Origin of the sequence: Pseudotabrizicola sediminis (assembly GCF_004745575.1) — a bacterium.
In the GTDB taxonomy this organism is placed as follows: Bacteria; Pseudomonadota; Alphaproteobacteria; order Rhodobacterales; family Rhodobacteraceae; genus Pseudotabrizicola; species Pseudotabrizicola sediminis.
In genome coordinates this window covers 1-57,071 of record NZ_RPEM01000007.1, presented here as the reverse complement: position 1 = coordinate 57,071, position 57,071 = coordinate 1, and the positions used below count along the sequence as shown (strand labels likewise).

Below are 57,071 nucleotides of genomic sequence, written 5' to 3'. Positions count from 1 at the left end.
CGCAACCGTCACCAGCCGATAATCAGCCCCAAGCGTGCGGCACAGCCCTTCGGCCATATACAGGTCCGACGGGAAATTGCCGGTATCCGACAGAATCACCCGCCGCTCCGGCGTCATTTCCAAGGCAGAGGCCAGCGCCTGATAGACCTTGATCGACAGCGTATCGCCCAGCACCACAGACCCCGGCTCCGCCCCGATCAGCCGCGCGATGCGGTCGCCCAGCCGGGTCGGCTGGTCCATCCATCCGGCGGCATTCCAGCCCCGGATCAGCATGTCGCCCCATTCATCGGTGACGCAGGCGGCAACGCGGGCGGCGGCGGCACGCGGCAGCGGCCCCAGCGAATTGCCATCCAGATAGATCACGCCGTGCGGCAGGTGGAACATGGCGCGGGTGGCGGCGAAATCTGTGGGCATTGGCGGACCTTCTGGTGTCTTTTGTGCAGGTGCAATCTTCTGGCGCAGATGTGCGTTCTTTTTTCCCCGCCGACAATGGCGAAACCGGCACCAGAATACCGCTGCGCAACCGGCCTTGCATGTTGCCTTTGCGACAAGAGTGCAGATAGTCGCGGGACAGCCTGACCGGAGCACTGCAATGCCAAAGACCCTGACCGACTGGATAGACCTGCCGCCGGTCTGGCTGGCGCTTGCGCTTGGCGTGACATGGGGGTTCGATCAGGTGATGCCCTGGGGCCTGTTCGGCCCGGCGGGGCGGTTTGTCGGGGCGGGTCTGGTGATCATCGGGCTGGGGCTGCTGGCGGCGGCGGTGGCGCAGATGCTGGCCGCGCGCACCACCGTCATCCCGCGCGGTCAGCCGCGTACGCTGGTAACCGGCGGGCTGTTTGCCTGGTCGCGCAACCCGATCTATCTGGCCGATGCCCTGATCCTGTCAGGTGCCATCCTGTGGTGGGATGTGCCGGTGGCCGTGCCCTTGGTGTTCGGCTTCATGTTCCTCATTCAACACCGCTTCATCCTGCGCGAGGAAATGGTGCTAAGGGCTGCATTCGGCCCGCAATTTACCCAATGGGCCGCGCGCACCGGACGCTGGTTTGGTCGAACTTTGCGATAGAAATGCCGCAAAGGGCCAGAAGTCTATGAAATAATCTTGCGCGGTGCTAATTGGACCGCAATACAGAACCGGACCTGCGCGCGGCGCAACACTGACCTGAACATCGGGGGAGATACTGTGAAGATCGGGGCACCGAAAGAGATATTTGACGGCGAGAACCGTGTCGCCATGACACCGGAATCGGCCGTGCAGCTGATCAAGCTGGGCCATGCCTGCGTGATCGAGTCCGGCGCAGGGGCCAGGGCCGGGTTTTCCGACGCCACCTATGAAAAGGTGGGCGTCGAGGTCGTGCCAACGGCACAGGCGCTCTATGACGCGGCCGATGTCGTGGTCAAGGTGCGCGGACCCGAGGCGGATGAGGCGCGTCTGCTGAAATCCGGACAGACCCTGATTTCCTTCTTCTGGCCGGCGCAGAACCCGGATCTGCTGGCGCAGGTCGCAGGCCAGGGCGCCACTGCGGTCGCCATGGATATGGTGCCCCGCATCAGCCGCGCGCAGAAGATGGATGCGCTGTCGTCGATGGCCAATATCGCGGGCTACCGCGCGGTGATCGAGGCGGGCAACAACTTTGGCCGCTTCTTCACCGGTCAGGTCACGGCGGCAGGCAAGGTGCCCCCCGCCAAGGTGCTGATCGTCGGGGCCGGCGTGGCAGGCCTCGCGGCCATCGGCACGGCAACGTCGCTCGGCGCGATCGTGCTGGCGTTTGACGTGCGGCCCGAAGTGGCCGAACAGATCGAATCGATGGGTGCGAATTTCGTGTTTCTGGAATTCGACGCCTCCGAACTGCCCGATGGCGCGGCGACGGGTGGCTATGCCGCCCCGTCGAGCCCGGCCTTTGCCGCCAAGCAGCTTGCCAAGTTCCGCGAACTGGCCCCCGACATGGACATCGTCATCACCACCGCCCTGATCCCGGGTCGGCCTGCGCCAAAACTGTGGACAGCGGATATGGTTGCGATGATGAAGCCCGGTTCGGTGGTCATCGATCTGGCCGCCGAACGTGGCGGCAACTGTGACCTGACCGTGCCGGACCAGAAGATCGTCAGCGACAATGGCGTCACCATCGTCGGCTACACCGATTTCCCCAGCCGGATGGCAGCGCAGTCTTCCACGCTTTATTCCAACAACATCCGTCACATGCTGGCCGATCTGACACCAAAGAAAGACGGTGTGATCGCGCATAACATGGAAGATGACGTGATCCGGGGTGCCACCGTGACCCATCAGGGCGCGGTCACCTATCCGCCGCCACCCCCCAAGGTTGCGGCGATTGCGGCGGCCAAGCCGAAGCCGAAAGCTGTCGAACTGACCCCGGTCGAAAAACGCGCGCTCGAAGTCGCGGCGTTCAAGACCCAGACCCGCAATCAGGTCGGCCTGCTGGCCATCGGCGCGGTGCTGCTGCTGGCGCTGGGCCTCGTGGCCCCGGCCAGCTTCATGCAGCACTTCATCGTCTTCGTGCTGGCGGTCTTTGTCGGCTTCCAGGTGATTTGGAACGTCTCGCACTCCCTGCACACGCCCTTGATGGCGATCACCAACGCCATTTCGTCGATCATCATCCTTGGCGCGCTGATGCAGATCGGGTCGGGGTCATATCTTGTGATCCTGCTCGCGGCGCTGTCCGTTTTCATGGCCGGAATCAATATCTTCGGCGGCTTCCTTGTCACCCGGCGCATGCTTGCCATGTTCCAGAAATCGTAAGGGAGGGGGCAAGATGGACTACGGATTCACCACGGCCGCCTATGTTGTTGCGGCTATTCTCTTCATCCTCTCGCTGGGCGGGCTGTCGGGTCAGGAAAGCGCCAAGCGCGCGGTCTGGTACGGCATTACCGGCATGGCGCTGGCGATTGTCGCCACGCTCATGGGGCCGGGGGCAGGCAACTGGTTCCTGTCACTCCTGATGATCGCCGGCGGGGGTGCCATCGGCTACGTCGTGGCCCAACGCGTTCAGATGACCGAAATGCCGCAACTTGTGGCGGCGATGCACAGCCTCGTCGGCTTGGCCGCGGTCTTCGTCGGCTTCAACGCCGATCTGGAACTCAGCCGCGTGCTGGCGATGGAGCCTGCCGCGCGGGTGGGGCTGGAGGGCTTTGCCGCCCTGCTGGCCAAGAAATCCGCCGTTGAAATCTCGATCCTGCGGGTCGAAGTCTTCCTCGGCGTCTTCATCGGCGCGGTCACCTTCACCGGCTCGGTCGTGGCCTTCGGCAAGCTGGCGGGCAAGGTCGATACCACCGCCAAGAAATTGCCCGGCGGGCATCTGCTGAACGCAGGCGCTGCGCTTGGGTCGGTGATCCTTGGTGTGATGTATTTCAACGACGCCGGGATCCTCGCGCTCATCGCGATGACCCTGCTGGCCTTCTTCATCGGCTATCACCTGATCATGGGCATCGGCGGCGCCGACATGCCGGTGGTGGTCTCGATGCTCAACAGCTATTCCGGCTGGGCGGCGGCGGCGATCGGGTTCAGCCTTGGCAATGACCTTCTTATCGTGGTCGGCGCGCTGGTCGGCTCCTCGGGCGCGATCCTGAGCTATATCATGTGTAAGGCGATGAACCGCTCGTTCATCAGCGTCATCCTCGGCGGCTTCGGCGGCACCTCCGGCCCGCAGATGGAAGTCACCGGCGAACAGATTGCCATTGATTCCGAAGGCGTCGCGGCGGCCCTGAACGATGCCGACAGCATCATCATCATCCCCGGCTACGGCATGGCGGTGGCGCAGGCGCAACAATCGGTGTCGGAACTGACCCGCAAGCTGCGCGCCAAGGGCAAGACGGTGCGCTTTGCCATCCACCCGGTGGCAGGCCGCTTGCCCGGCCACATGAACGTGCTGCTGGCCGAGGCCAAGGTGCCCTACGACATCGTGCTGGAAATGGACGAGATCAACGAGGATTTCCCCTCCACCGACGTGGCCATCGTGATCGGCTCGAACGACATCGTGAACCCGGCAGCACAAGAAGACCCCAACAGCCCCATCGCCGGCATGCCGGTGCTGGAATGCTGGAAGGCGAAACAGGTGTTCGTGTCCAAACGCGGGCAGGGCACGGGGTATTCCGGGATCGAGAACCCGCTGTTCTACAAGGACAACACCCGGATGTTCTATGGCGATGCGAAAAAGTCGCTGGATGCGCTGCTGCCGCTGATCGACTGACGCCGCGTGTGTTCTGTAAAAAATCCGACCAAAGGCCCCGGCAGATGCCGGGGCCTTTGACATTCGCGCAACAGACCTGCGGCATACCCCGGTATTCCGGCATTTCGCTTTTGCGCGCGCGCCCGCGCGCCTTAAGTCAAGATCAAAGACCTTTGGCCCGAGTTCCCCCCGCATGACCAGTTTTTCCGACCACCCGCAGCGCTATTCCATCGTGAACGAACTGCACGCCCGACCCTTTCCCGCCATCGAGGTGCCGGGCACGGCGGTATATCTGGCGATCAAAGAGCCAGACGATGCCGCCAACCGCGACCGCAGCCGCGACCGCCGCCATCTGCTTGACCTTCTGGACCGCAACGGCAGTGCGCATCCGCAGCCCGAGGCCACGCATTTCTTTGGCGAGATCGGCCGCAACCAACTGAAATGGGAAAGCCATACCGAATTCGTGACCTATTCGGTGTTCAGCAAAGGCGTGGGCACGCGCCCGTTCGACCCGGCCGAAGCGGCGGTGTTTCCCGAAGACTGGTTGTCGCAAGCCCCCGGCAAGCGGCTTTGTTCGGTCCTGATCCGCATCGAGTACATGCCCGAGGATGAGGCCACCGCGCTGGCCCAGCTGGAAGACTGGTTCGTGGGCGAAAGCCTTGCGGTGTCAAAGGTGGTCGATGGCGCGGCCATTGTCGCGGGCGACTTCCGCATCGATGCGGCTGGCCACATGCGCTTTGCGGTCTTCGTGCGGGCGGGCACCTCGCCGCGCCGCATCGGGCGGATCGTGCAGCGCCTGTGCGAGGTGGAAACCTACCGCGCCATGTCGATGCTGGCGCTGCCCCGGGTGCGGCACCTGAACTCCCGGCTGAACACGCTGGACCCGCGCCTGTCGGATCTGGTGAGCGCCCTTGACGGCACCGAACGCAGCGCCGAGGCGATGCTGCACGATCTGTTGGCCATTTCGGCGGAACTGGAAAGCCTGTCGGTGAAATACACCTTCCGCTTTGGCGCGACAGCCGCCTATGAGGCCATCGTGAACCAGCGGATCGAGGTGATGCGCGAAATCCGTCTGGGCGGCCGCCAGACATTCGCCGAATTCATGATGCGCCGCTATGATCCGGCGATGCGCACGGTCAAATCAGCCGAAAGCCGGCTGCGCAGCATGGCCGAACGCGCCGCCCGCGCGGCAGAACTCCTCAGCACCCGGGTCGAGGTGGACCGCTCGGCGCAGAACCAGAAACTGCTGGAATCGATGGACCGCCGCGCCGATGTGCAACTGCGCCTGCAGCGCACGGTCGAAGGGCTGTCGACGGTCGCCATCAGCTATTACGCGATCAATCTGGCCAGCTATGTGATCTACCCGCTGACCGAAGCTGCGGGCGTGTCAAAAGGCATGGGGCTGGCAGTTCTGACGCCGGTGGTTCTGCTGGGGGTCTGGCTGATGGTGCGGCGCATCCGCCATCATCTGGACTGACCCGCCGGTGACCGCTGTCGGGCACCTTCGACTGGCTGGCTCAAATGCGGCCAGCCCCCTTCATCTGTTCTCAAATATCCCGGGGGGTCCGGGGGGCTGCCCCCCCGTCCACAGGGGCCACAAATGCCAACGCCCGGAGGGGTTCTCCGGGCGTTGGTGTCAGTGCCTCACGCCTTATTCCAGCGCAAGGTCCGTCACCGCATGGGTCCAGGCCATGCCTTCAGGCGCCTTGGTGATCGCCGGATTGTCGGGCGACACGGCGGCGAGCAGGGTGGCCACGGTTTCCTCGTAAGCTGTCGGGTCCAGCTTGCCGGTGCTGCCTGCGGTCAGCTTGGCCACCTCCGACATCATGTACTGCTGATGCTCCAGCCGCTGCGCGCCGGAATCGTCATTGTCGACGATGATCTGCGCCGCCTCATCCGGGTTGGCTTCGGCATATTTCCAGCCCTTCATCGAGGCGCGGACGAACTTCGCCATGGTTTCCACAAAGGCCGGGTCGGCCAGCCGGTCTTCCAGCACATAAAGCCCGTCCTCCAGCACCCCCACGCCTTCATCGGCATAGGTGAAGGTCACCAGCTGATCCTCGGTGATCCCGGCGTCAATCACCTGACCATATTCGTTATAGGACATCACCGAAATGCAATCGGCCTGCTTTTGCAGCAGCGCATCGACGTTGAACGCCTGTTTCAGCACCGTCACCCCACCGTCAGAGCCGTCGGTCGCCAGACCCAGTTTCGCCATCCAGGCATAGAACGGATATTCATTGCCAAAGAACCAGACGCCCAGCGTGCGGCCGGGAAAATCGGCCGTCGTGGTGACGCCCGATTCCTTCAGGCAGGTGAACTTCAACCCGCCATCGGCAAAGGGTTGTGCGATGTTCACCAGCGGCAAACCACGCTCGCGCGCCGCCAAGGCGGCGGGCATCCATGTGGTGATGATGTCGGCGCCGCCGCCTGCAATCACCTGTTCCGGCGCGATATCGGGGCCGCCGGGCTTGATGGTGACATTCAGGCCCTCTTCCTCAAAGAACCCCTTGTCCTTGGCGACGTAGTAGCCAGCGAACTGCGCCTGCGTCACCCATTTCAGTTGCAGCGTCACATCCTGCGCCTGCGCCGTGCCGGCAAAGCTGGCCAGAACCGCCGCGGTAAACAGTCTCTTCATTGGTCGACCTCCGTGTTGTGCCCCTCTGTCGGGGGCGTTGCTTGTTATTTTCGTTGGCTCGGGTGCCAGAACGTCACCCGGGATTCGATCAGCGCGATCAGCCCATAGAGCGCCGATCCCGCCAGTGCCGCCACTGCAATTGTGGCCCAGACCATATCGAGCGCCAGTTTTCCCACCTCGGTCGAGATGCGAAAGCCCATGCCGGTGACCGGGCTGCCGAAAAATTCGGCAACGATCGCCCCGATCAGCGCCAGCGTGGCCGCGATCTTCAGCCCGTTGAAGATGAAGGGCATCGCGGCGGGCAGGCGCAGCTTCAGCAAGCGCTGCGTATAGGTGGCCGAATAGGTCTCCATCAGGTCGCGCTGCAGCCGGTCACTCGCCTGCAACCCCGCCACCATGTTGACCAGCAGCGGAAAGAACACCATCACCACCACCACCGCCGCCTTGGACTGCCAGTCAAAGCCGAACCACATCACCAGCACCGGGGCGAGGCCGACGATGGGCAGGGCCGAGACGAAATTGCCCACCGGCAGCAGCCCTTTTTGCAGGAAAGGGGACCGGTCAATGGCAATGGCCGTGACAAAGGCCGCCACCGTGCCGATGGCGAACCCAGACAGCGCCCCCCGGATCACCGTCTGCACGAAATCGGCCCAAAGGATGGGCAAGGACGATACAATCTTCGGCCCGATCACCGATGGCCCCGGCAGGATAACAGTCGGCACCGCAAAGCCGCGCACCAGCCCTTCCCACAGCACCAGAAGGGTGATGCCGAACAGCGCCGCCACCGTGATCTGCCCCGCGCGGGTCTTGCCAAACCCGCTTGCCGCCAGCCGCACATTCAGCGCCCATGCCGCCAGCCAGAAGACAACCGAACCTATCAGCCAGATCATGCCGGCACCCCCATTCGCGCCCGGGCCAGCCGCTCAATCCACCCGACGATCAGGATCAACCCGCCCGCAAGAATGGCCGCCGCAAACAGCGCCGCCCACATGATCAGCGGCTCGCCAAACTGCGACCCGATCAGCATGCGCGCGCCCAACCCCTCCACCGCGCCGGTCGGCAGCTCGCCGATGATGGTCCCCACCAGCGCCGCCGCAACCGCCACCTTCAGCGAGGCGAAAAAATAGGGCAGCGACGCCGGCAGCCGCAGCTTGAAAAACGTCTGCGGCTCTGATGCGCCATAGGTGGACAACAGGTCCAGCTGCATCTGGTCGGGGCTGCGCAGCCCCTTGATCATGCTGACCAGCACCGGAAAGAACGAGAGGTACGCCGCGATGATCGCCTTCGGTACTTCGCGGTTGTCGATGCCGATCTGGTTCGACACGGTCAGGATCATCGGGGCCAGTGCCACGATGGGAATGGTCTGGCTGATGATGGCCCAAGGCATCACGCTGACCTCCATCACCCGGAACCGCACGATGGCCATGGCCAGCGCCACGCCCAGCACGATGCCAAGCACAAAGCCCATCATCGTGCCCCGCAGCGTGACATAGCCGTGATAGACGAGGGATCGCTTCGACGTCACCGCCTGACCCGTCACCCCATCCCACAAAACCTGTGCCACCTGATGCGGCGGCGGCAGCAGAGGGCGATCTTGTGCCATGGTCTGGGGGATGACCTCGGCCAAAGTGACGGTGGTGCCAGAGCGCGCGGCCTGATCATAAACCCAGGTCGCATTCATCCAGACCGCCGCCAGATACCACAGCGTAAAAATGGCACACAGCACGGTCAGGACCGGGGCAATCTTACCCATCAATGCCCCCGAACCCTTGCGCACACACAGCCATACCTTTGCCATACGCAAACCAGACGTGGGCCAGACGTTGGCTGGCTGTGGATTTGCGCGGCTCAGTCATCCAGATGCCCCGCCCGCAACCCTTCGCGCACCCGATGCGCAATCTCGATGAACTCCGGGCTGTCCCGGATCTCCAGCGGGCGATCCTTGGGCAGGGGGCTGTCGATCACATCGGTGATCCGGCCGGGACGCGGCGACATGACGACGATCTTGGTCGACAGATACACCGCTTCCGGAATCGAATGGGTGACAAAGCCGATGGTCTTGGACGTACGCGCCCAGAGCTTCAGAAGCTCTTCATTGAGCCGGTCACGCACAATCTCGTCCAGCGCGCCAAAGGGTTCATCCATCAGCAGAATATCGGCGTCAAAGGCCAAGGCCCGCGCGATGCTGGCGCGCTGCTGCATCCCGCCCGAAAGCTGCCAGGGGAACTTGCCGCCAAAGCCCGACAGCTCCACCAGCTCTAGCACTTTTCGAACACGATCTTCCTGATCCGCCTTGGAAAACCCCATGATTTCGAGGGGCAGTTTCACATTTCCTGCAATCGTGCGCCACGGATACAATCCCGCCGCCTGAAACACATAACCATAGGCGCGCGTCTTTCGCGCCTCGTCCGGGGACAACCCGTTGACCGTCAGTGTGCCGCCAGTGGGGTGCTCCAACGCCGCGATACAGCGCAGAAACGTGGTCTTGCCACAACCCGAGGGGCCAATAAAGCTGACAAAATCGCCCTTGTTGATGGTCAGATCCACGTCTTTCAGCGCATGAACCGGCCCGTCGCCGGTCTGGAAGGTCAGGTTCAAACCCCGCGCCTCGATCACCGGCTGCCCTGTATGGGAGGTGTCTTTCATCTGGCTCAGACGCCCGTTGCCGGGACGCCGGACCGGACCACGGGGCGTGGCGCCGTCAGGTCTTTCCACTGCGTCAGCGCCCGGTTGACCGCGCCGCGCGCCTCACGGCCCACAAACTGGCCATGGCCCTCGCGGCTGGTCATCACGCCTTCGGTCACCGCGACATGGCCGCGCGTCAGGGTGAACCTGGGCAGGCCTTTGACCTTTTTCCCTTCGAACACATTGTAATCAATGGCAGATTGTTGCGCGCTGGCGGTGATGGTCTTTTCCCGCTCCGGGTCCCAGACGATCAGATCGGCATCCGCCCCCACCAGAACCGCGCCCTTTTTCGGATAGCAGTTCAGGATCTTGGCAATGTTGGTGCTGGTCACCGCCACAAATTCATTCGGCGTCATCCGCCCGGTGCCCACCCCGTGGGTCCAGAGCATTGGCAGCCGGTCTTCCAACCCCCCGGTCCCATTGGGAATCTTGGAGAAATCACCCTTGCCAAAGCGTTTCTGCTCGGTGGTAAAGGCGCAATGGTCCGTCGCCACCACCGACAACGACCCCGACATCAACCCGGCCCACAAACTGTCCTGATGCGCCTTGTTGCGGAACGGCGGGCTCATCACGCGGCGCGCGGCATGGTCCCAGTCGGGGTGGAAATACTCGGACTCGTCCAGCGTCAGATGCTGGATCAAGGGTTCGCCCCACACCCGCTTGCCCTGCTGTCGCGCCCGGCGGATCGCCTCATGTGCGTCCTCGCAGGACACATGTACCACATACAGGGGCACGCCCGCCATATCGGCGATCATGATGGCCCGGTTGGTCGCTTCGCCCTCCACCTGCGGCGGGCGGCTGTAAGCATGGCCCTCTGGCCCGGTATTGCCCTCGGCCAGCAGTTTGGCGGTCAGTTCCGCCACCACATCGCCATTCTCGGCATGCACCATGGCCAGCCCGCCAAGCTCGCCCACCCGGCGAAAGCTGGCAAACAGCTCGTCATCGTTGACCATCAGCGCGCCCTTGTAGGCGAGGAAGTGCTTGAAGCTGGTGATCCCGGCCTTGACGCTGTCCTCCATCCCCTCCCAGACCTTCTCGCCCCACCAGGTCACCGCCATGTGGTAGGAATAGTCGCAATGGGCGCGGGGGGATTTGTTGCTCCACACCTTGGCCGCATCCATCAGCCCCTGACCCTGACCCGGCAGCACGAAATCCACCACCATCGTCGTGCCACCTGCCAGCGCCGCCCTTGTCCCGCTGTCAAAATCATCTGCCGAATAGGTGCCCATGAAGGGCATTTCCAGATGGGTATGCGGATCAATCCCGCCGGGCATGATGTAACAGCCGGTGGCATCGAGCACGGTGTCGCCGCCAAGGCCTTGGCCGATCTCGACAATCACCCCACCCTCGACCAACACATCCGCCGCGTAGGACAGATCCGCGGTCACCACCGTCCCGCCCTTGATCACCGTCGATGCCACAGCACTGCTCCCTTATTTTCTGTCCAAAAATATCCCGGGGCCAGCCTCAGGATACCACCTCAGCCACCTCAAGCACCGCATGCAGCAGCACATCCGTGCCTGCCGCCGCCCATTCGGACGAAATTTCTTCCGCCTCGTTGTGCGACAGCCCGTTCACGCAGGGGCACATGATCATCACCGTGGGGGCAACCCGGTTGATCCAGCAGGCATCGTGCCCGGCACCCGAGACGATATCCATGTGGGAGTACCCAAGCTTTTCAGCGGCTTGACGGACGGTCTTCACCAGACCTTCATCAAAGGTCACCGGGTCGAAATGGCCGACATCCTCGATCTCGCAGCCCAGTCCCAGATCGCGCGCCACCGCATGGGCCGCCCGCATCACCTCGGCCTTCATCGCGTCCAGCTTGGCCTGATCGGGGCTGCGGATATCGACCGTGAACACGGCCTTGCCGGGGATCACGTTGCGCGAGTTGGGGTAGACATTGCAATGCCCCACCGCGCCGACAGCATCCGGCTGATGGCTCATGGCAATCTGATGCACCCGCTCGGTGATCCGCGCCATGCCGAGGCCGGCATTGACGCGCATCGCCATGGGGGTGCTGCCAGTATGTGCGTCGCGCCCCGTCAGGGTGATTTCCAGCCACCACAGGCCCTGACCATGGGTGACGACGCCAACCTGCTTGCCCTCGGCCTCCAGAATAGGGCCCTGTTCGATGTGCAGTTCCAGCATGGCGTGCATCTTGCGCGTGCCCACCGGCTCGTCCCCGACCCAGCCAATCCGGGCCAGTTCGTCGCCAAAGGCTTTGCCTTCGGCATCGGTGCGGGAGTAGGCGTAGTCCTGCGTGTGCATCCCGGCAAAGACACCGCTGGCCAGCATGGCGGGGGCAAAGCGGGTGCCTTCCTCATTGGTCCAGTTGGTGACCACGATCGGGTGGCGGGTCTCGATCCCCAGATCGTTCATCGTGCGCACCACTTCCAGCGCGCCCAGCACGCCCAGCACGCCGTCATATTTGCCCCCCGTCGGCTGGGTATCCAGATGGCTGCCCATGTAGACGGGCAGGGCTCCAGGGTCGGTGCCGGGGCGGGTGGCGAACATATTGCCCATGGTGTCCACGCCCATGGTCATTCCGGCCGCCTTGCACCAGTCTGCGAACAGGTGGCGGCCCTCATTGTCGGCGTCGGTCAGGGTCTGGCGGTTGTTGCCCCCCGCGATGCCGGGGCCCACTTGCGCCATCTGCATCAGGCTGTCCCACAGCCGTTCGGAATTGATGCGGAGGTTTTCTCCGGGTGCTGGCATCAGCTGGCTCTCCCTGTTTGCCAAAGGGTCTTTGCCCCTCTTGCGGCGACTCATTTCCTGACCGTATGGTCAGGACCAAGCGCACCACAACCTGACCATCCGGTCAACATAATTTCCAACAGGCTGATGACACAGAACGCACAAGTTTCACGCATCCAGAAGGGCAGACGCACCGAAATCCGGCGCGAAAATGAGCGTGTGATTTTGGATGCGGCAGAAAAGGTGTTTGCCGAGGCTGGCTATGGCGGGGCGACCATGCAGTTGATCGCCGATATGGCGGGGCTGCCCAAGGCCAATCTGCATTACTACTTTCCCACCAAGGAGGCGCTCTACCGGCAGGTGGTGCGCAACATCTTTGAAATCTGGTTGCATGCCGCCGACACTTTTGACGATGCCCCCGGCCCGGTCGAAGGGATCGGCGGCTATATCGAGGCCAAGATGGCGATCTCGCGCCGTCATCCGTTCGGGTCAAAGGTCTGGGCATCCGAGGTGATGCATGGCGCGCCGGTGATACAGGATTATCTGGAAACGACCTTGCGCGACTGGACGGCGGGGCGGATGGCGGTGATCCAGGCCTGGGTGGATGAGGGCAAGATGGCCCCGGTCGATCCGCGCCATCTATTGTACATGCTCTGGGCGATGACGCAGCATTATGCTGATTTCGGTCATCAGATCGAGACGCTGAACGGCGGCGAGCCGCTGAGTGATGCGCAATGGCGTGACGCGACCGAGACGGCAAAGACGGTCATCCTGCGCGGGATTGGCGTGATCTGAGGCGGTGCTAACCCACTGGCACCCAAAGCACATCGTCGATGCGTGGGGCTCCGGTCGCCAGCATCACCAGCCGGTCAAACCCCAGGGCGCAGCCGCTGGCAGGCGGCATATGGGCGAGGGCCGCAAGGAAATCTTCGTCCAGCGGATAACGCTCGCCATAGATCCGCGCCTTTTCCTCCATCTCGGCGGCAAAGCGGCGGCGTTGTTCGGTCGCGTCGGTCAGCTCGCCAAAGCCATTGGCGAGTTCGACCCCGCAGGCATACAATTCGAACCGTTCTGCCTCGCGCGGGTCATCGGCGCAGGGGCGGGCAAGCGCGGCCTCGACCACCGGATAGCGGTCGAGCAGGGTGGGCCGGCCATGGCCCAGATGCGGCTCGACCCGGTCGGACAGGATGCGGCTGAAGATGTCGGACCAGGTGTCATCGGGGGCAACGCGCAGGTGGATGGCTGCTGCCTGACGGGCAAGGGATTCGCGGTCGGCACTGCCATCATGGGCCAGCGTGGCCAGCAGGTCGACCGAGGCGTGGCGTCGCATCGCATCGGCCACCGATACCCGTTCCGGTTCAAGCATGGGGTCGCAGGTCGCCTCGCGAAAGCGCAAGTGGTTGGCACCCGCCGCCTGTGCCGCGAGCCGCAAAAAGGCCGCGCAATCCTGCATCAAGGTGCTGTAATCCTGTCCGACCCGGTACCATTCCAGCATGGTGAACTCCGGGCTGTGCCGCGCGCCACGTTCGCGGTTGCGCCAGACATGGGCAAAGGCATGGATCTGCGTCTCGCCCGCCGCGAGCAGCTTTTTCATCGCGAATTCGGGACTGGTGTGCAGATACATGCGCCGTGATTGGCCATCGTTGCCGATGGCGTCAGTGCCAAAGGCGTGCAGATGCGTTTCATTGCCGGGGCTGGTTTGCAGCGCGGCGGGGTCGACCTCGGTAAAACCGTCCTCCGCCAGATGGTTGCGGATCCGCGCCTGAATTCGGTTGCGCGCCAGCAGCAGCGGGCGGCGGTCGGCGTGGCGTGTGGCGGACCACCAGGTGTCTGAACCGGACATGCGAACCCTTCCTGCGGTCTTTTTGCGCGGCCTGCGTTGAAATTCGCCGTCAGATGCGGTAGGCGCGCAGACAATCGGTGCCGGGGCTATCCTTCGGCCTTTCAAACCACAAGGAAAACCTGACCGTGAAAGTCATCGCATCCTCGCTGCGCAAGGGCAATGTTGTTGAAATGGATGGCAAGCTCTATGCCGTTCTGAAAGCTGAAAACTTCCATCCCGGCAAGGGCACGCCCACCACCAGTGTCGATATGCGCCGGATTTCGGACGGGGTGAAGGTGGCCGAGCGCTGGCGCACCACCGAGATGGTCGAAAAGGCCACGGTGGACGAGCGGGAATATGATTTTCTGTATGAAGATGGCGAAGGCTATCACTTCATGGAGCCTACCACTTATGAGCAGATCGCAGTGACGCCGGATGTGGTGGGCGATGACAAGGTGTTTCTGAACGAAGGCATCAAGGTCTATCTTCGGACCTATGAAGGCGTCGCGATTGCCATTGAACTGCCCCAGCGCGTGATCGTCGAGATTACAGAAACCGAACCGGTGGTGAAGGGGCAGACGGCGTCATCGTCCTACAAGCCGGCGATCTGCTCGAACGGGCTGCGGGTGATGGTGCCGCCGCATATTGGTACCGGCACGCGGATCGAGATCAACACCGACGATTATTCTTATGTGGGACGTGCCAAGGACTGACCCTGTTTTGCGCGGTCTGATCCCGGCGTAGCTGTCTTTGCGCTGACAGGATGCAAGATGCCGGATCCGATGGTCGGATCCGGCATTTTTATTTGGGATCAGATTTCGTTCGGGATCAGAAATCTTCCCAGCTGTCGCGGTCTGCGGCGGTTGCGGTCTGTGCGGCGCGGGATGAGGACCGGGCGGGGGGCGTGCGTGAAGACTGAAAGGTGCCTGGGGCAGGCTTGCTGTCTGCTTTGGGCGGGCCCCAAGACTGCGCGGTTCGGCTGGCCATCGGACCAGAGGACGCGTCGCGCCGGGTGCCGCTGTTCAGGGTAAAGCGCGCGGTGGTTTCGGCCAGTGCACCGGCTGCCCGGTTCAGCGATTGCGATGCCGCAGAGGTTTCCTCGAACATTGCGGCATTTTGCTGGGTCACCTGGTCCAGATGTTTGACGGCGGTGTTCAACTCGGTGATGCCGTTGGATTGTTCCTTGGCCGAACTTGCAATCTCTGACACCAGGCTGTGCACCTCCCCTACCGCGGATTGGATGCCGGTCAGGCTGCGGCCGGCCTCTGCCACAAGGCTGACGCCGCGTTTGACCTGATCGGAAGAGGCGGTGATCAGCCCGGCGATTTCGCGCGCGGCCTCGGACGAGCGCTGCGCCAGATCGCGCACTTCCGAGGCGACGACGGCAAAGCCACGCCCGGCCTCGCCCGCGCGGGCGGCCTCGACCCCGGCGTTCAGCGCCAGCAGGTTGGTCTGGAAGGCGATTTCGTCGATCACAGAGGTGATGCGAGAAATCTTGGACGAGCTTTGTTCGATTTCGCCCATGGCCGACACAGCCTCGCGCACAACCCGGCCCGAGGTTTCGGCATTCTGCTTGGCCTCTTCCACCCGTGAATTGGCGTTGCGGGCGACTTCGGCGGTGGATTTGACCGAGGTTGTCATCTGGTCAAGCGCGGCAGAGGTCTGCTCCAGCGTGGCGGCCTGTTGTTCGGTGCGGCGGCTGAGATTGTCGGCGGCGCTGCTGATGTCGCCCACTTCGCCGCGGATGGCGGCCGAGCTGTCAACGACATCCGACATCGCCGCCCGCAACCGCTCTGTCGCTTCGTTGAAATCGGAGCGCAGACCTTCATATCGGGTGTCGAACGTCTCGCCCAGGGTGGCGGTCAGGTCGCCGTTCGACAGTTGCGCCAGTGCTGCGCGAAGCGAATCGACGACTTTGCTCTGTGCCGCCTCCATGTCGCGCCGACGTGCCTCGGCCTCGCGCTGATCGGCTTGCTGCCGGGTGACATCGGTTGCGAGCAGAAGATAGGATTGCACCGCATCCTTGTCGTCTTTGACCGGGGTGATGCGCGCATCAAGCAAGGCAGCGTCACCGTTTGGCAAGCTCAGACGGATCAGCCCGTCGACCGGATCGCCCGATCTGAGCCGCCCCCACAGATCGCCGGACGCAGGCTCTTCGAGTGTCAGCTGGCTGCGGCAGTCGCGTCCGGCGATCGTTGCGGCAGAATGCCCAAGCAAGGCGGCAAAGCGGTCATTCGCAGATTCGATCTGGCCGGACTTTGACAATTCAGCGCGCAGTTGCCCCGCGTCGATCGCCGAGAGGACAGCGGCATTGCGGCGGTCTTGCGTGGTCATGCGCCATTCAAGAACATAGCCGGTAAGCACGCCGTCAGTGTCGCGGATGGCGGCCATTGAGACGGCAAACATATCGCTTCCGCGTGAGAAGCCGATGGCTTGCGGCAGACCTGCGCCGCCGCGGCCGGACAGGTTGGCGAGGGCCGGATCAAGGCTGGTGGCGGGGCGTCCGGTCAGCGGCGTGGCCGCGCCCTGACCCGCCGAGAAATGACTGGTCATCAGGGTTTGCGCTGCGGCGTTGGCAAACAGGATGCGGAAATCCGTGTCGGTAATCGTGAGCGCGGCTGAGGCCCCTTCAAAGCCGGAGCCCTTGAACATGCCGACGCGTGTCACCTCCAGCGAGGCGGCGAGATCGGAGCGAAAGCCTTCGAGCGCCCGGGCGATGTCGCCGATCTCATCGTGCGCGGTTCGGCCCGGCACTTCAACTGCATAATCTCCGGCGGCCACTTTGCTGACCGCCTCATTCAGGTTGCGCAGCGGGCTTGAGATGAACCGGCGGAACAGAAGGGCAGCCACAAACAGCATCACCGCAAAAATACCCGCGCCCGTCACCAGGCTCTGCCGAGTTGTCGCCGCAACCTCTGCCGAGATCCGTTCATCGGACCAGCGCGTGACGATCACGCCAACGATCTGCGATTCGGCACCGAAATAGACCGGATGGGCCGCCATCAGGCCGTCTTCGCTGTACAGCAGTTCTTCGTCGTGGCCTGGTTGACGGTTTTGCGCAACCCAAGCGGTAACTTTGGCCAGCAGGTCATTGCCAAGCCGCACAGGCGCATCATCCGTGGCTGTTGCACCCGGACGGCGGGCCTGGGAAAACACAGTGCCATCTAGGCGCAACGTCAAAATCTCTGTCAGATCTTCGCCGGTCAGATCGAACAATTCCTGTTCGATCACGTTTGCCGCTTCGGGCTTGTTGAACCGCAAGGCCCCGCCAGCACTGTGCCCGGACATATTGGTGACCATTCCCGCCATTTCCCGCAATGCGGCATGCAGCATCGCCTTTTTGTCGACGTTGCTGCCAAAGATCGAGCTTGCAACGACGACAGCCACAGTGAGCGCGGTGATTACGGTCGCCTTGAGGAAGATGGACCGCAGTTGGAACAGGGAAGAAAGGGTCATGGGCATCGGGACAATCCTTGGATGCGACAGCTGGAGAAGATGTCAGAGACGTTGAGGTCAGAACTGTTCTGCATTCAGGGCGACCGTGACCGCGCCGATGACACTGCCATCGGCAGGGTCTGTCAGGGTAAACGACACCTGAACCTGATAGGCTTGGCTGCTTTCGTCGAACTCAACCTCGCTGATGTGGATTGCACCGGGGCCATTGGGATAGGTTTCCTGAAACTTCGCCTCATCCCCCTGCCAGTAGTCCGAGGTGGCAGCGGCCGCTGCGACATTGAGGCCAAGCGAATCCATCACGAACACTTCACTGATTTGGCCGCCGGCCGCTTCGATCTGATTGCGCAGCAGGTCTGAGGCAGGGGTGGTCAGAACACTGCTGATGGTGGGTTGCACGGATTTTCCGAGTTCTGACATCCACGCCTGATCCAGCGCGTCGATATCGGCCTGCGTCAGCGCGGCGTGGCGCAGGTTCTGCGCCAGTACGGCAGAGATCAGCTCCGGGTCGGCGGCCCAGGTGTTAAGCGCTTCTGTCGTGAAGGCGCGGGCCTTGTCCTCTGGGAAGGCGCTTTCGGTTGCGAAAGCGGGTAGGCCAAAGGCAGGCAGGGCGCAGGCAAAAAGCAAGGTGGCGGCGAAACGGCGCATTGTGAAATCCCCCAAAGAGGCCCGGTCATCCGGGCGGTCCAGATCACTTAATGGCAACCGGCTTGCCGACCCCTTAACAGCGGAGCGGTCCCTAAAATCCGCATAATTTTTTCGCCTTGCCGTTGCGCGCCCCTGACCCGGGCCTTGGATTCCCGGACGGATCGGGTATTCGGGCCGCTGATCACAGCAGGAATGGGCAGGGCGATGGCGCAGAGGTTCGGTTTTACGGTCGAGGCGACCGATGGCACGGCGCGCAAGGGCGTGATCCGCACCCCGCGCGGCGATATCCGCACCCCGGCCTTCATGCCGGTGGGTACGGCGGCCACGGTTAAGGCGATGCTGCCAGAGTCGGTGCGCGCGACCGGGGCCGATATTCTGCTGGGCAACACCTATCACCTGATGCTGCGCCCGACGGCGGAACGGATTGCGCATCTGGGTGGCTTGCACCGTTTCATGAACTGGGAGCGCCCCATCCTGACCGATTCCGGCGGGTTTCAGGTGATGAGCCTGGCATCCTTGCGCAAGCTGACCGAAGAGGGTGTGCGGTTTGCCAGCCATATCGATGGGTCCAAACACATGCTGTCGCCTGAACGCAGCATGGAGATTCAGAAGCTGCTGGGGTCCGACATCGTGATGTGTTTCGACGAATGCCCCGCCTTGCCCGCGACCGATGCCGAGGTGGCCAAGTCGATGGCGCTGTCCATGCGCTGGGCACAGCGATCGCGGGATGCCTTTGGCGACCGGCCGGGACACGCGCTGTTCGGGATCATGCAGGGTGGAGTCACGCGGGATCTGCGCGAGGAGTCGGCGCGCGCGCTGGTGGACATCGGGTTCGATGGCTATGCGGTGGGTGGCCTTGCGGTGGGCGAGGGGCAAGAGGCGATGTTCGGCGTGCTGGACTATGCGCCGGGCTTCCTGCCGGAAGACAAGCCGCGCTACCTGATGGGGGTGGGCAAGCCCGATGACATCGTGGGTGCGGTGGAGCGTGGGATCGACATGATGGATTGCGTGCTGCCCAGCCGCTCTGGCCGCACCGGGCAGGCCTGGACCCGGCGCGGGCAGGTCAACATCAAGAACGCGCGCCACATGGATGACCCGCGCCCGCTGGATGAAGACTGCACCTGCCCGGCCTGCCGCAGCTACAGCCGCGCCTATCTGCACCATGTGTTCAAGGCGCAGGAAATGATTTCCGGCATGCTGCTGACCTGGCACAACCTGCATTATTATCAGGAGCTGATGCAGGGCCTGCGCGATGCCATCGCGACCGGAACTCTGCCCGCCTTTGTGGCGGCGTTTCACGCGCAAAGGGCGATGGGGGATATCGACCCGGTCTGACCGTCCTGACATCGGCAAGGCGGGGCACGGGGCCGGACCTGTGGCATCCGCATACGACGGCATGCAAAAATTGAGCAAACTGTAAACTTCCACGCGCATTTTTTGCAGCGCGCTGCTAATGTGACGGCGCAGCACCCTGCAAATACGGACAAGTGGCTTGAAATTTCTGCATTGTTTCTGCGTGGTCGACTCGTCGCTTCGCATCCTCTGGGTTGGCGGAGACTGGGATGATTTTGCCTTGCGCAATGGGGGAACGTCGATCCTTGCCAATGATGTGCTGGCAACCCGGCTGACCGATTACATCACCGACAGCGCGACGGCAGGCACGGTTCAGCAAATGGTGGCGGCGGTGATTGACACCCAGGGCAGCCTGCGAATGGATTACCGCTGCGATGGCCCGGATGAGTTGCGCCGCTTCCGGTTGACGATCAAGCCGATGAAAGACGGCCGTGTGATCATGGTGCACGAGCTGCGCGATGCGATCCGGCTGAACCCGCCAATGGAGGTGTGGAGCTATGACCCGGCCGCCCGCGACCAGAAATGCTCGGTCTGCGGGATGGTGCATGCGCCGGGTGCATCATGGAAAGACCCGACCCTGCCGGGGGTGCAGCATCCGGCCCTGGTCTGCTACACGGTCTGCCCGCCCTGCATCACCCGGATCGGCGCGGCGGTGGCTGGTATTCTGGACGGGGCAGAGGCGGGGGATGTGGGAGAGCTGATCCTGAAGCCCGGCTTCAGCCGCACCTGACCGGACAGGGCACCGGGCCGGACAGGCCGCCCGACTGCGCAGATTTGTCCGGGATTGTCCCTTGCCCGCGCAAGCGCCAAGGCGCATCATCACACCAAACGGCTGGCCTTTCCCGGCCACTTGGCTGCCCTGGTTGACACCCCCCCGCAGACTCCCCAGATAGAGGAGCCAGAGAGGGGAAGGTCGGGATGCTGCCGATGGACGGGGCCGTGACCTTCCTGCCGAGATAAGGATACCAAAGATGAGCGAGCAATTTTCGACCAGCTACCCGGTACTGCCGTTGCGCGATATCGTGGTGTTCCCGCATATGATCGTGCCGTTGTTTGTCGGCCGCGAGAAATCCGTGCGGGCGCTGGAAGAGGTGATGCAGGACGACAAGCAGATCCTTTTGTCCAGCCAGATCGACCCGACCGTCGATGACCCCTCAACCGATGGGATCTACCGCGTCGGTGTTCTGGCCAATGTGCTGCAATTGCTGAAACTTCCCGATGGCACGGTCAAGGTGCTGGTCGAGGGCAAGACGCGGGTGAAGATCACCGAATTCATCGACAACCCCAGCTTCTTTGAAGCGTCGGCCGCGCCGCTGTCTGAAACCCCCGGCGATGCCTCGGCCGTCGAGGCGATGCTGCGCGCTGTGGCGGATGAATTTGAACGCTACGCCAAGATCAAGAAGAACATCCCCGAAGAGGCGCTGTCTGCAGTGTCTGAAACGCGCGAACCCGCGCGGCTGGCCGACCTTGTGTCGGGCCATCTGGGGGTGGAAGTGGCCCAGAAGCAGGCGCTGCTGGAAACGCTGGACGTGTCCGAGCGGCTGGAAAAGGTCTACGGCCACATGCAGGGCGAAATGAGCGTGCTGCAGGTCGAGAAAAAGATCAAAACGCGCGTCAAGACCCAGATGGAAAAGACGCAGCGCGAATATTACCTCAACGAACAGATGAAGGCGATCCAGCGCGAGTTGGGGGATGGCGAGGAAGGCCAGAACGAAATCGCCGAGCTGGAAGCCCGCATCGCGGCCACCAAATTGTCGAAAGAGGCCCGCGAAAAGGCCGATGCCGAGGTCAAGAAGCTCAAATCCATGAGCCCGATGAGCGCCGAGGCGACTGTCGTGCGCAATTATCTGGATTGGCTGCTTGGCGTTCCATGGGATGTGAAGTCGCGCGTCAAGAAAGATCTGGCTGCGGCACAAAAGGTGCTGGACGCCGATCATCACGGTCTGGACAAGGTCAAGGAGCGGATCGTCGAATACCTTGCGGTGCAGGCGCGGTCTACCAAGCTGAAAGGGCCGATCCTGTGCCTTGTCGGCCCTCCGGGCGTGGGCAAAACCTCGCTGGGCCGGTCGGTCGCCAAGGCAACCGGGCGCGAGTTCATCCGCATTTCCCTCGGCGGTGTGCGTGACGAGTCTGAAATCCGCGGTCACCGGCGGACCTATATCGGGTCGATGCCGGGCAAGATCATCCAAAGCCTGAAAAAGGCCAAGACCAACAACCCGTTGATCCTGCTGGATGAGATCGACAAGATGGGGCAGGATTTCCGGGGTGATCCGGCATCTGCCCTGCTCGAGGTTCTGGACCCGGAACAGAACGGCACCTTCGTCGACCACTACCTTGAGGTGGAATACGACCTGTCGAACGTAATGTTCATCACTACCGCCAACAGCTACAACATGCCCGGCCCGCTCTTGGACCGGATGGAGATCATCCCGCTGGCGGGCTACACCGAAGACGAGAAGCGCGAAATTGCGCGTCAGCATCTGCTGCCCAAGCAGATCGCGGCCAACGGTCTGAAAAAGGGTGAGTTTAGCGTCGACGACGCGGCGCTGACCCATGTGATCCGCTACTACACCCGCGAAGCCGGGGTGCGGAACCTTGAGCGGGAAATCGCGAAACTGGCCCGCAAGGCGGTGACCGAAATCCTGAAGGGCAAGGCCAAGTCCGTGGCTGTCGATGACGCCAAGGTGGAAGAGTATCTGGGCGTGCAGCGGCACCGCTATGGTCTGGCCGAGTTGGAAGATCAGGTCGGCGTGGTGACCGGCCTTGCCTGGACATCGGTAGGCGGCGATCTGCTGCACATCGAGGCGCTGAAACTGCCCGGCAAAGGGCGGATGAAGACGACCGGCAAGCTGGGCGATGTGATGAAGGAATCCATCGAAGCGGCAGCGTCCTACGTGCGCTCGATCAGTCCGCAAATCGGGGTGAAACCGCCGAAGTTCGAAACGATGGATATTCACGTTCACGTTCCCGATGGGGCGACCCCGAAGGACGGGCCATCGGCGGGCCTTGCGATGGTGACCTCTATCGTGTCGGTGCTGACCGGCATTCCGGTGCGGCGCGACATCGCAATGACGGGCGAGGTGTCCTTGCGCGGCAATGCGATGCCGATCGGTGGTTTGAAAGAGAAACTTCTGGCGGCATTGCGGGGCGGCATCAAGACCGTGCTGATCCCGCAGGAAAACGAAAAGGATCTGGCCGAGATTCCGGACAATGTGAAGCAGGGGCTGAAGATCATCCCGGTCAGCCACGTCCGCGAAGTTCTGGCCGCCGCCCTTGTCCGCCAGCCGGAACCCATCGAATGGGATGAAGCCGCCGAGGAGGCTGCCGCCGCGGCCCGCCGGGCAGGCGAGTTGTCCCAGCTGTCGCAGACCGCGCATTAAGCCTCTGGCGACGTCCGTACCCTCAAAGCGCCCCCGGTCGGGGGCGCTTTTTCATTGTCGGGAGAGTTTTGACAGCGGCGCTGGGGCACACGCGCGTTTGTCAGTGACATCCGCCTGTGAACATGGCTAATCTGCGGAAAAGGTCATCCCCAACATCTGTCAGACGGAGAGTTTTCCATGGCCAGCAAGCCCACAGCGAAACCCGGTCCGAAGGGCATCCCTGCGCCGAAGCCAAAGCTTGCGGCAGAGCCTGCGGCTCTTGCCGCGGCCCCGGCCATCGAACCGACACCCGCCGACAGCAAGGACGAGCGCGCCGCCGCGTTGAAACTGCGTGAACTGGTCACCCGTGTGACGGAAACGACCGGCGGCAAGAAGAAAGGCGTGAAGGAAATTGTCGAGGCGACCCTGACCGCGTTGGGTGATGCGCTGGCCAAGGGGCAAGAGCTGAAACTGCCCGGTGTCGGCAAGGTGCGGGTGGCAAAATCGGTTGACCGCGAAGGCCGGGCGATGATGACGCTCAAGGTGCGCGGCACCGGAACGCCAAAGCCGAAACAGTCGAAAGAGACCCTTGCAGAGGCGGGCGAAGCCGTCTAAGACGCTGCCATCGGGCGATTAGCTCAGCGGTAGAGCGCTTCGTTCACATCGAAGATGTCAGCGGTTCAAATCCGTTATCGCCCACCATTCTTCCGCTTTTCCAAAAAGGCGATCCTTTAAGGGATCGCCTTTTTGTATTTCGGAACGTGGTGCGACCCCCCGGCACGTGCCCACAAAGTCACCCCAAAAGCAGGCTTGATAGCGGCGCGACAAGGCGTTAAACGAGCGCAAGTCGGGTGATTAGCTCAGTTGGTAGAGCGCTTCGTTTACACCGAAGATGTCGGCGGTTCGAGTCCGTCATCACCCACCATTCCCCATCTCAGGCGTCGCGTTTCGCAATCCAGTCATGGTCAGGGTGGTTCTGGAACCGCCATTTGCGCAGCGGGCCGCCCATGACGTTAAGGTAATACATCTCATACCCATAGGGCGCGCCGCAGGGGTGATGGCCCTTTGGCACCAGCACCACGTCGCCGTCTGCCACCGCCATGGTCTCATCCAAACTGCCGTCTTCGGTGAACACCCGCTGGATGCCAAAGCCCTGCGCCGGGTTCAGGCGGTGGTAATAGGTTTCCTCCAGATAGGTCATGTGGGGAAAGCTGTCTTCGTCATGCCGGTGCGGCGGATAGCTGGACCAATGGCCTGCCGGGGTGAAGACCTCGGTCACCAGCAGGCTGTCGGCCACATCGCGCTCTTCCATCGCGATGGCGTTGATATGGCGGGTGTTGGTGCCCTTGCCGCGTGTCAGCTGTGGCACATCCTTAGGCCCGATGGACGCGGCAGCATGGCCGCCAGCCCCCGGTGCGGTGCAGACGGCCAGCGTCAGCCGGGAAGTGGCCGTGACGGCCCAGTCAGAGCCATCGGGCAGGTAGATGCAATGTGGCGGGGTCTTTTCAAACACATCCATCCGGTCGCCGCGCACGCCCCAGTCCTGCCCGCCGCCGGAAAACTGGCCCTTGCCTTCGACAAAGACAAAGATCGCCTCGCGGTCGCCCAGCGAACCGCTGGCGGTCTCACCCGCCTCCAGCCGGTAAAGCTGAAACCCGACATAGCCCCAGCCTGCGCTTTCGGGGGTTATGTCATGCACTTTGCCTGCAGCGCCCTGGGGCTTTATCAACAGCTTGCTCATCTTGTACCTTTCCAAAATACTCCGGGGGACGACAGCGGAGAGGGCCACACATCGGGGGCCCCTCCGCCGCCTACCTCAGATCAACCCGGCTTGCTTTGACAGCCGCTTCAGCGTCGCCAGCCCCAGCGTCTGATACAGCAGGGGGTTGCGTTGGGTCGGGTCTTGTTCCGCCTCGATCACGATCCAGCCATCATAACCCACATCGGCCAAAATCTGCAAAAGCGGGGCGAAATCCACGCCGCCCTCCTGATCGCCGGGCACGGTAAAGGCCCCGGCCAGCACGCCTTGCAGGAAGGAAAGGCCTTCGCTCCGCACCCGAGAGGTAACGGCGGGGCGGATGTTCTTGGCGTGGAAATGGCGCACGCGCGCGGCATGGCGCGTCAGCACCGCCACCGGATCACCACCACCAAAGGCGCAGTGCCCGGCATCGAACAGCAGATGCGTGTGCGGGCCGGTGGCGGCCATCAGCGCGTCGATTTCATCCGGCGATTCCACGATGGTGCCCATGTGGTGATGGTAGACCAGCGTGATGCCTTCGCTTGCCAGATAGGCGGCAAACGCCTCCAGCTTGGTGCCAAACGCCTCCATCTCGGCGTCGGTCAACCGTGGGCGGTCATTCACCGCCACGACTGCCCCGTGGATCGCGTTCGAGGTTTCACAGACGATCATCACCTGACAATCATTGTGCTTCAGCTTGGCCAGATGCGCCTGACAGGCTTTGACCTCGTCTTCCACCGAATGCAGCAGCAGGTTGGTGGAATACCAGCCCGAGATGAAGGTGAGGCCATATTCTGCCAGCAGCGCGCGCAAGGCTTCGGGGTCGTCTGGCCAGCGGTGGCCGTTCTCGATGCCGTCAAAGCCGATCTGGCGACCCGCCTCGTCCAGAATGCGGGCGGTGGGAATGTCGGCCCCGATGCTTTGGTCATCATCATTGGCCCAGGCGATGGGGTTGGTTCCAAAGCGGATCATGCTTGGTCTTTCCGTTGGGTTTCATATTGTACGCGGGCGTCGTTCACCTGCGATCTTGTGCTGACCTCGGGCACCGACACCTCCCACCAGTGGCCGCCATGCGGGGTGCTGGGATAGGGATCGGTGTCGATGACGATCACATAGGGACCGCCGATCTGGTCACGACGGGTGAGGGCGGTTTCCAGCTCGGCAATGCTGGCAACCTTGACCGAGGTGGCCCCCATCGCCCCCGCATGGGCGGCAAAGTCGATGCGGGGCGCGTTGGTGATGTTGGCATGGGCGTAGAGATTGTTGAACTCTGCCCCGCCGGTGCCCATTTGCAGCCGGTTGATGCAGCCATAGCCCCGGTTGTCGGTGATGACGGTGGTGAAATGCACGCCCATCATCGCGGCGGTGGCCATTTCCGAATTCATCATCATGTAGCTGCCATCGCCGACCATGCAGATCACGTCCCGCTCTGGCTGGGCCATCTTGATGCCGATGGCCCCGGCGATTTCATAGCCCATGCAGGAAAAGCCGTATTCCATGTGATAAGCCCCCTGTTTCGGGGCTTTCCACAGCTTGTGCAATTCACCCGGCATTGTGCCTGCGGCGCACATCACCACGGTTTCCATGTGGCCCGCGCGCTGTACCGCGCCGATGACTTGCTGGTCGGTCGGCAGGGCATTTGCATCGCCGGGCACGTCGGTCAGCGGGTCCACGGCGGCGAACCATGCGGCTTTCAGACCGGCGGGCGGGGCAGGGCAGCGGTGATCGGCTAGTGCGACCTGCAACTGCTGCAAGGCCACAAGCGCATCGGCGCACAGCGGTTCGGCCCCATGCTTCATCGCGTCATAGGCCGCCACGTTGATCGATACCAGTTTGCGGTCCTTGTTCTTGAACAAGGCCCATGATCCGGTGGTGAAGTCCTGAAACCGTGTGCCGACGCCAAGGATCAGGTCGGCATCCTCGCACACCGCATTGGCGCTGCTGGCCCCGGTCACGCCGACCGGGCCGAAGTTCAGCGGATGGTCCCATGGCAGCGCCGATTTGCCGGCCTGCGTTTCAACCACGGGAATGTCAAAGCGCTGCGCAAATTCGGCAAGGGCGGCATCCGCGCCGGAAAAATGCACACCACCGCCTGCGATGATCACCGGGCGCTGTGCGGCGCGGATCAAGGCGGCTATGTGGTCCAATTCCACCGGGTCGGGATGCGGGCGGCGGATACGCCAGACGCGTCGCGCAAAAAACGCCTCGGGCCAGTCAAAGGCTTCGGCCTGCACGTCCTGACAGAACGACAGCGTCACCGGGCCGCACTCTGCCGGGTCGGTCATGGTGCGCATTGCACGGGGCAGGGCGGTCAGCAACTGCTCGGGCCGGGTGATCCGGTCGAAATAGCGGCTGACCGGGCGGAAGCAATCGTTGACGGATGCGGTGCCGTCAGTGGTATCCTCGATCTGTTGCAGCACCGGGTCAGGGCCGCGGCCCGCAAACACATCACCGGGGATCAGCAGCACCGGCAGGCGGTTCACATGCGCCAGAGCGGCGGCGGTGACCATGTTCAGCGCCCCCGGCCCGATGGAGGAGGTGATGGCCATCGCCCGGGTGCGGCGCATCTGCTTGGCATAGGCGATGGCGGTATGGGCCATCGACTGTTCGTTCTGGCCGCGCCATGTGGGCCAGGTGTCCTTGATGCCGTGCAATGCCTCACCAATGCCAGCCACATTGCCATGGCCAAAGATCGCCCAGCATCCGGCCAGATAGGTCTGACCCTCATCATTCATCTGCGCGGCAAGGTAGCGCATCATCGCCTGAGCGGCGGTCAGTCGGATCGTGGCCATCGGCTATCCTTTCGCGGCGCGCTGTGCATCCCACAGGGTGCACAGCCGGGTATAGGTTGCGGCCATCATCTCGACCGCCGTGTCTGCGGAGATCGAGCCCGCCATGTAGCCCTCGGCGGCTTCGGCAAAGATGGTGCGGCCAACGGCAAAGCCCTTGACCAGATCGAACTTTGCGGCGGCGGCAAAGCTGGCGGCAAGGGCGTCTTCCGACTCCCCCAGCCCCAGAACCACGATGCCGCGCGTGTGGGCATCGTTGCGGGTGATGGCGTCAACGGCGGCCTGCCATCCGGCTTCCGACTGCATCGGTTCCAGCTTCCACCAGTCAGGGAAGATGCCAATGTCGTAGAACCGCTGGATCACCTGAGCGGTGGTCTGGTCGGTCACCGGCCCTGCCTTGGACGGGATCACCTCCAGCAAAAACTCCAGCCGGTTGCGGCGGGCGGCGTGGAACAGGCGGGTGACGGTGGCCTCTTGTTCGGCCTTTATGTCAGCTGTGTCGTCGGGGTGGTAAAAGCACAGCACCTTGACCACATGGGCCAGCGGCCATTCCGACAGCCCGCCGAAATCGGGGCCAAGTTCTGGTTCAAGCGTCAGCGGGCGTGATCCGGGCCATTCGACCGGGCGGCCGATCCACAAGCCGGTTTCAGCCGCCGCATGCAGCGCATCGCGGCCCAGACGGTTGTCGCACAGGATGCCATAACCGGGGCGGCCCTGTTGAGCCTGCGTCGCAGCTTTGAGACACAATTCCTTGAAAGCGCCGATCTTTTCGGGATTGGCTCCCGGCAGGGCTTCCAGCTGCATCCGGTGGTCAAAGGCAAAGACCCGCATCTCCGGCCAGTCGCCCGTGCGGTTGGTGGACCAGTGGATCTGTTCCAGCGGCTGGTCGTGACGCAGGGCCGGGTTGACCACGCCACGCGCAAAGAAGAACTGCATCTCCTCCCATGATGGATAGGCCGGGGCGCAGCCATGCCGCGACACCGCAAAGGCCCCGCAGGCATTGGCGTATTTCAGCGCGACGGGCCAGGCCTCGCCATCCAGCCAGCCTTTCAGCAGGCCGGACATGAAGCCGTCGCCTGCGCCCAGCACATTGAACACTTCGATCGGGAAGCCAGGACCGGCTTCGCCCTCATCCAGGCTGTCGGGGACGGCACCGGTGAAGGCCACAGCCCCCATCGGCCCGCGTTTGCAGACCAGCGTGGCGCCACTCCCTGCCCGCACGGCGCGCAGGGCGGCGATGGTGTCGGTGCTCCCTCCGGCGATGTGGAATTCCTCTTCGGTGCCAACGATCAGGTCGAACAGGTGCAGCGTGGCTTGCAGCTTGGCAGTCACGGCCGCGGATTCGATGAACCGGCTTTCGCCGTCGCCATGCCCCGCAAGCCCCCACAGGTTGGGGCGGTAGTCGATATCCAGCGCGGTCTGTGCGCCATTGGCGCGGGCCAGATGCAGGGCCTTCATCACGGCGGCTTCGGTGCGCGGGTGCGACAGGTGGGTGCCGGTGGCGACAATGGCACGGGCGCGGGCGATGAAGGCCGGATCAACATCATCCTCGCACAGCGCCATATCGGCGCAGTTTTCGCGGTAGAAGATCAGCGGAAAGCGGTGCTCGTCCCGTATCCCCAGCAGCACCAAGGCGGTCAGCCGTTCGGGGTCAGTCTTGACTCCATCGACACAAACCCCTTCCCGCACCAGCTGTTCGCGGATGAAGCGGCCCATGTGCTCATCGCCCACCCGGGTCAGCAGCGCCGATTTCAGCCCCAGACGCGCGGTGCCCACCGACATGTTGGTGGGGCTGCCACCAATGTATTTCTGAAAGCTGGCCATATCTTCCAGCCGCCCGCCGACTTGTGCGCCGTACAGGTCGACCGACGACCGGCCGATGGTGATGAGGTCAAGATCCCGCATCACAATACCTCTGACACCTTGACCATGCGCCCGGTCGCGATGGATTTCAGCGCGGCTTCGGCAAGGGCAAGCGCCATCAGCCCGTCATGGCCGGTGGTGGGCGTGGGTGCGCCATCTGCGACGGCGGCGACAAAGGCCGCGATTTCATTGGCATAGGCGGCGGTGTAGCGCGACATGAAGAAGTTGAGCAGCGGGGCGGAGTGAAAGCCAGCCTTGTCGGCCAGCGTGATCCGGTTCTCCCCATGGTTTTCCGCCGCCGCCATCCCGTCTGACCCCAGCACCTCAATCCGCTGATCGTAGCCATAGGCGGCGCGGCGGGTGTTGGTGATGATGGCCTGCGTGCCCGACGCGGTGCGCAGGATGACGTTGGCAGAATCGAAATCCCCCAGCTCGCCGATGCGCTTGTCGACCAGCACGGACGCCGAAGCGAAGACTTCCGTGACCTCTTCCCCCAGCAACCAGCGAGCAATGTCGAAGTCATGGATCGTCATGTCGCGGAACATGCCGCCCGACCGGGTGATGTATTCGGGCGGCGGTGCGCCGGGGTCGCGGCTGGTGATGGTGACCATTTCGACGCGGCCGACGCGGCCCGCATCGATGGCGGCCTTTACGGCCATGAAATCGGGGTCAAACCGCCGGTTGAAGCCGACCATCAGCGTGCCCTTGGCGGCCTCGACCGTGGCGATGCAATCCTTGACCCGGTCCAGCGACAGATCGACCGGCTTTTCGCAGAACACGGCTTTTCCGGCCCGGACAAAGCGCTCGATCAGGTCGGCGTGCGTGTCGGTGGGGGTGCAGATCACCACAGCATCGACATCGGCAGAGCCTTCGATGGCGTCGATGCTGCGGATATCGCAGCCATAGGCGTCCTTGATGGCTTGGGCGGCGTCTGGCATCGGGTCGGCAATGGCAACCAGCGTGGCGCCGGGCACCGAGGCGACGGCCCCTGCGTGCACCTTGCCGATGCGGCCTGCGCCCAGAATTGCGAATCTGACGGTCATGATGGTCCTTTCTACTCGGGCGATGCGCCAGAGACGTTCTGATCAAAATCAACGATGGAGCCCGTCATCACACCGGATTGCGGGCCCAGCATATAGGCGGCAAGTCCGGCCACATGGGCGGGTTTTACCAGCATGCCAAAGGGTTGCGCCGCCTCGGCCCGTTCCAGCCAGCCATCGGTGGACCCGTGGTGGCTGCGTTGGATTGCGTCTTCGCCGGGCGTGTCCATCCAGCCGCAATTGATGCCATTGGCGCGAATGCGGTCGTGGCGCAGGGCATTGGCGGTGTTTTTGGTGATGTTCGACAGCGCGGCCTTGGAGGCAGAATAGGGCGTCAGGAATGATTGCCCGACATGGGCCGACATCGACAGGATGGTAACGATGCTGGCCGGGTGCTGTGCGGCTTTTGCCAGTTGCGCCACGCGCTGGATGGCAAAGAACGGCCCCTTGGTGTTGATCGCGAACATGCGGTCAAAGGCTTCCGGCGCCGTGTCCAAGATCGAACCCCGGTCGGTTGACGCGGCCGACAGGCACAGCGCGTTGACCGAGCCCATCAGGGCTGCCGCCTGATCAACGCAGGCGATGACCGATGCGGCATCGGCCAGATCGCACGGCAGGAACGTTGCGCCCAGTTGGGCCGCTGCCGCAGCCCCCTTGTCAGGGTCACGCGCGGCCAGCACCATACGGGTGCAGCCCTCGGCGCGCAGACGCTCGGCAATGGCAAGACCAAGGCCCTGCGTGCCGCCAAAGATCAGCGCTGTGGTGTTGCTATGTGGGGTCATGTCACGCGCGGCCTCCCTGCTGCGGGTTGCGCGGACCTTGTGCCAGACCGGCGGCCCGGTCAACGGGTCAGGCGGTGCTATGCGTCATTCCTGACGAAAAATGACTGGTCAATCTGACGAAAAGCCATCATTTCTGAAGCGGTCAGAAAGGGGGCAAGCGGGCGCGGCTGGCGCCCGCCTGACAGTTACAGCCGGGCTTGCATCGCGTCTTTGGCCCCCAGAGCCGACAAATCGGAACAGGCCTTGCGCAGAGGTTCGGACAGCCGGGCCGCCAGATCCTGCGGGAACACTTCGCGCAGCGCCAGCAGGGCACCCACCGGATCGGCGCTGGTGGCGGCTTCGCGCAGGCGTGGGGCAAGCGGATCTTTGACCTCTATCGGCTGACCGGCCAGATCGGTGCCGCGCACATAAATCATCCAGGCGGCGACAGCGAGCATCAGGCCGGGGCAGGGGCGGTTTGCGGCCAAGTTGGTCTCCAGCGTGCCAAGGATGCGCTGGGGCAGTTTCTGGCTGCCATCCATCGCGATCTGCCAGGTGCGGTGGCGGATGCCGGGGTTGGCATAGCGCGCCCGCAGGGCCTGAGCATATTCGGACAGGCTGACGCCTTCGGGCGGGGTCAGGGCGGGGATGATCTCTGCCGCCCACAGGTGTTGCACGAACCGGTCAAGCACCGGGTCGGTCATGCAATCGGCAATGGTTTCATGCCCTGACAGATAGCCCAGATAGGCCAGCGACGAATGGGTCCCGTTGAGCATGCGCAGCTTCATATGCTCGAATTCAGTCACATCGCGCACCAGTTGCACACCTGCCGCGCCCAGATCGGGGCGCAGACCGCCCACGAAATCATCCTCGACCACCCATTGCCGGAAGGGTTCGTGCATCACCGGGGCGGCATCATGCGCGCCGATCAGCGCCTCCACCCGAGCGATGTCTTCGGGCTTAGTCGCGGGAACGATGCGGTCGACCATGGTTGACGGGAACTTCCCCTCGGCCTCGATCCACGCGGCAAGGGCAGGATCAATCGCATGCGCCAGATCCAGCACCACGCCGCGCACGACATGGCCGTTGTTGGGCAGGTTGTCGCAGGTCAGCACGGTAAAGGGGGGCAGGCCGCGCGACAGACGCAGCGCAAGCGCACGCACCAGATAGCCGGGGGCCGAGACGGGCAGCGGGTGGCTCAGATCATGGACGATATCGGGATGCTGGTCGTTCAGCCGACCGGTCGAAGGCTCATGGCAATAGCCCTTTTCCGTCACCGTCAGGCTGACGATGCGCACGCCCGGATCCGCCATCGCCTCCAGCACCGCCTGCGCATCCTCTCGGGCCACCAGCACACCTTGGACCGATTGCACATGGCGCAGCGTCTCGCCTTCCGGCCCCAGCTCCAACGCCATATAGGTGCCGCCCTGCGGGGTCAGCTGGTCGCGCATGGTGGCCGATTGCAGCGACACGCCCAGAATGCCCCAGTCGCCACCCGAGGCCGACATCGCCTCTTCGATGTAAACCGCGCCATGGGCCCGGAAAAACGCGCCAAGGCCAAGGTGGACGATACCGACAGGAACGGCAGGGGCGCTGCGGGTCAGGCGTTCAGCGGGCAAGCCAGCCTCCATCAACATTCAGAACTGCGCCGTGGATATAGGCGGCAGCGGGAGAGGACAAGAACACCGCCGCCTCGCCGATATCATCGGCACGGCCCCAGCGACCGGCAGGAATGCGGTCGAGGATCGCCTTGTTGCGGTCGGGGTCGGCGCGCAGGGCTTGCGTGTTGTTGGTCTCGATATAGCCCGGTGCGATGGCATTCACGTTGATGCCCTTTGCCGCCCATTCATTGGCCAGCAATTTGGTGATGCCCGCCACGCCATGTTTCGACGCAGTATAGGACGGCACCCGGATGCCGCCCTGAAACGACAGCAGCGACGCGATGTTGACGATCTTCGCGCCCGCCCCCCGGGCTAGGGCCGCCTTGCCAAAGGCCTGACAGGTGAAGAACACCGCCTTCAGGTTCACATCCATCACCGCATCCCAGTCTTCTTCAGTAAAGTCGACCGAGTCCGCGCGGCGGATGATGCCTGCGTTGTTCACCAGAATGTCGATGGGGCGGTCCGAGAATACGTCACGCGCAGCCATCGGATCGGCAAAATCAAGCGCCAGTTCCTCTCCCCCGGTCATAGCGACCGTCTCGGCACAAGACGACCGCCCCGCCGCAATCACATGCGCGCCGGCGCGCGCCATGGCGGCGGCAATGGCCTGACCGATGCCGGTATTGGCCCCCGTGATCAGTGCGGTCTGGCCTGACAGCGAAAACGGGGTCACCGCAAATCCTCCATCTTCACCACTTCCACATCCCGGTAATCGACATTGTCGCCCGCCATCGCCCAGATGAAGGTATAGCTGGCGGTGCCTGCGCCACAATGGATCGACCATGGCGGCGAAATCGCGGCCTCTTCATTGGCGATCACCAGATGCCGGGTTTCGGCCGGGTCGCCCATGAAGTGGAACACGCGCTGGCCTTCGGGAATATCGAAATACAGATACGCCTCCATCCGCCGGTCGTGCAGGTGGGCGGGCATGGTGTTCCAGACGCTGCCGCCATGAAACTGGGTATAGCCGAGCACCAGCTGGCAACTGGTCATCACCTCGGGGTGGATGAACTGGTTGATGGTGCGGTGGTTGACGGTTTCCGCAGCCCCCAGCGTCAGCTTTTTGGCGTCTTCCAGCTTGATCAGCCGCGCCGGATAGGCCTGATGCGCCGGGCAAGAGTTTATGTAGAACCGGCCCTGACCCGAAAACGTCACCGGGCCCGCCCCCATCGGCAGATAGAGCACATCGCCCTTGGACAGCGCATAGGTCTCCCCCCCCGCCGCAACCGTGCCATCGCCGCCGATGTTGATAATGCCCATCTCGCGCCGGTCCAGAATGCTGGCGGTGCCGCATTCCCTGACATGGTCCAGCACAAGATCGCCGCCCGCCGGAACTGCCCCGCCCACGATCATCCGGTCGTAGTGGGTGTACAGAAGGCGGATCTGCCCATCCTGAAACAACCCCTCGCCGTGGAAATTCGCGCGCAGGGCGGTCGTATCCATTCCCTTGGCTTCATTGGCGGAAATCGCCTGCCGGGTTTCAACGTACAGCATGAGATGGTCCTTTCAGAGAAAATCGTCACGGCGGGGGGTAAACCCGTCGATCAGCGTGCCGGGTTCAAGGCAGACGCAGCCATGAACAGCGTTGGAGGGGATGACAAAGGCATCGCCGGGGCCGACCTCGAAGTCGCGGTCGGCAACGGTGAACCGAAAGCGTCCCGATTGCACAAAGGTCGATTGCACATGGGGGTGGCGGTGCAGCGCGCCCAGTGCCCCTGCGGCGGCAAAGCGGAACGCCACGGTCATCAGCTCCGCGCTGTCTGCCAGCACCTGCCGGGTCACGTTTTCGCCTGTTTCGACAATGGGATAGATCATGCAGGCCTCAACGGAACAGGGCAGGCAGCCACAGGGACAGCGCCGGGATATAGGTGACAAGCATCAGCGTGGCGAAGGCCGCGCCGTAGAACGGCCAGATCGTGCGCACGGCCTGCCAGACGGAAATCTTGCCGACAGCACAGCCCACGAAGAGCACCGCGCCCACCGGCGGGGTGCACAGCCCGATGCCAAGGTTCAGCACCAGGATCACCCCGAAATGCACTGGGTCGATGCCGAAGGCGACGGCAACGGGCAGAAAGATCGGGGTGGTGATCACGATCAGCGGGCTCATGTCCATGAAGGTGCCCAGCACCAGCAGGATGACGTTGATCAGCAAAAGGATCAGGATCGGGTTTTCGGTAACGCTCTGCATCAGCGCGATCATCGCGCTTGGCACCTTCAGGTACGCCAGCAACCAGCCGAACGAGGCCGCACAGCCGATCACCAGCAAGACCATGGCTGTGGTGCGCACCGCCGCCTTGACCGCGCCCACAAAGTCATTCCACCCCATGGTACGATAAGCCAATGTGGTGACCCCAAGCGCGTAGATCGCGGCGATACACGACGATTCCGACGCCGTGAACACACCTGAGCGCACGCCGCCAAAGATGATCACAATCAGCAAAAGCCCCGGAATGGCGTTGATCAGCAAGAGCCCCAGCATAGACCAGCCCGGAAACGCCTCGGTCGGATAGCCTTTCTTGCGAGCCACATACCAGGCAGCGGCGGCAAGGCTCAACGCCAGCAGCAGGCCCGGAATGATCCCTGCGGTGAACAGATCGGCAATCGACAGCCGCCCGCCCGCCGAGATCGAATAGATGATCATGTTGTGGCTGGGCGGCAGCATCAACGCGATGATCGAAGACACCACGGTGATATTCACCGCATAGTCAACATCATAGCCGCGCTCCTTCATCTGCGGCACCATCAGCCCGCCGATGGCCGAGGCATCCGCCGCAGCCGAGCCGGAAATGCCGCCAAACAGCACCGATGAGGCGATGTTGACCTGCCCCAATCCACCCCGGAAGTGCCCGACAGCCGCCCCCGCCACGGCAATCAGCCGCCTGGCAATGTCGCCGCGCACCATGATTTCACCGGCGAATATGAAGAAGGGAATCGCCATCAGCGCAAAGACCGACACGCCCGAATTCAGCCGCTGGAACACCACCACCGGCGGCAGGCCCATATAGATGACGGTGGCAAAGCTGGACACGCCCAGACAGAAGGCCACCGGAGTACCGATCGCCAGCAGCACCACGAAGGTGCCGAAAAGAACCCAAAGCTCCATCACGCCACCTCTTCCAGCTCGGTTTCGCCAAACCGTGCCGTCGGCAGGCCCGCCGCCCGCCGCGCTAGCCGTTCCAGCGAGAAGATCACCATCAACACGCCGCCCGCCACCAGCGGCATGAAATCCACCGCGCCGGTGATGCCCAGCGAGGGCAGGGTGATGCCATAGGCCGAAGACATCAGCTGCCAGCCGAACCAGACCATGCCAATGCCAAAGGCGGTCACCACGATATCCGACAGGGAAAACAGCACCATCTTCACCCGGTGCGACACCAGATAGAGCAGAATGTCGAAGGACAGGTGATAGCCCTCGCGGATGCCGACTGCGGCGCCCAGAAAGATGAACCAGCCCATCAGGATCACCGCCGCAGGCTCGCTCCAGATGATCGAGTCGTTCAGCAGATAGCGGAAAAACACCTGCGCGCCGATGATGGCGGTCATCGCCACCAACCCGGCACCGGCCGCCCACAGCGCGCCCTTGGCAACATAACCCAGCCAGACGGCCAGACGTAACAAACCCGGCTGCATCAAGCCCCCCTGCCGCGCGCTGCGGTCATTCATCTGTTCTCAAATATCCCACGGGGGTCCGGGGGTGTGAAACCCCCGGTCCCGCCGCTTGCCTTACTCGGTCGCTTGGATGCGGGTGACCAGATCCTGCAGCTTTGGCGTGCCTGCGTGCTTTTCATAGACCGGGACCATCGCTTCGATGAACGGGGTCTTGTCGATGTCCGAGATCACTTCCACACCGGCGGCACGCACCTTGTCTTCCGACTCTTTTTCACGCGCGGCCCAAAGCTCGCGGTTAACCGGGATCGAGTCTTTCGCGGCCTGTACCACCAGTGCCTGATCTTCAGGGCTCAGTTTGTCGTAGCTGGCTTTCGACATCACCAGAACCTCTGGCACGATCAGGTGCTCGTTCAGGGTGTAGTAGCCGGCAACCTCATAGTGTCCCGACGACTCGAACGACGGCCAGTTGTTTTCCGCCCCGTCGATCACGCCGGTCTGGATGCCGGAATAGACCTCGCCATAGGGCATCGGGGTCGCGTTGGCCCCCAGGGCGCTCATCATGTCGACGAACACATCAGACTGCATGACGCGGATCTTCATGCCCTTCAGGTCATCCACGGACGTGATCGGCTTTTGCTTGTTGTAGAAAGACCGCGATCCGCCGTCGAAATAGGCCAGACCGACAAAACCATGCGGCTCGAACGCAGCCAGAATCTCATCGCCGATGGGTCCGTCCATCACGCGGTGCATGTGGTCGGTGCCGCGGAAGATGAAGGGCAGCGAGACAACCTTGGTTTCCTCGATGATGTTGTTGAACGGCCCCATCGAGACGCGGTTGAAGTCGATGACACCGAACTTGGTTTGTTCGATGGTGTCCTTTTCCTCGCCCAACTGGGCAGAGTGGAACACTTCGACGCAGATCCGGCCCGCGCTGCGCTCTTTGAGCAGTGCGCCCATATGCTCGACGGCGGCCACGGTGGGGTAGCCGGCGGGGTGGGTGTCTGATGATCGCAGGGTCACTTCGCATTCGGCGTAGGCGGCCCCGGCAAAGGCAACCGATGCCAGCAGGGCAGCGGCCATGGTGTTGAACTTTTTCATTGTAGTCTCCTCCCGTTGAGTGGCTTCACAGCCGGTAGGCCTGCTTTGCAAGCCGGTATGCAAGGTCGTGCGCGACCTCGTATGCATCGCCTTCCGCCAGCCTGCCGGTGCAAACCAGCGTGGCAAGAAAGGCACAATCCACACGGCGGGCCACATCGTGGCGCGCGGGGATCGACAGATAGGCGCGGGTGTCGTCGTTGAAACCCACGGTATTGTAGAACCCGGCGGTTTCGGTGATCATCTCGCGGAACCGGCGCATGCCTTCGGGGCTGTCGTGGAACCACCAGGCAGGGCCAAGTTTCAGCGCCGGATAGACCCCGGCCAGTGGGGCCAGTTCGCGGGCGTAAGCCGTTTCGTCCAGCGTGAAGACAATGACCGAAAGCGCTGGGTCCATCCCGACTGCGTTCAGCAGCGGGCGCAGGGCGGCGACGTAGTCGGTGCGCCCGGGAATATCAAAGCCCTTGTCGCGGCCGAACATTGCCAGCATCGGGTCCGAATGGTTGCGGCGGCTGCCGGGGTGGATTTGCAGCACCAACCCGTCATCAAGGCTCATCCGCGCCATTTCGGTCAGCATCTGGCCGCGGAAGGCATCCGCCTCTTCCGCCGTGCACTCCCCCCGCAACGCGCGTTCAAACAGCAGCGCGGCCTGATCCTGCGGCAGGTCCATCGTGCGTGCGGTGGCGTGGCCATGGTCGGAAGAGGTGCAGCCGTAGGATTTGAAATACGCCCGGCGGGCGCGGTGGGCGGCAAGGTAGCCGGCCCATGTGGCGGTGTTTTCACCCGTGATTTCGCCCAGTTGCGCCACGTTTTTCGCAAACCCGTCGAACTCGGGGTCGACCACCGCGTCGGGCCGGTAGGCGGGGATCACGCGGCCCTGCCAGCCCGAGTCGCGGATCTGTCGGTGCCAGCCCAGATCATCCAGCGCGCCATCGGTGGTGGAAATCACCTCGATCTTGAACCGATCATACAGGGCACGCGGGCGGAAATCCGGCGTGGCAAGGGCGGCGTCGATACGGTCATAATAGTCGTCAGCCGTTGATGCCGACAGGGGCGTGTCAAAGCCGAACACCGTCTCGAACGCGTGGTCCAGCCACATCCGCGACGGCGTGCCCCGGAACAGGTGGTAATTCTGTGCAAACAGCTGCCAGATCTTGCGACCATCGGTTTGCGTGGGGCCGCCATCGGCGCGGGGCACCCCCAGATCGGACAGCGCGATGCCTTGCGAACACAGCATGCGGAAGACGTAGTGATCGGGGGTTACAAGCAGTTGGGCAGGGTCGGGAAAGGCGTCGTCGGTGGCATACCAGCGCGGGTCGGTATGGCCATGCGGGCTGATGATCGGCAGATCGCAAACCGTGTCATAAAGCGCCCGGGCAAGGCCGCGCGCGCCAGAGTCGATGGGGAAAAGACGGTCTTTATCCAGCAATGCCACGTAGTGTTTCCCTCCCGAAGTGCGTTCATGGCGAAAGGTCTTTCCAACGCACCTGCAAACTAATATGCTAGTATGCGAAACCTGTCAACGGAGGCAACCATGGAAAGCACGCTGCTGAAACTGTCAGAGCCGGTGCAGCGGCCTTCCGTGACCGATGCGGTATTTGAAGAACTGCACCGGCAGATTCTGTCACTTGATCTGCCGCCCGGCACCAAGGTGTCAGAGGTGGATGTGGCGCGCATCATGGGCGTGTCGCGCCAGCCGGTGCGCGATGCATTCTACCGGCTTTCAACGCTTGGTTTTCTGACCATCCGCCCGCAGCGCGCCACAGTGGTATCGGCGATTTCCGAGGCGGCGGTGATGCAGGCGCGGTTCATCCGCTCGGCCATCGAAGCCCAGACCGTGCGCATGGCCTGCGAACGGCTGGGGGAGGGTGACTTTGCCGCGCTGGACCGGGTGATCGACCAGCAGCGCGACGCGGTAGAGGCGCATGATGCAATGGGCTTTCATGCGCTGGATGACCTGTTTCACCGCGAACTTTGCGAACGCAGTGGCCATGGCTTTGCCTGGGACATCATCCGCGAGAACAAGGCGCATATGGACAGGGTGCGTTTCCTGTCGCTGTCCTTCGCGTCACAGGACGCTTTTGGTGATCATCTGAAGGTGATGGAGGCCTTGCGCATGCGCAACGCGGATGCGGCCATTGCGGCGATGCATGTGCACCTGTCACGCATCAAAGAGCAGGTGCGCCGGATCAGGGGCGAGAACGAGGCGTTTTTCGAAGGCGCACCGGCGCTGGATATTTGAGCAGGGTGCCGGGGCGGCGTCGCGCGCCCCGGCGTCGCTTGTGCTGAACCGCTCAGTCCAGCGCCCTGAGCACATCGGCCAAAGTGCCGATCAGCGTGTCGATCTGCGACTTGCTGATCATCAGGGGCGGCGACATGGCGATGATATCACCCGTGGTGCGGATCAGGATATTCTTGTCATAGGCGGCAAGAAATGCGCTGAACGCCCGTTTTGTAGGCTCTCCGGCAATCGGGTCCAGCTCTACCGCGCCGATCAGACCCATGTTGCGCACATCGATGACATGGCGTGAGTCGCGCAGGGAATGCAGCGCATCCTCCCAATAGGGCGCAATTTCGGCGGCGCGGTCGAACAGCGCCTCTTCTTTATAAGTCTCCAGCGTGGCGATTCCGGCGGCGGAGGCGATGGGGTTGCCTGAATAGGTATAGCCGTGGAAAAGCTCGATCATATGCTCGGGCCCGTCCATGAAGGCATCGTGCACATCGGCTGTGGTCAGCACTGCGCCCATGGGAATGACGCCATTGGTCAGGCCCTTGGCGGTGGTCATCATGTCAGGCAGCACGTCGAAATACTGTGACGCAAAGGGTGCGCCAAGGCGGCCAAACCCGGTAATCACCTCGTCGAAAATCAGCAAAATGCCATGCTTTTTGGTGATCGCGCGCAGCTTTTCAAGGTAGCCCTTGGGCGGCAGGATCACACCGGTGGACCCGGCGACGGGCTCGACAATCACCGCGGCGATGGTTTCGGCCCCATGCAGCGCCACCAGTTTTTCCAGATCATCGGCCAGCCACGCGCCATGCTCTGGCTGGCCACGGGACCAACGGTTCTCATCGGGCAGGTGGGTATGAGGAAGATGGTCCACCCCGTTGAGAAGGCTGCCAAAATGGCGACGGTTGTTGACGATGCCGCCCACCGAGATGCCGCCGAAATTGACCCCATGATAGCCCCTTTCGCGCCCGATCAGCCGGGTGCGGGTGGCCTGACCCTTGGCGCGGTGGTAGGCGATGGCCAGTTTCAGCGCCGTTTCAACGCTTTCCGAGCCGGAGTTGGTGTAGAACACATGCTCGATGCCCGCAGGGGCAATCTCCACAATCCGGTTGGCCAGTTCGAACGCCACCGGATGGCCCATCTGGAAGGCGGGCGCATAATCCAGTTCTGCCGCCTGCTTCTGGATGGCTTCGGTGATCTTGGGCCGGCAGTGCCCGGCGTTGCAGCACCACAGGCCCGCCGTGCCATCCAGCACCTGACGGCCATCGCTGGTGGTATAGTGCATGTCCTTGGCAGCCACAAACATCCGCGGGTTCTTCTTGAACTGGCGGTTGGCGGTGAAGGGCATCCAGAAGGCGTTCAGGTCATTGGGGGCTTTGCGGTCCAGCGCCATGGTGTCGGGGTTCCTGTTGGGGCGGCCTTGCGGCGCGCGGATGGGTTTTGACCGGATGGTCAGATGTTGCTATCAGTACGGTCAAGCCAGTCAATAGCCCGCACGGATCGCGGTGATCTTAGCACGCCCAACCTGCGCTCTGGCAATTGCAAGATGGCGTGATCTGCGCCAATGTGCCCCCCGGCTTCAGGATTGACGTGACTATGCCCAGACCAAAGACCCGCATTCAGATCAGGAATTCGGAAACCATACTGGAGGCGGCGCTGGATGTGTTTTCCTCGCAGGGTTTCCGGGGGGCGACGCTGGACCAGATTGCCGAGGTGGCGGGGCTGTCGAAGCCGAACCTGCTGTATTACTTCCCGTCGAAAGAGGCGATTCATCAGACCCTTCTGACCCGGCTGCTGGACACCTGGCTTGACCCGCTGCGCGAGATGGACGCCATGGGCGATCCGGTGGCCGAGGTGATGGGCTATGTGCGCCGCAAGCTGGAGCTGAGCCGGAATTACCCGCGCGAAAGCCGGTTGTTCGCGATTGAAATCCTGCAGGGTGCGCCGCGCATGCGTGAGGCGATTGAGGGCGAGCTGACGGCGCTGGTGGCAGAAAAGGCCGTGGTGCTGCGGCAATGGATGGACGAAGGGCGCATTGCGCGGCTGGACCCGGTGCATCTGGTGTTCTCGATCTGGGCGCTGACGCAGCATTACGCCGATTTCGATGTGCAGGTCCGCGCTGTGCTGGGCGAAGGGCATGACCCCTATGCCGAGGCGGGGGCGTTTCTGGAAACGCTGTATACGCGGCTGTTGGCACCTTAAGCGGCGGCCGTTTCCGGCATGTGTTGCGCGTCTGATTTAGGTATGGCGAACGTATGGCATGGGTATGGCACCTTGTGCGGGTCTTGCAGCTGCGGCCAAGGGGGCAGCCGGCGCGGGGAGGGGCGGCTTAACAACCGATTGTAAACTTCACTGACGATTGTAAAGATGGCGCTTTCCAGCCAGTGGACCGCCATGCCCAACAGCCCGAGCCCCCCCGCCAGCCTGACCGCCAGCCTGACGGGCAGCCTGATCCGGGAACGGCGGCTGGCGATGGGGTTGCGGCAGGGCGATGTGGCGCAGGCGGCGGGGATTTCTGCCAGTTACCTGAACCTGATCGAGCACAACCGTCGCCGGGTCGGGGCCGAGGTGCTGGCGCGTCTGGCCGGGGTGCTGGGTACGGACACCGCAATCCTGTCCGAAGGGGCGGGGGGCGCGCTGATTGATGATCTGCGCGCCGCCGCCGCGACCACGCCCCTGGTGGAGCCGGAGCTGGACCGGATCGAGGATTTCGCCGGGCGCTTTCCCGGTTGGGCGGCGGTGCTGGCCGCCCAGCATCACCGGGCCGCGCAACTGGAACGGGCGGTCAGCGCGCTGAATGACCGGCTGACCCATGACCCGCATCTGTCGGCGTCGCTGCATGAGGTGCTGTCGGCGCTGGCCTCGGTCCGCTCGACGGCAGCGATTCTGGCCGATACCGATGATATCGATCCCGAATGGCGCACGCGGTTCCACCGCAACCTGCATCAGGACAGCGAACGTCTGGCCACCGGGGCCGAGGCGCTGGTGGCCTATCTGGATGGGCCGGAAACCGCGGTGGATGCCGGGTTGGCGGCACCGCAGGAAGAGGTGGAGACCTGGCTGTCGGCGCGGGGCTGGCACCTGTCAGAGTTGGCAGGGCATGGTGGGTTTGATGTGCTGATGGAAGAGGTGGGCGCGTTGGCCTCTGCGGCTGCGCGGTCGCTGGGGGCGGCGTTCCTGCGGCAGGCAGAGGCAGATTTCCGGCTGCTGCCGGACGCGGCGCTGCAGGCCGCCGTTGCGACGGGCGCGGATGACCCCTGCCTGCTGGCGCAAGGCAGGGGGATGTCGGTGCTGGCGGTGATGCGGCGCATGGCGCTGTTGCCCGGATCGGCGGCGGGGTTGGTGATCTGCGATGCCTCTGGCACCTTGCTGTTCCGCAAGCCGGTTGATGGCTTTGCGCTGCCGCGCTTTGGTGCCGCTTGCCCGCTTTGGCCGCTGTTTGCCGCATTGGCCCGCCCGATGCTGCCGGTGATGACGCAGGTGGAGCCCGCCGGGCGCAGCCTGCGGCAGTTCCGCACGCTGTCGATCTGCGAGGCGCGGCTGCCGCAGGGGTTTGCCGGACCGGCGCTGCGCGAGGCCGCCATGCTGATCCTGCCCGATGATGCGCCGCAGCCCTCTGCCCCCGTGCTGGCGATTGGCACCTCTTGCCGCATCTGCCCGCGCCCGCGCTGTCCGGCGCGGCGCGAGCCGTCGATCATGGCGGATGCGGGGCTGTAGCGCGCCGCACCTGCAATAGGTCTTTGACATACCCGCCCATTCGCCGGATAGTTTGACCGGAGCCGGCCTCGCGCCGGAGGGGGGATGAAGACCATATGACGGCGCGTGTGCTGCTCATCGAGGATGAGCCGAACATCACCGAGGCAATCCGGTTCATCCTGTCGCGCGACGGGTGTGATGTCACGGCGCTTGCCGATGGGGCGGGTGCCATTGCGGCGGTGCAGGCGGCAAAGCCGGATCTGGTCATTCTGGACCTGATGCTGCCGGGTGTCAGTGGGCTGGAGATTCTGGCGCAGTTGCGCGCCGATCCGGCCACCAAAACCCTGCCGGTGATGATGCTGACCGCCAAGGGGCAAGGCCGTGACCGTGAGGCGGCGGAACGTGCAGGGGCCAGCCATTTCATGACCAAGCCGTTTTCGAATGATGACATGCGTGCCGCCGTGCGCGCCCTGACCGGGGGCTGACCGGGTGGTGCCGCCCCCCCGCACCCCGCCGCTGTTTCTGCGCCGGTCAAGCTATCGCCAGCGCAGGCGGCGCGATGCGGCGCGGCTGTTGCCGGTGGTGGGCCTGTTTCTGGTGCTGATGCCGGTGCTTTGGGGCCCGCAGGACGCGTTGCGGCGCGACACGGCACCGGACGGCATCTATCTGTTCGTCGTCTGGGCGGTGCTGATCGCCATCGCGGTGCTGATCTCGCGGGGGTTGAACACCGCCGATGAAGGCGATGATCCCGAGGCGACTTCTGATCCGGGTTCAGGTCGATAGGGGCGCGCCACGATGCCCTTTAACATTCTGGTCCTGTCCTGTCTGGCCTATGTGATCTTTCTGTTCGGCGTCGCCTGGGCGGCGGAACGGCGGGCGGATCGCGGGCGGCTTGGCTGGCTGCAATCGCCGCTGATCTACACGCTGTCACTGTCGATCTATTGCACCGCCTGGACGTTTTACGGTGCGGTGGGCTATGCGGCGCGATCGGGGCTGGAGTTCCTGACCATTTACCTTGGCCCGACGATCGTGTTCATCGGCTGGTGGTGGGTGCTGCGCAAGCTGGTGCGGATCGGGCGGCAGCAGCGGGTGACGTCGATTGCCGACCTGATCTCCAGCCGCTTTGGCAAGTCGAACCTGCTGGGTGTGATCGTGACGGTGATCGCGGTGGTGGCGGCCACTCCTTATATCGCGTTGCAGCTGCAGTCGGTTACGCTGTCGTTCAGCGTGTTTGCCAGCCCGACCGATGATGGCTTTGCGCCGCCCGGAACCGAGGCGACGGCGGTCTGGGTGGCGTGCGGACTGGCGCTGTTCACCATCCTGTTCGGCACCCGCAATCTGGATGCCAAGGAACAGCACCACGGTATTGTCACCGCCATCGCGGTCGAGGCGGTGGTCAAGCTGATCGCCCTTATTGCGGTGGGGATGTTTGTGGTCTGGGGTATGGCCGACGGGCCTGCCGACATGATCGCGCGGATTAGCGCATCGGACGTCGCCGACTGGAAGCTGCAACCGGGCCGTTGGGCGGGGCTGTTGTTTGCCGCCGGGGCGGCGGTGATTTGTCTGCCGCGGATGTTTCAGGTGATGGTGGTGGAAAACGCGGATGAACGGCATCTGGCCACCGCCTCCTGGGCGTTTCCGCTGTATCTGTTCGCGATGAGTCTGTTCATCGTGCCGATTGCGGTGATGGGGCTGGAACGGCTGCCTGCGACCGCCAACCCCGACATGTTCGTGCTGACGCTGCCCTTGGCCGAAGGGCAGGGCGCACTGGCGATGCTGGCCTTTCTGGGCGGGTTTTCCTCGGCCACGTCGATGGTGATCGTGGAATCCATCGCGCTGGCCACCATGGTGTCGAACCATATCGTCATGCCGGTCTGGCTGCGGCTGCGACCCGCCAAGGCGGTGTCGGGCGATGTGCGGCGGCTGGTGCTGCTGTCGCGGCGCATTTCCATCGGGGTCGTGCTGGGGTTTGGCTATGCCTATTACCGGATGTCGGGCGGATCGACGGCGCTGGCGGCTATTGGGTTGATTGCCTTTGTCGGCGTCGCGCAGTTCCTGCCCGCGATGATCTTTGGCATTTTCTGGCGCGGGGCCACGCGGATCGGGGCGGCGCTGGGGATGACGGTGGGCTTTGTGGTCTGGGCCTATACGCTGTTTCTGCCGTCTTTTGGCCCGGATGCGGTGATCCCGGCGATGGTGTTCATCGAAGGGCCGTTCGGCATCGAATGGCTGCGCCCCCGCGCGCTGTTCGGGGTGGCCACGATGGACCCGCTGCTGCATGCGCTGTTCTGGTCGATGGTGCTGAACACGGCGGCCTTTCTGACCGGATCGCTGTTCACCTTTCCGGGCCCGGTCGAACGGATGCAGGGCGCGGCCTTTGTGCGGGTGTTTGACACCACGTCGGGCAGCCCGCGCGGCTGGGAACGGGGGCTGGCAGACCCCGAAGACCTGCTGGTGATGTCGCAACGCATCATGGGCGATGACGACGCGCTGATGTTTTTCGAGGCCGAGGCGAAGGGGCAGGGCAAGGCCGGTTATCTGCCCGACCCGACGCCCGACTTCATGGCGCGGCTGGAACGGCGGCTGGCGGGGTCGGTCGGGGCCGCGACCGCGCACGCGATGATGAGCCAGCTTGCGGGGCGGGCCACGGTAACGGTCGAAGACCTGATGGCGGTGGCCAGTGAATCGGCGCAGATCATGGAATATTCCGCCCGGCTGGAAAGCCAGCAAGAGGAAGTGACCCGCACCGCCCGCGCCCTGCGCGAGGCCAATGAAAAGCTGATGCAGCTGTCGATCCAGAAAGATGCCTTCCTGAGCCAGATCAGCCATGAGCTGCGCACGCCGATGACCTCGATCCGGGCATTTTCCGAGATATTGACCGAAGGCGATCTGCCGCCCGAGATGGTGGCGAACTATGGCCGCATCATCCATGACGAGGCCAAGCGTCTGACCCGGTTGCTGGACGATCTGCTGGATCTGTCGGTGCTGGAAAACGGCACGGTGCAGCTGAACCTTGGGCTGGCCAACCTGAGCCCGATGATCGACCGCGCCTTGGCAAGCGCCAGCCACACCAAGCCCGAACGTAGCTTTGTCATCCACCGCGATCTGCCGATGGAGAACATCTTCATCCGCACCGATGCCGACCGGCTGGTGCAGGTGTTCATCAACCTGATCTCGAATGCGCGCAAGTATTGCGATGCGACGGCACCGGAATTGCGGATATCTGTGCGGCAGCGCGGTGGGCGGGTGACGGTGGATTTTGCCGACAACGGATCGGGGATTCCCAAGGCAAGCCAGGCGCTGATCTTTGAGAAGTTCGCCCGCCTGACCGACCAGACCCGTGCCGGGGGGGCGGGGCTTGGCCTTGCGATCTGCCGCGAGGTGATGGCCAATCTGGGCGGCACGATCACCTATCTGCCGGGGCAGGGCGGGGCTGCGTTCCGCGTGGCCGTGCCGCTGCGGCTGGAGCGAAAAGCCGACTGAGGCAGTGCGCGTGAACCCTTTGGTAACGCTGCTGGGCGACACTGGTGCAAAGCAGATAAGGATCGGGGTCGCCGTGGCGGGTGAGGTGTTGCGCAAGAAACTGCAGGCCAGACAACAGGCCGTGACCGCTGGCGGGCCGGGCGCTGACCGGGCATGGCGTGTTGGCTTTGCGCGGGCGACGCGCGATATGATGGAGCTGCCGGTCGATTTCGTCAGCCTGTCGTCGTCGCGTCTGTCGCTGGCCGAACTGCTTGATGTGCCGCCGGAGCGCGCGCTGATTCTGATCCTGGAAGGCCCGGAAGACGGGTTGGGCCTGCTGGTCCTGTCACCCGATCTGCTGTCTGCAATGATCGAAGCCTTGACGGTCGGCAAATGCGGCACCCAGCCCCCTGATCCGCGCAAACCCACCCGCACCGATGCGGCCATGCTGTCCCCCCTGGCAGATCTGGCGCTGTCGCATCTGGAAGAGGCACTTGCCGAAGATGGTGATCTGGTCTGGACCAGTGGTTTTCGCTTTGCCAGCTTTATCGAAGAGGCGCGGCCTTTGGGCCTGCTGCTGGAGGATGTCACCTACCGGGCGCTGACGGCCCGTCTGTCGGTTTCGCATGGGGCGCGGGTGGGCGATATGTGGCTGGTCCTGCCTGCCACGGGAAAGGGTCGAAAGCCGCGGCTGCCGGCGCATGCGGTGCCATCCTCGGTCTCGCGGCCGGCCTTTGCCGCTGCCCTTGCCACGCGGGTGGATGCGGCACCCTGCCAGATCGAGGCGGTTCTGGCGCGGCTGTCGATGCCACTGGCTGACGTGATGGGTCTGTCGGTCGATATGGTGCTGCCCTTGCCCAACGCCGCGTTGGAGCGGATCTGCCTTGACGGGATGGACGGGCGTCAGGTGGCCGAAGGCAAGCTGGGCCAGCATCGCGGCATGCGCGCCCTGCGCCTGACGGCACAGGGCGGGGCAGCAGCTGCGCCGACTGCGAATAGCATGGCGATGGACGGCCCCTCGGTTGCAACCGTTGCCGCCTGGGGCGAACCGGAGCCTGAGCCCGAGCCCGGGCTTGAGCCGATGGCACCGATGGACTTTGACTTTGCGGGATTTTCAGCCACCGGCTCTGATTAGCACGGGTCGCCGGAATGGGGGCGGTAGGCAGTCCCGCCTATGCCCTTGCCACGCATGGTTGGGGGATAGGCGTCTTTCACAAGCCGATCACCCCCAGCCTCTCGCGCCGGATCAGCCTTTTGCCAGCGCTTCAATCTGCGGGCGCAGGCCTTCCAGGCTGTATCCGTGCCGCGCCGGAATGCCGATCAGATCATCCGCAGGCATGTCCCCCGCCTTGGCCAGCGCCCAGCAGATTGACGACCGGTTGCCACTGGCGCAATAGGCCAGCACCGGGCCTGTCGCCGTTGCGATGGCTTCGGCCTGTGCGGTGACATTTGCCATCGTCAGCGCGCCGCCGATCACCGGGTTCACCACAAATTCCAAGCCCGCCGCTTCGGCAGCGGCCTGCATGGCACTGGCGTGATGCGACGCCGGAATTTCGGCATCGGGGCGGTTGTTGATGACGCGGGTATAGCCAGCCGCCTTGATCGCCGCAAAATCCTGCGGGTCGATCTGGGGGGCGACGGCGTAGTCGGGGGTCAGCGGGCGGATGTCCATGGGAAGTCTCCTTTGGAAGTCAAACGGCGGCACAGCGCGGGCGGGGCGACCATAGCCGCGACCATGCCAACAGGAAAGACCAGACCACCGGTGCCGTTCCGGAAAGTCGTGAGGGCTTGGCCCCCGCGCACGCCAACTGTCACAGCCGGTTGATCGGCACCTTGAGGTAGGTTGTGCCGCTGTCATCGGGTTCCGGCATTTGCCCGGCGCGCATGTTCACCTGCAGCGACGGAATGATCAGGCGCGGCATCGCCAGCGTGGCATCGCGGCCTTCGCGCATCGCCACGAAATCGGCGCGCGATTTGCCCGCGCCCACATGCACATTCAGCGCCTTTTGCGCGCCCACGGTGGTTTCCCAGGCATAGTCATCGCGGCCCGGTGCCTTGTAATCGTGGCAGACAAAAATCCGCGTCTCGTCCGGCAGGGCCATGATCTTTTGCACCGAATCGAACAGGGTTTCTGCCGAGCCGCCCGGAAAGTCGCAGCGCGCGGTGCCGAAGTCGGGCATGAACAGCGTGTCGCCGACAAAGGCCGCGTCACCGATCACATAGGTCAGACAGGCCGGGGTGTGGCCTGGCGTGTGCAACACATCGCCGCGCAACTGGCCGATGTGAAAGCTGTCGCCTTCGCGGAACAGCCGGTCGAACTGCGATCCGTCGCGCTGGAACCGCGTGCCTTCGTTGAAGATCTTGCCAAAGGTGTCCTGCACCACGGTGATCCGGTCCCCGATCCCGATCTTGCCGCCCAGACGCTCTTGGATATAAGGCGCGGCGGACAGGTGGTCGGCATGCACATGGGTTTCCAGAATCCATTGCAGATCAAGGCCCTGACCCTCAATGAAGGCAATGACCTGATCGGCCGAGCGGGTGTCGGTATGGCCCGAGGCATAGTCGAAGTCGAGCACCGAATCGATGATGGCGCAGGCGGTGCTTTCGGGGTCGCGCACCACATAGGTGACCGTGTTTGTTGCTTCGTCAAAGAAGCCTTGAACTGTGGCTTGCATGATCATTCCCTGTTCGTTTCGGTCTGTCGCTTGCAATCGGATGTAGGGTGCTTGCCAACACATTTCAATAATTGAATGTGTATGGCGGCGCTCGCACATCCTGATGTCCGCCCGACCTGGCCCGCCTGCCTGACTTGACCTGTATCAAGGTGCGTCCCTGCATCTGGCCCGATACTGCCACAGGATCAGGGAGGATATCATGCCAAAATCACTGCAAGACCGCAAAACCCAATTGCTGGATCGCATGTCCGTTTTGGCCGCGCGGCTGGAGGGGATCGGGGCAGAGCTGGAAAGCCACCAGAACCCCGACTGGTCTGACCTTGCCACCGAGCGTGAGGCTGATGAGGTGCTGGAAGGTCTGGGCCAATCGGCGCAGGCCGAACTGCGGAGCATCGAGGCCGCGTTGCACCGGCTGGATACGGGCAGTTATGGGCTTTGCGCCCGCTGCGGCGAAGCGATCAGCGAAGCGCGGCTTGATGTTTTGCCCTTCACACCGCTGTGCCGCGACTGCGTCGCGCATGCGTAGCACCGACGTGAGAAAACAGGGGAAGACAATGGCTGAGACGACAGACTTCGCGCCATCTTGCAGCGGTGGGGGCGCGTGCTGTGGCGGGTGTCAAAAGGGGCGTGACGGGGCGCTGAAGGTTTTGCTGGGCGAAATGCGGGCGCTGGGCGCGGTTCTGCCCGGCCTGATACCGCCAGCCGAGGGGGACAGGGCCATGTCGGACCGGACCACCCGGGCAGGGTCCGGCGCGCGGCCTTTCTGAACCATCCGCTAATCCCCTGATGTCACATTGATCTTTGGCCCCCTCATCGCGCTGGTCATTGTTAACGAAATGTGAACAGCGCCTTGACCCCGCTCCGTGTTGCAAGGCACTGTAAAACTGGGGCAGGCGAAAAGGGCGGGGCATTGGCAAACGGCGTAGACGTGACCGTCTCGGGCGGGGTGGCAGATATCTGCCTGATCCGCCAGTCTGGCGGGGGCTGGCTCGATGCGGCACAGCGCGCAGCGCTGATGTCGGCTTTGGGCGCGGTTGGTGCAGACGCAAGGGCGATCCTGCTGCGCGCCGATGACCGGGTGCTTGCGGCCCATGCCGATGCCGGGCCGGATCTGCCGGATGCTGATGATGCAGCGGCACCATCGCTGGCCAGCCTGTGTCTTGCGATCGAGACCAGCCCGGTGCCGGTCGTCCTGTTGCTGGAAGGTCTGGTCACCGGGGCTGCGGCCGAAATCGCGCTGGCGGCGCAGGTGCGGCTTGCCACCCCGGCCGCGCGGGTGGCGTTTCCGGCGGTGCGGCTGGGGCGGATTTCCGGCGCGGGGGGCACACAGCGGCTGCCGCGGCTGATCGGCGCGGAAAACGCTCTGCGGCTGCTGACCAGCGGCAAGCCGGTTGCGGCCCCCGATGCCCTGATCATCGGTCTGGTCGATCATGTGATCGATGACGCAACGGCCGAAGCGGCTTTTGCGACAGCGATGGGTTTGATCCAGACGCAAGCGATGCCGCTGCGCCCCGCGCCCGATGGCCGTGCCTTTCTGGCGGCGGTGAGGAAGGCGCGGTCGGATGCGGCACCGGGCAGTCTGGCCATGGCCCTTGCCGATTGCGCCGAGGCGGCTTTGCTGCTGCCGCCCGAGCAGGGCTATGCCTTCGAGGCTGCCCTCGCGCTGGAGCGCGATGCCCTGCCGCAGACCGCAGCGCTGGCGCATCTGCTGCGGGCCGAACGTCTGGCCGCCAAAACGCCCGAGCCGTTGCACGATGTGACGCCAGACCCGGTTCAGCGTCCGGCGCTGGTGGGGGCGTCGCCGCAACTGTCGGCGCTGGCGCTGATGACGCTGGCGCGCGGATTACCGGTGACGGTGCTGGAACCCGACCGCGCGCGGTTGGTGCCGATGTTGCAGACCATTGCGCAACGCCAGGAGGCTGCGGTGCAGGCCGGCACATTGTCGGCGGCGCAGCGCGATGCCGACTGGGCAAGGCTGCGCCCGGTGGTCGATGCGACCGGGCTGGACCAGGCCGATCTGGTGGTGGGGGGGGCTGACACGCCACCGCCCGCTTTGGGTGATGCGGTTGTCCTGCTGATGATGGGGCGTGCCGATCTGCCAGCCGGGGCGTTCCGTCTGGTGCTGTCGGGGCGGGTGGCAGAATTGGGCCTGCCCGCCAGCTGCCCGGCGGCAAAGGCGGCGACGGCATTGGCATTTCTGCGACGGATCGGCCAGACGGTGGTGCTGACCGGGGTGCAGTCGCCCTTGGGCATTTCGGGGCGGCTGGCGGCTGCAAGCGGTGCGGCGCTGCGGGCATTGATGGTCTCTGGCGTGGCACCGGAGGCAGTGTCTGCCGCATTGACGGGCTTTGGTATGGTGTCCCCGGCGCTGCCCAAGGTCGAGACCAGCGCTGCGCCGCGTGACATGGCGGCAGAAGAGATCATTCGCCGCTGGCTGGGGGCTTTGGCCAATGAAGGCGCGCGGCTGCTGGCCTCGGGGCTGGCGCTGTCGGCATCGGATATTGATCTGGTGGCTGTCCACGGCCTTGGGCTGCCTGCCGCATCTGGTGGCCCCCTGCACCGGGCCGATCAGCGCGGGCTGATGATTTTGCGCCGTGACCTGCGGATCTGGGGCACAGAGGCCGAGGTCTGGGTACCGGTTCCGGCGCTCGATACGCTGGTGTCAGCGGGGCGCGGGTTTCTGGGTACCGTCAGCCAAGGATGACGCCGACGACCACCACGATCAGCCCAAGGCCCGACACCGCCAAGGCACCAAGGTTCAGCACCACCGCCCGCTGAAGCTGTGCCTTGATCTGGTCATCCGGCAGGCCGGATTTGCGGGCGCGCATGGCCAGAAAGATGCACCACAGCAGCGTCAGCACGCCGATCATGGTCAAAACGGCACCTCCCCAGATCAGCATGTCCATCCGTCGGCCCCCCATGGCAATGACTCTGCGCCGCCTAGCCCAGCTTTGGGCGCGGTGCAAGCCTTGAACCCGTAACGGGGCCACGGTAGGGAAGGGGTCAATCAGCACAGCACGAGGCAGAGATGAGCGATCCCACCGACAATTATTCCGTGACAGCGGACGAGCTGCGCCAGTTCATCGAACGCGCCGAACAGCTGGCGTCTGAAAAGAAGGACATTGCCGAACAGGAAAAGGAACTGTTCGCCGAGGCCAAGGGCCGGGGCTATGACACCAAGGTCATGCGCAAGGTGATTGCCCTGCGCAAACGCAAGCCCGATGAGATTGCCGAAGAAGAAGCGGTGCTGGAAATGTACAAGACCGCGCTGGGGATGGCCTGACACCAGACCGCGGCGGGGGCAGTCCCGCGCCGGGTCGCCGCAGCCAATGGGCGCATCAGGCAGACAGGAACGTCACCCCCGGCATGGCCCGGATTCGGGCCACATCCTGATAATATCCCTCTGTCAGGCTGGCCACCGTCTCTTGCGTCCAGCCTGGCAGTTCCACCTCCATCTCGACCCGGTCGGGCAGGGCGAACTTGTCCAGAAAGGCCGACACGATGCGGCGGCGCTGCACGGCGGTGTGCGCCGGGTGGCTTTCCATATAGGCGATCATCCGGGTCAGACCTTCGGGCGACATGATGGTGCCCAAAAGCTCGTTGGCATCGGTCAGCACGGTACCCTCGGCATGGCCGGACACCGCTTGCAGCACCTCGGGCCAGATCAACGGCGTGTCCTCATCGCACCAGACGGTGAAGGGCACGCCGGGGTTGGCGTTGAGCATATCGCCGATCACATCAGACCAGCGGATATCGGCGGGGTCGATGTCGGACATGAACTGGTCAAAGGTCTTGTCGCGCTGCTTGGCAAACAGGTCGGGCAGAAAGGTCGCCGGGTTGCGGATGGCCAGATAGAATTCGGCCTCGATGTCCGGAAAGATCTGGGTAAAGGCGCTGACCCGTTCGGCCGCTGCCGGGTAAAGCCGGGTCTTCAGCACCCATTGCGGGAACGACAGAAAATTCTCCCATGACAGGATCAGACGCTCGGCCCGGTCTTCATCCATGATCTGGTCCAGCACCAGCGCCTGCGTGTCACGGCTGGCGGGCTGGCCTTTCAGCGTCATCGCCGTATCGCGCAGCAAGGTGCGGTAGCGGGCAGGGCCGGGCACCACGATGCCCTGCTCGCCCAGCACCTGGCGGTTTTTCAGAAGGCACCGCACCAGACGTTCGTCGTCGGTGCAATGGGCGCCAAGGTGGTAGACAATACGCATCCTGCTCTGGACCTGTGCCGGTTCTTGATTGACGCCGACTATAGGCACAATCGGCGCCGAGCACAGGGGGGCATCAGAAGAATTGGCAACAGGGTCCTGCGCGCCACGCCCATGCCGCCACAGGCCTGCGAACAAGGTGATCTGGACAGGGCAGGGCGGCGGGTGCTATCTGGGGCGCAGGATGACCCAGCAAAACACTCAAGTTCCGCGATCTGCTTGGCACATGCCGCGACCTGACCTGTGGTCTGTGGGGGCCTTTGCCATTGCGGTCGTGGTGCTGGCCCCGATGGCATCTGTGCTGTGGATCGCCTTTCACCCGACCGAAAACATCTGGCCGCATCTGCTGGCCACGGTGCTGCCGCGCTATCTGTCCAACACGCTGGTGCTGATGCTGGGGGTGGCCGTGCTGACGGCGGCGGTTGGCACGGGGGCCGCCTGGCTGACCACGATGTACCGCTTTCCGGGGCGGGCCTGGCTGGATTATGTGCTGTTGTTCCCGCTTGCGATCCCGGCCTATGTCGGGGCCTACGCGTTGGTGGATTTCCTGCAATACGCAGGCCCGGTGCAGACCGGCCTGCGCGAGGTGATGGGGTTTGAAACGGCCCGCGATTACTGGTTCCCGCAGGTGCGGTCGCGTGGCATGGCGGTGATCGTGCTGTCGGCGGCGCTCTATCCTTACGTCTACCTGCTGGCCCGCGCCGCGTTCCGCGAGCAGTCGGGCGGATCGTATGAGGTGGCGCGCGCGCTTGGCTGCGGCCCGTGGCGGCTGTTTGGCCGCGTGGGCCTGCCGCTGGCCCGGCCCGCGATTGCCACCGGCGTGGCACTGGCGCTGATGGAGACGGTGGCAGATTACGGCACGGTGCAGCATTTCGGGGTGCAGACGCTGACCACCGGCATCTTTTCAACCTGGCTGAACGGCAACAACGCGGGCGGGGCCGCGCAGATTGCCGGCGTGGTGCTGACCCTGATCTTCGTGCTTCTGGGGCTGGAGCGGATCAGCCGCCGCAACGCCCGCTTTCACCGTGTGGGCCGGTCGGTGCGGCCGGTTGAACCGACGACCCTGTCGCGCGCGAGCGGCTGGCTGGCCTTCGCGCTGTGCATGGTGCCGGTCAGTGTGGGTTTCCTGCTGCCTGTGGCGGTGATGGGCTGGCACGGCCTGCGCCGCCCCGAGGTCTGGCTTGCCCCCGGATTGGCACGCGCCCTTGGCAACACGCTGATCACCGGCGGGCTGGCGGCGGGGCTGACGGTGGGGGCAGCGATCTTTCTGGTCTACGGGCTGCGCATGATCAACCGGACGGCGGCGCGCTGGATTTTGCCGGTCACCACGCTGGGCTATGCGGCGCCCGGAGCGGTGCTTGCGGTGGGCATCCTGATCCCGCTGGCAGCCCTTGACCACAAGCTGGCCGACGCGGTGCTGGAGGTCAGCGGCTGGGATCCGGGGCTGATGCTGACCGGCACGGCGGCGGCACTGGTGCTGGCCTATTCGGTGCGGTTCTTTGGCGTGGCGCAGGGTGCTGTGGATGCAGCCTTTGGCCGGATCTCGCCGTCGCTGCCGATGGCCGCGCGGTCGCTGGGCCGCTCGCCCGGAGGGGCGCTGCGGGCGGTACATTTGCCCTTGATGCGCGGGTCGGTCGCAACCGCGCTGCTGGTGGTCTTTGTCGATTGCGTCAAGGAACTGCCCGCCACCCTGCTGCTGCGCCCGTTCAACTACAACACGCTGTCCACGCGGGTGTTTGAACTGGCCAGTCTGGAACGGCTGGAAGACGCCGCCCCCGCCGCTCTGGTGGTGATGGCCGTCGGACTGCTGGCCGTGGCCCTTTTGGCCCGAACCCATCGCTGAGGGGCTTGCACCCGCCCGCCTGCGCGGTTATTTCAAGGGCATGCCTCTATAGCTCAGCTGGTAGAGCACCTGATTTGTAATCAGGGGGTCGCGGGTTCAAATCCTGCTGGGGGCACCATCATTTCTGACAATCCCCAATCATACAATGATTTCAGGTCTTTAGTGCCTTCCCCGGTCCACATCTAGGTCCACTAGGGGTCCACATTCATGGGTGTCACGGTGACGCTGAAGTATCTGAAAGACCTTGGCGGGGGGCGCTGGGAATATCGGTGGCGTGTCCCCGAGTCGATCAAGGCGACGGTGGGCAAGTCTGAGTGGAAGCGGGTGTTTGATGCCCGCAACCCTGCCGAGGTGGCCCGTGGCCATGCCAAGGTTGACGCTGATTTCATGTCCCAGATGCAGGCTGCCTCGCTCGGGGTCACCTCTTCATCCCCCTCACAAGTCCCTCAAGCTGGCCTTTCAGGCTGCCCTGAAGCGGGCTGAGGGTCTGATCTCTGGGGCAGTTGGTCTTGACGAAGACGATGCGCGGGCAATGGTGGCCGATGGAATAGTGTCTGCCTATCCTGTGGACCCTGAAGATGGTCCACCCGTTGGCATATCGAAGGACGATGCCTTGACCCTCAAGGCCCTGATGTCCCCTGTGAAAGGTGCGCTGGGGTATTCCCTTGAGGATGCCCGTCAGCTTTACCTGAAGGAACGCATTGGGGTGGGTGAAGACCCCCGGCGACATGCGGCGCGCAATCGTCTGGCCAAGCTTTTCGTGAGGGCGGAGGCAGGGGGCTTACCCGCTTCCACCTTGCTGGTCGATTTGACACGCCAACAAGCCCGAGACGTGCGCGATCACATGCTGACATATGAGAAGCCGGGGGGCGGCAAGGTGGCCCCTGCCTCTGTGAAAAGAGACCTCACAATCATGAAGGCGATGATTGGCCACGCCATTCGAGAGTTCGATCTGATCAAGGCGGCGCATAATCCCTTCGAAGCCTTGGAGGTGGGCATTTCATCTGGTGGGGAGGAGGATATTGCCGCCCGTGAACTAAAGGAAACCCTCCCTGATGCCGTGATCGCTGCAATGAGGGGCAATCTGCAGGGAGAGTTGAATTTGATCTGGGGTCTTGGCAGTCGGCACGCGCGTCTTTCTCATTGATCACGGGCAACGTCTCACGCGTCTCGGTGCTTATCCCGCCCCGCCAACGCACCGCGCTGATGTTGGTCGACATGGGCCGCCCGCGCCGGCCGCAGGCCCAGCAGACGAAGCGGTCGTACACGCATGGCAGGATGTTCAGGCCAGTTTCATCCAGCCAAGCAGGCGGAACATTCTCTGCCGCCAGGTAGCGATAGCGCCCGCAGGCGCACATGATGTGCAGGTTATGCTGGCTGATCATCCAGAAGTATGCGGAACGTCGAACGATTCTGGCAGTCGGGAACAGGAATCATCTTCACGAATCGGTGTGCCCGCCGCAGCGTCCATTGTGGCATTTTGATGGAGGCGATTATGAAGGCGATTTTGGCAGCGGCGGCGCTAGTGTTCCGCACCTGACATAGGATTCCGGACGGCGTCC

At 63.6% G+C, this 57,071-nt stretch carries 53 protein-coding genes and 3 tRNA genes (1 of these 56 running past the window's edge); 26 read left to right on the top strand and 30 right to left on the bottom strand.

Going from position 1 to position 57,071, the window contains the following annotated elements; genetic code table 11:
- Positions 1-414, bottom strand: partial view of a kynureninase gene (gene kynU, locus EEB11_RS11365; protein WP_135431442.1) — the beginning only. It extends 783 nt beyond the left edge of the window; the window shows 414 of its 1,197 coding nt (coding positions 1-414); it begins with the start codon at positions 412-414; its stop codon lies off the left edge, out of view.
- Positions 415-592: 178 nt separating this feature from the next.
- On the opposite strand from kynU, the gene EEB11_RS11360 reads away from it, so the two are divergent.
- The 4 genes from EEB11_RS11360 to EEB11_RS11345 all read left to right on the top strand — a co-directional run bounded on the left by EEB11_RS11360 (position 593) and on the right by EEB11_RS11345 (position 5,664).
- A complete protein-coding gene (locus EEB11_RS11360) occupies positions 593-1,066 on the top strand; it encodes a methyltransferase family protein (RefSeq protein WP_135431441.1) in 474 nt (157 codons plus the stop codon).
- Between the two features lie 117 nt (positions 1,067-1,183).
- Entirely contained in the window at positions 1,184-2,761 is a 1,578-nt protein-coding gene (locus tag EEB11_RS11355; RefSeq protein ID WP_135431440.1) for a Re/Si-specific NAD(P)(+) transhydrogenase subunit alpha, read from the top strand.
- A gap of 13 nt (positions 2,762-2,774) precedes the next feature.
- Entirely contained in the window at positions 2,775-4,208 is a 1,434-nt protein-coding gene (locus tag EEB11_RS11350; protein ID WP_135431439.1) for an NAD(P)(+) transhydrogenase (Re/Si-specific) subunit beta, read from the top strand.
- A gap of 172 nt (positions 4,209-4,380) precedes the next feature.
- Positions 4,381-5,664, top strand: a complete 1,284-nt coding sequence (locus tag EEB11_RS11345; RefSeq protein WP_135431438.1) for a DUF3422 family protein — start codon at positions 4,381-4,383, stop codon at positions 5,662-5,664.
- 174 nt (positions 5,665-5,838) lie between these two features.
- Here the strand turns inward: EEB11_RS11345 and EEB11_RS11340 are convergent, their stop codons facing one another.
- From EEB11_RS11340 to EEB11_RS11315, 6 genes are all read right to left on the bottom strand, one after another.
- Positions 5,839-6,825: an ABC transporter substrate-binding protein gene (locus EEB11_RS11340; protein WP_135431437.1), complete on the bottom strand. Its 987-nt coding sequence runs from the start codon at positions 6,823-6,825 to the stop codon at positions 5,839-5,841.
- 44 nt (positions 6,826-6,869) lie between these two features.
- Positions 6,870-7,715: an ABC transporter permease gene (locus tag EEB11_RS11335; RefSeq protein ID WP_135431436.1), complete on the bottom strand. Its 846-nt coding sequence runs from the start codon at positions 7,713-7,715 to the stop codon at positions 6,870-6,872.
- Positions 7,712-8,578 (bottom strand): ABC transporter permease, encoded by an 867-nt coding sequence (locus EEB11_RS11330; RefSeq protein WP_135431434.1) that lies wholly within the window; start codon positions 8,576-8,578, stop codon positions 7,712-7,714. The genes EEB11_RS11335 and EEB11_RS11330 overlap by 4 nt, the downstream gene beginning before the upstream one ends.
- A 95-nt stretch (positions 8,579-8,673) precedes the next feature.
- Positions 8,674-9,471, bottom strand: a complete 798-nt coding sequence (locus tag EEB11_RS11325) for an ABC transporter ATP-binding protein (protein ID WP_135431432.1) — start codon at positions 9,469-9,471, stop codon at positions 8,674-8,676.
- Positions 9,472-9,476: 5 nt separating this feature from the next.
- On the bottom strand, positions 9,477-10,931 hold the full coding sequence (hydA, locus tag EEB11_RS11320) for a dihydropyrimidinase (RefSeq protein WP_135431430.1): 1,455 nt from the start codon (positions 10,929-10,931) through the stop codon (positions 9,477-9,479).
- A gap of 46 nt (positions 10,932-10,977) precedes the next feature.
- Positions 10,978-12,228, bottom strand: coding sequence for a Zn-dependent hydrolase (locus tag EEB11_RS11315; protein WP_135431429.1), 1,251 nt, complete (start codon positions 12,226-12,228; stop codon positions 10,978-10,980).
- Between the two features lie 126 nt (positions 12,229-12,354).
- Between EEB11_RS11315 and EEB11_RS11310 the strand changes: the two genes are divergently transcribed.
- Positions 12,355-13,002 carry a TetR/AcrR family transcriptional regulator gene (locus EEB11_RS11310; protein WP_135431427.1) on the top strand — a complete coding sequence of 216 codons (648 nt, stop codon included), beginning with the start codon at positions 12,355-12,357 and terminating at the stop codon, positions 13,000-13,002.
- Between the two features lie 7 nt (positions 13,003-13,009).
- Here the strand turns inward: EEB11_RS11310 and epmA are convergent, their stop codons facing one another.
- Positions 13,010-14,050, bottom strand: coding sequence for an EF-P lysine aminoacylase EpmA (epmA, locus tag EEB11_RS11305; RefSeq protein ID WP_135431425.1), 1,041 nt, complete (start codon positions 14,048-14,050; stop codon positions 13,010-13,012).
- A gap of 125 nt (positions 14,051-14,175) precedes the next feature.
- Between epmA and efp the strand changes: the two genes are divergently transcribed.
- Complete coding sequence (efp, locus tag EEB11_RS11300) at positions 14,176-14,742, top strand: elongation factor P (RefSeq protein WP_135431423.1); 567 nt, start codon at positions 14,176-14,178, stop codon at positions 14,740-14,742.
- A gap of 115 nt (positions 14,743-14,857) precedes the next feature.
- Here efp and EEB11_RS11295 read toward each other — a convergent pair whose 3' ends face one another.
- The gene (locus tag EEB11_RS11295) at positions 14,858-17,491 is read right to left on the bottom strand and encodes a methyl-accepting chemotaxis protein (RefSeq protein WP_135431421.1); all 2,634 of its coding nucleotides are present in this window, start codon (positions 17,489-17,491) and stop codon (positions 14,858-14,860) included.
- Positions 17,492-17,542: 51 nt separating this feature from the next.
- A complete protein-coding gene (locus tag EEB11_RS11290) occupies positions 17,543-18,130 on the bottom strand; it encodes a PDC sensor domain-containing protein (RefSeq protein WP_135431419.1) in 588 nt (195 codons plus the stop codon).
- A gap of 204 nt (positions 18,131-18,334) precedes the next feature.
- On the opposite strand from EEB11_RS11290, the gene tgt reads away from it, so the two are divergent.
- From tgt to EEB11_RS11260, 6 genes are all read left to right on the top strand, one after another.
- On the top strand, positions 18,335-19,465 hold the full coding sequence (gene tgt / locus EEB11_RS11285; protein WP_135431417.1) for a tRNA guanosine(34) transglycosylase Tgt: 1,131 nt from the start codon (positions 18,335-18,337) through the stop codon (positions 19,463-19,465).
- Between the two features lie 157 nt (positions 19,466-19,622).
- A complete protein-coding gene (locus EEB11_RS11280) occupies positions 19,623-20,213 on the top strand; it encodes a hypothetical protein (protein WP_135431415.1) in 591 nt (196 codons plus the stop codon).
- A 241-nt stretch (positions 20,214-20,454) separates the two neighbouring features.
- The gene (gene lon / locus EEB11_RS11275; RefSeq protein ID WP_135431413.1) at positions 20,455-22,863 is read left to right on the top strand and encodes an endopeptidase La; all 2,409 of its coding nucleotides are present in this window, start codon (positions 20,455-20,457) and stop codon (positions 22,861-22,863) included.
- Between the two features lie 177 nt (positions 22,864-23,040).
- The gene (locus EEB11_RS11270; protein ID WP_135431411.1) at positions 23,041-23,457 is read left to right on the top strand and encodes an HU family DNA-binding protein; all 417 of its coding nucleotides are present in this window, start codon (positions 23,041-23,043) and stop codon (positions 23,455-23,457) included.
- A 12-nt stretch (positions 23,458-23,469) separates the two neighbouring features.
- Positions 23,470-23,544 (top strand) — tRNA-Val (locus EEB11_RS11265).
- Between the two features lie 147 nt (positions 23,545-23,691).
- Positions 23,692-23,767 (top strand) — tRNA-Val (locus EEB11_RS11260).
- A 9-nt stretch (positions 23,768-23,776) separates the two neighbouring features.
- On the opposite strand, the gene iolB is transcribed toward EEB11_RS11260, so the two are convergent.
- From iolB to uxaC, 14 genes are all read right to left on the bottom strand, one after another.
- Positions 23,777-24,583 carry a 5-deoxy-glucuronate isomerase gene (gene iolB, locus EEB11_RS11255; protein ID WP_135431409.1) on the bottom strand — a complete coding sequence of 269 codons (807 nt, stop codon included), beginning with the start codon at positions 24,581-24,583 and terminating at the stop codon, positions 23,777-23,779.
- Between the two features lie 75 nt (positions 24,584-24,658).
- Positions 24,659-25,552: a myo-inosose-2 dehydratase gene (gene iolE, locus EEB11_RS11250; RefSeq protein ID WP_135431407.1), complete on the bottom strand. Its 894-nt coding sequence runs from the start codon at positions 25,550-25,552 to the stop codon at positions 24,659-24,661.
- Positions 25,549-27,372, bottom strand: coding sequence for a 3D-(3,5/4)-trihydroxycyclohexane-1,2-dione acylhydrolase (decyclizing) (gene iolD / locus EEB11_RS11245; RefSeq protein ID WP_135431405.1), 1,824 nt, complete (start codon positions 27,370-27,372; stop codon positions 25,549-25,551). Before iolD ends, iolE begins: the two co-directional genes overlap by 4 nt.
- Before the next feature lie 3 nt (positions 27,373-27,375).
- On the bottom strand, positions 27,376-29,274 hold the full coding sequence (locus EEB11_RS11240) for a bifunctional 5-dehydro-2-deoxygluconokinase/5-dehydro-2-deoxyphosphogluconate aldolase (RefSeq protein ID WP_135431403.1): 1,899 nt from the start codon (positions 29,272-29,274) through the stop codon (positions 27,376-27,378).
- The gene (gene iolG / locus EEB11_RS11235) at positions 29,274-30,275 is read right to left on the bottom strand and encodes an inositol 2-dehydrogenase (RefSeq protein ID WP_135431401.1); all 1,002 of its coding nucleotides are present in this window, start codon (positions 30,273-30,275) and stop codon (positions 29,274-29,276) included. Before iolG ends, EEB11_RS11240 begins: the two co-directional genes overlap by 1 nt.
- An 11-nt stretch (positions 30,276-30,286) precedes the next feature.
- Positions 30,287-31,054, bottom strand: a complete 768-nt coding sequence (locus EEB11_RS11230) for an SDR family oxidoreductase (RefSeq protein WP_135431399.1) — start codon at positions 31,052-31,054, stop codon at positions 30,287-30,289.
- A gap of 185 nt (positions 31,055-31,239) precedes the next feature.
- Complete coding sequence (locus EEB11_RS11225) at positions 31,240-32,664, bottom strand: mannitol dehydrogenase family protein (RefSeq protein WP_135431769.1); 1,425 nt, start codon at positions 32,662-32,664, stop codon at positions 31,240-31,242.
- Complete coding sequence (kduD, locus tag EEB11_RS11220) at positions 32,642-33,367, bottom strand: 2-dehydro-3-deoxy-D-gluconate 5-dehydrogenase KduD (RefSeq protein ID WP_135431397.1); 726 nt, start codon at positions 33,365-33,367, stop codon at positions 32,642-32,644. Before kduD ends, EEB11_RS11225 begins: the two co-directional genes overlap by 23 nt.
- Complete coding sequence (kduI, locus tag EEB11_RS11215; protein ID WP_135431395.1) at positions 33,364-34,188, bottom strand: 5-dehydro-4-deoxy-D-glucuronate isomerase; 825 nt, start codon at positions 34,186-34,188, stop codon at positions 33,364-33,366. Before kduI ends, kduD begins: the two co-directional genes overlap by 4 nt.
- A gap of 12 nt (positions 34,189-34,200) precedes the next feature.
- Entirely contained in the window at positions 34,201-34,509 is a 309-nt protein-coding gene (locus EEB11_RS11210) for a cupin domain-containing protein (protein ID WP_135431393.1), read from the bottom strand.
- Positions 34,510-34,516: 7 nt separating this feature from the next.
- On the bottom strand, positions 34,517-35,797 hold the full coding sequence (locus tag EEB11_RS11205; RefSeq protein ID WP_135431391.1) for a TRAP transporter large permease: 1,281 nt from the start codon (positions 35,795-35,797) through the stop codon (positions 34,517-34,519).
- Positions 35,797-36,357 (bottom strand): TRAP transporter small permease, encoded by a 561-nt coding sequence (locus EEB11_RS11200; RefSeq protein WP_245298878.1) that lies wholly within the window; start codon positions 36,355-36,357, stop codon positions 35,797-35,799. Before EEB11_RS11200 ends, EEB11_RS11205 begins: the two co-directional genes overlap by 1 nt.
- Positions 36,358-36,417: 60 nt before the next feature.
- Positions 36,418-37,401: a TRAP transporter substrate-binding protein gene (locus EEB11_RS11195; protein WP_135431388.1), complete on the bottom strand. Its 984-nt coding sequence runs from the start codon at positions 37,399-37,401 to the stop codon at positions 36,418-36,420.
- 25 nt (positions 37,402-37,426) lie between these two features.
- Positions 37,427-38,833 (bottom strand): glucuronate isomerase, encoded by a 1,407-nt coding sequence (uxaC, locus tag EEB11_RS11190; RefSeq protein WP_135431386.1) that lies wholly within the window; start codon positions 38,831-38,833, stop codon positions 37,427-37,429.
- 99 nt (positions 38,834-38,932) lie between these two features.
- Between uxaC and EEB11_RS11185 the strand changes: the two genes are divergently transcribed.
- Complete coding sequence (locus tag EEB11_RS11185) at positions 38,933-39,640, top strand: GntR family transcriptional regulator (protein WP_135431384.1); 708 nt, start codon at positions 38,933-38,935, stop codon at positions 39,638-39,640.
- Between the two features lie 52 nt (positions 39,641-39,692).
- Here the strand turns inward: EEB11_RS11185 and aptA are convergent, their stop codons facing one another.
- Entirely contained in the window at positions 39,693-41,018 is a 1,326-nt protein-coding gene (gene aptA, locus EEB11_RS11180) for an omega-aminotransferase AptA (protein ID WP_135431382.1), read from the bottom strand.
- Positions 41,019-41,221: 203 nt separating this feature from the next.
- On the opposite strand from aptA, the gene EEB11_RS11175 reads away from it, so the two are divergent.
- The 6 genes from EEB11_RS11175 to EEB11_RS11150 all read left to right on the top strand — a co-directional run bounded on the left by EEB11_RS11175 (position 41,222) and on the right by EEB11_RS11150 (position 47,918).
- On the top strand, positions 41,222-41,827 hold the full coding sequence (locus EEB11_RS11175; RefSeq protein WP_135431380.1) for a TetR family transcriptional regulator C-terminal domain-containing protein: 606 nt from the start codon (positions 41,222-41,224) through the stop codon (positions 41,825-41,827).
- A gap of 192 nt (positions 41,828-42,019) precedes the next feature.
- On the top strand, positions 42,020-43,342 hold the full coding sequence (locus tag EEB11_RS11170) for a helix-turn-helix domain-containing protein (protein WP_135431765.1): 1,323 nt from the start codon (positions 42,020-42,022) through the stop codon (positions 43,340-43,342).
- Positions 43,343-43,437: 95 nt separating this feature from the next.
- Entirely contained in the window at positions 43,438-43,806 is a 369-nt protein-coding gene (locus EEB11_RS11165) for a response regulator transcription factor (RefSeq protein WP_135431378.1), read from the top strand.
- Between the two features lie 4 nt (positions 43,807-43,810).
- Entirely contained in the window at positions 43,811-44,104 is a 294-nt protein-coding gene (locus tag EEB11_RS11160; RefSeq protein ID WP_245298876.1) for a hypothetical protein, read from the top strand.
- A gap of 12 nt (positions 44,105-44,116) precedes the next feature.
- A complete protein-coding gene (locus tag EEB11_RS11155; protein WP_135431376.1) occupies positions 44,117-46,804 on the top strand; it encodes an ATP-binding protein in 2,688 nt (895 codons plus the stop codon).
- A gap of 10 nt (positions 46,805-46,814) precedes the next feature.
- Entirely contained in the window at positions 46,815-47,918 is a 1,104-nt protein-coding gene (locus tag EEB11_RS11150; protein ID WP_135431374.1) for a FliM/FliN family flagellar motor switch protein, read from the top strand.
- A 111-nt stretch (positions 47,919-48,029) separates the two neighbouring features.
- On the opposite strand, the gene EEB11_RS11145 is transcribed toward EEB11_RS11150, so the two are convergent.
- Together EEB11_RS11145 and EEB11_RS11140 are read right to left on the bottom strand one after the other, a co-directional pair.
- Entirely contained in the window at positions 48,030-48,455 is a 426-nt protein-coding gene (locus EEB11_RS11145; RefSeq protein ID WP_135431372.1) for a protein tyrosine phosphatase family protein, read from the bottom strand.
- A 139-nt stretch (positions 48,456-48,594) separates the two neighbouring features.
- Complete coding sequence (locus tag EEB11_RS11140; RefSeq protein WP_135431370.1) at positions 48,595-49,458, bottom strand: MBL fold metallo-hydrolase; 864 nt, start codon at positions 49,456-49,458, stop codon at positions 48,595-48,597.
- A 199-nt stretch (positions 49,459-49,657) separates the two neighbouring features.
- Between EEB11_RS11140 and EEB11_RS11135 the strand changes: the two genes are divergently transcribed.
- Both EEB11_RS11135 and EEB11_RS11130 read left to right on the top strand, forming a co-directional pair.
- On the top strand, positions 49,658-49,984 hold the full coding sequence (locus EEB11_RS11135; protein WP_135431368.1) for a TraR/DksA family transcriptional regulator: 327 nt from the start codon (positions 49,658-49,660) through the stop codon (positions 49,982-49,984).
- A 384-nt stretch (positions 49,985-50,368) separates the two neighbouring features.
- Positions 50,369-52,162, top strand: a complete 1,794-nt coding sequence (locus tag EEB11_RS11130) for an enoyl-CoA hydratase-related protein (RefSeq protein WP_167852721.1) — start codon at positions 50,369-50,371, stop codon at positions 52,160-52,162.
- Here EEB11_RS11130 and EEB11_RS11125 read toward each other — a convergent pair.
- Positions 52,149-52,364 (bottom strand): hypothetical protein, encoded by a 216-nt coding sequence (locus EEB11_RS11125; RefSeq protein ID WP_135431364.1) that lies wholly within the window; start codon positions 52,362-52,364, stop codon positions 52,149-52,151. The genes EEB11_RS11130 and EEB11_RS11125 overlap by 14 nt on opposite strands.
- Before the next feature lie 122 nt (positions 52,365-52,486).
- Between EEB11_RS11125 and EEB11_RS11120 the strand changes: the two genes are divergently transcribed.
- Positions 52,487-52,741: a DUF2312 domain-containing protein gene (locus EEB11_RS11120; protein ID WP_103333229.1), complete on the top strand. Its 255-nt coding sequence runs from the start codon at positions 52,487-52,489 to the stop codon at positions 52,739-52,741.
- 55 nt (positions 52,742-52,796) lie between these two features.
- On the opposite strand, the gene EEB11_RS11115 is transcribed toward EEB11_RS11120, so the two are convergent.
- Positions 52,797-53,669 carry a hypothetical protein gene (locus EEB11_RS11115; protein WP_135431362.1) on the bottom strand — a complete coding sequence of 291 codons (873 nt, stop codon included), beginning with the start codon at positions 53,667-53,669 and terminating at the stop codon, positions 52,797-52,799.
- 223 nt (positions 53,670-53,892) lie between these two features.
- On the opposite strand from EEB11_RS11115, the gene EEB11_RS11110 reads away from it, so the two are divergent.
- The 4 genes from EEB11_RS11110 to EEB11_RS11095 all read left to right on the top strand — a co-directional run bounded on the left by EEB11_RS11110 (position 53,893) and on the right by EEB11_RS11095 (position 56,656).
- On the top strand, positions 53,893-55,509 hold the full coding sequence (locus EEB11_RS11110) for an ABC transporter permease (RefSeq protein WP_245298875.1): 1,617 nt from the start codon (positions 53,893-53,895) through the stop codon (positions 55,507-55,509).
- 42 nt (positions 55,510-55,551) lie between these two features.
- Positions 55,552-55,627 (top strand) — tRNA-Thr (locus EEB11_RS11105).
- Positions 55,628-55,716: 89 nt separating this feature from the next.
- Complete coding sequence (locus EEB11_RS11100) at positions 55,717-55,992, top strand: hypothetical protein (RefSeq protein ID WP_135431358.1); 276 nt, start codon at positions 55,717-55,719, stop codon at positions 55,990-55,992.
- Positions 55,993-56,122: 130 nt separating this feature from the next.
- Positions 56,123-56,656, top strand: coding sequence for a hypothetical protein (locus EEB11_RS11095; RefSeq protein WP_135431356.1), 534 nt, complete (start codon positions 56,123-56,125; stop codon positions 56,654-56,656).
- 221 nt (positions 56,657-56,877) lie between these two features.
- Here the strand turns inward: EEB11_RS11095 and EEB11_RS19780 are convergent.
- Positions 56,878-57,071: hypothetical protein (locus EEB11_RS19780; RefSeq protein WP_210134416.1), on the bottom strand; the 194-nt coding region annotated here is incomplete at its 5' end.

Coding starts and splice junctions, on each gene's coding strand:
- EEB11_RS11360 (WP_135431441.1), top strand. CDS start 593: ATGCCAAAGACCCTGACCGACTGGATAGACCTGCCGCCGGTCTGGCTG.
- EEB11_RS11350 (WP_135431439.1), top strand. CDS start 2,775: ATGGACTACGGATTCACCACGGCCGCCTATGTTGTTGCGGCTATTCTC.
- EEB11_RS11345 (WP_135431438.1), top strand. CDS start 4,381: ATGACCAGTTTTTCCGACCACCCGCAGCGCTATTCCATCGTGAACGAA.
- EEB11_RS11340 (WP_135431437.1), bottom strand. CDS start 6,825: ATGAAGAGACTGTTTACCGCGGCGGTTCTGGCCAGCTTTGCCGGCACG.
- EEB11_RS11335 (WP_135431436.1), bottom strand. CDS start 7,715: ATGATCTGGCTGATAGGTTCGGTTGTCTTCTGGCTGGCGGCATGGGCG.
- EEB11_RS11330 (WP_135431434.1), bottom strand. CDS start 8,578: ATGGGTAAGATTGCCCCGGTCCTGACCGTGCTGTGTGCCATTTTTACG.
- EEB11_RS11325 (WP_135431432.1), bottom strand. CDS start 9,471: ATGAAAGACACCTCCCATACAGGGCAGCCGGTGATCGAGGCGCGGGGT.
- EEB11_RS11315 (WP_135431429.1), bottom strand. CDS start 12,228: ATGCCAGCACCCGGAGAAAACCTCCGCATCAATTCCGAACGGCTGTGG.
- EEB11_RS11310 (WP_135431427.1), top strand. CDS start 12,355: ATGACACAGAACGCACAAGTTTCACGCATCCAGAAGGGCAGACGCACC.
- epmA (WP_135431425.1), bottom strand. CDS start 14,050: ATGTCCGGTTCAGACACCTGGTGGTCCGCCACACGCCACGCCGACCGC.
- EEB11_RS11295 (WP_135431421.1), bottom strand. CDS start 17,491: ATGCCCATGACCCTTTCTTCCCTGTTCCAACTGCGGTCCATCTTCCTC.
- EEB11_RS11290 (WP_135431419.1), bottom strand. CDS start 18,130: ATGCGCCGTTTCGCCGCCACCTTGCTTTTTGCCTGCGCCCTGCCTGCC.
- tgt (WP_135431417.1), top strand. CDS start 18,335: ATGGCGCAGAGGTTCGGTTTTACGGTCGAGGCGACCGATGGCACGGCG.
- lon (WP_135431413.1), top strand. CDS start 20,455: ATGAGCGAGCAATTTTCGACCAGCTACCCGGTACTGCCGTTGCGCGAT.
- EEB11_RS11270 (WP_135431411.1), top strand. CDS start 23,041: ATGGCCAGCAAGCCCACAGCGAAACCCGGTCCGAAGGGCATCCCTGCG.
- iolB (WP_135431409.1), bottom strand. CDS start 24,583: ATGAGCAAGCTGTTGATAAAGCCCCAGGGCGCTGCAGGCAAAGTGCAT.
- iolE (WP_135431407.1), bottom strand. CDS start 25,552: ATGATCCGCTTTGGAACCAACCCCATCGCCTGGGCCAATGATGATGAC.
- iolD (WP_135431405.1), bottom strand. CDS start 27,372: ATGGCCACGATCCGACTGACCGCCGCTCAGGCGATGATGCGCTACCTT.
- EEB11_RS11240 (WP_135431403.1), bottom strand. CDS start 29,274: ATGCGGGATCTTGACCTCATCACCATCGGCCGGTCGTCGGTCGACCTG.
- iolG (WP_135431401.1), bottom strand. CDS start 30,275: ATGACCGTCAGATTCGCAATTCTGGGCGCAGGCCGCATCGGCAAGGTG.
- EEB11_RS11230 (WP_135431399.1), bottom strand. CDS start 31,054: ATGACCCCACATAGCAACACCACAGCGCTGATCTTTGGCGGCACGCAG.
- EEB11_RS11225 (WP_135431769.1), bottom strand. CDS start 32,664: ATGGAGGCTGGCTTGCCCGCTGAACGCCTGACCCGCAGCGCCCCTGCC.
- kduI (WP_135431395.1), bottom strand. CDS start 34,188: ATGCTGTACGTTGAAACCCGGCAGGCGATTTCCGCCAATGAAGCCAAG.
- EEB11_RS11210 (WP_135431393.1), bottom strand. CDS start 34,509: ATGATCTATCCCATTGTCGAAACAGGCGAAAACGTGACCCGGCAGGTG.
- EEB11_RS11205 (WP_135431391.1), bottom strand. CDS start 35,797: ATGGAGCTTTGGGTTCTTTTCGGCACCTTCGTGGTGCTGCTGGCGATC.
- EEB11_RS11200 (WP_245298878.1), bottom strand. CDS start 36,357: ATGAATGACCGCAGCGCGCGGCAGGGGGGCTTGATGCAGCCGGGTTTG.
- EEB11_RS11195 (WP_135431388.1), bottom strand. CDS start 37,401: ATGAAAAAGTTCAACACCATGGCCGCTGCCCTGCTGGCATCGGTTGCC.
- EEB11_RS11185 (WP_135431384.1), top strand. CDS start 38,933: ATGGAAAGCACGCTGCTGAAACTGTCAGAGCCGGTGCAGCGGCCTTCC.
- aptA (WP_135431382.1), bottom strand. CDS start 41,018: ATGGCGCTGGACCGCAAAGCCCCCAATGACCTGAACGCCTTCTGGATG.
- EEB11_RS11175 (WP_135431380.1), top strand. CDS start 41,222: ATGCCCAGACCAAAGACCCGCATTCAGATCAGGAATTCGGAAACCATA.
- EEB11_RS11170 (WP_135431765.1), top strand. CDS start 42,020: ATGCCCAACAGCCCGAGCCCCCCCGCCAGCCTGACCGCCAGCCTGACG.
- EEB11_RS11165 (WP_135431378.1), top strand. CDS start 43,438: ATGACGGCGCGTGTGCTGCTCATCGAGGATGAGCCGAACATCACCGAG.
- EEB11_RS11155 (WP_135431376.1), top strand. CDS start 44,117: ATGCCCTTTAACATTCTGGTCCTGTCCTGTCTGGCCTATGTGATCTTT.
- EEB11_RS11145 (WP_135431372.1), bottom strand. CDS start 48,455: ATGGACATCCGCCCGCTGACCCCCGACTACGCCGTCGCCCCCCAGATC.
- EEB11_RS11140 (WP_135431370.1), bottom strand. CDS start 49,458: ATGCAAGCCACAGTTCAAGGCTTCTTTGACGAAGCAACAAACACGGTC.
- EEB11_RS11135 (WP_135431368.1), top strand. CDS start 49,658: ATGCCAAAATCACTGCAAGACCGCAAAACCCAATTGCTGGATCGCATG.
- EEB11_RS11125 (WP_135431364.1), bottom strand. CDS start 52,364: ATGGACATGCTGATCTGGGGAGGTGCCGTTTTGACCATGATCGGCGTG.
- EEB11_RS11120 (WP_103333229.1), top strand. CDS start 52,487: ATGAGCGATCCCACCGACAATTATTCCGTGACAGCGGACGAGCTGCGC.
- EEB11_RS11115 (WP_135431362.1), bottom strand. CDS start 53,669: ATGCGTATTGTCTACCACCTTGGCGCCCATTGCACCGACGACGAACGT.
- EEB11_RS11110 (WP_245298875.1), top strand. CDS start 53,893: ATGCCGCGACCTGACCTGTGGTCTGTGGGGGCCTTTGCCATTGCGGTC.
- EEB11_RS11100 (WP_135431358.1), top strand. CDS start 55,717: ATGGGTGTCACGGTGACGCTGAAGTATCTGAAAGACCTTGGCGGGGGG.